Source organism: Natronoglycomyces albus (assembly GCF_016925535.1).
Classification (GTDB): Bacteria; Actinomycetota; Actinomycetes; order Mycobacteriales; family Micromonosporaceae; genus Natronoglycomyces; species Natronoglycomyces albus.
On record NZ_CP070496.1, the window covers coordinates 806,255 to 863,925 of the forward strand.

General features: G+C 62.8%; 44 protein-coding genes and 2 pseudogenes (1 of these 46 cut by a window edge). 25 read left to right on the forward strand and 21 right to left on the reverse strand.

Translation table 11 applies throughout. The features are described from left to right. Positions 1–199: the end of an alpha/beta hydrolase gene (locus tag JQS30_RS03390; RefSeq protein ID WP_343076169.1), read on the forward strand. The gene continues 578 nt to the left of window position 1, outside the view; only the last 199 of its 777 coding nucleotides appear in the window; its start codon lies off the left edge, out of view; it ends in the stop codon at positions 197–199. A 43-nt stretch (positions 200–242) separates the two neighbouring features. Here the strand turns inward: JQS30_RS03390 and JQS30_RS03395 are convergent, their stop codons facing one another. The 4 genes from JQS30_RS03395 to mce form a co-directional block, all read right to left on the reverse strand. Next, a complete protein-coding gene (locus JQS30_RS03395; protein WP_213171992.1) occupies positions 243–1,592 on the reverse strand; it encodes a protein kinase domain-containing protein in 1,350 nt (449 codons plus the stop codon). Between the two features lie 407 nt (positions 1,593–1,999). After that, on the reverse strand, positions 2,000–3,478 hold the full coding sequence (locus JQS30_RS03400; protein ID WP_213171993.1) for a coiled-coil domain-containing protein: 1,479 nt from the start codon (positions 3,476–3,478) through the stop codon (positions 2,000–2,002). A gap of 498 nt (positions 3,479–3,976) precedes the next feature. Continuing rightward, entirely contained in the window at positions 3,977–5,197 is a 1,221-nt protein-coding gene (locus JQS30_RS03405; RefSeq protein ID WP_213171994.1) for a cell division protein DivIVA, read from the reverse strand. Positions 5,198–5,469: 272 nt separating this feature from the next. After that, entirely contained in the window at positions 5,470–5,916 is a 447-nt protein-coding gene (mce, locus tag JQS30_RS03410; protein ID WP_213171995.1) for a methylmalonyl-CoA epimerase, read from the reverse strand. Positions 5,917–6,046: 130 nt separating this feature from the next. Between mce and JQS30_RS03415 the strand changes: the two genes are divergently transcribed. The 5 genes from JQS30_RS03415 to JQS30_RS03435 all read left to right on the forward strand — a co-directional run bounded on the left by JQS30_RS03415 (position 6,047) and on the right by JQS30_RS03435 (position 12,919). Continuing rightward, positions 6,047–7,240: an acetyl-CoA C-acetyltransferase gene (locus JQS30_RS03415; RefSeq protein WP_213171996.1), complete on the forward strand. Its 1,194-nt coding sequence runs from the start codon at positions 6,047–6,049 to the stop codon at positions 7,238–7,240. Beyond that, positions 7,237–8,190, forward strand: coding sequence for a methylmalonyl Co-A mutase-associated GTPase MeaB (gene meaB, locus JQS30_RS03420; RefSeq protein WP_213171997.1), 954 nt, complete (start codon positions 7,237–7,239; stop codon positions 8,188–8,190). The genes JQS30_RS03415 and meaB overlap by 4 nt, the downstream gene beginning before the upstream one ends. A 64-nt stretch (positions 8,191–8,254) precedes the next feature. Then, complete coding sequence (locus tag JQS30_RS03425; RefSeq protein ID WP_213171998.1) at positions 8,255–10,876, forward strand: valine--tRNA ligase; 2,622 nt, start codon at positions 8,255–8,257, stop codon at positions 10,874–10,876. A gap of 242 nt (positions 10,877–11,118) precedes the next feature. Then, complete coding sequence (locus tag JQS30_RS03430) at positions 11,119–12,393, forward strand: bifunctional folylpolyglutamate synthase/dihydrofolate synthase (RefSeq protein WP_213172944.1); 1,275 nt, start codon at positions 11,119–11,121, stop codon at positions 12,391–12,393. After that, positions 12,386–12,919, forward strand: coding sequence for a DUF4233 domain-containing protein (locus JQS30_RS03435; protein WP_213171999.1), 534 nt, complete (start codon positions 12,386–12,388; stop codon positions 12,917–12,919). The genes JQS30_RS03430 and JQS30_RS03435 overlap by 8 nt, the downstream gene beginning before the upstream one ends. A gap of 161 nt (positions 12,920–13,080) precedes the next feature. Here the strand turns inward: JQS30_RS03435 and JQS30_RS03440 are convergent, their stop codons facing one another. From JQS30_RS03440 to JQS30_RS03450, 3 genes are all read right to left on the reverse strand, one after another. Then, the gene (locus tag JQS30_RS03440) at positions 13,081–13,251 is read right to left on the reverse strand and encodes a hypothetical protein (RefSeq protein WP_213172000.1); all 171 of its coding nucleotides are present in this window, start codon (positions 13,249–13,251) and stop codon (positions 13,081–13,083) included. 123 nt (positions 13,252–13,374) lie between these two features. Further along, positions 13,375–13,551: a DUF397 domain-containing protein gene (locus JQS30_RS03445; protein ID WP_213172001.1), complete on the reverse strand. Its 177-nt coding sequence runs from the start codon at positions 13,549–13,551 to the stop codon at positions 13,375–13,377. Then, the gene (locus tag JQS30_RS03450) at positions 13,548–14,381 is read right to left on the reverse strand and encodes a helix-turn-helix domain-containing protein (RefSeq protein ID WP_213172002.1); all 834 of its coding nucleotides are present in this window, start codon (positions 14,379–14,381) and stop codon (positions 13,548–13,550) included. Before JQS30_RS03450 ends, JQS30_RS03445 begins: the two co-directional genes overlap by 4 nt. Before the next feature lie 284 nt (positions 14,382–14,665). Here JQS30_RS03450 and JQS30_RS03455 point away from each other — a divergent pair, with 284 nt between their 5' ends. The 8 genes from JQS30_RS03455 to JQS30_RS03490 all read left to right on the forward strand — a co-directional run bounded on the left by JQS30_RS03455 (position 14,666) and on the right by JQS30_RS03490 (position 18,907). Continuing rightward, the gene (locus JQS30_RS03455) at positions 14,666–14,890 is read left to right on the forward strand and encodes a hypothetical protein (protein WP_213172003.1); all 225 of its coding nucleotides are present in this window, start codon (positions 14,666–14,668) and stop codon (positions 14,888–14,890) included. Then, complete coding sequence (locus JQS30_RS03460; RefSeq protein ID WP_213172004.1) at positions 14,890–15,189, forward strand: hypothetical protein; 300 nt, start codon at positions 14,890–14,892, stop codon at positions 15,187–15,189. The genes JQS30_RS03455 and JQS30_RS03460 overlap by 1 nt, the downstream gene beginning before the upstream one ends. Further along, entirely contained in the window at positions 15,186–15,458 is a 273-nt protein-coding gene (locus JQS30_RS03465; RefSeq protein ID WP_213172005.1) for a hypothetical protein, read from the forward strand. The genes JQS30_RS03460 and JQS30_RS03465 overlap by 4 nt, the downstream gene beginning before the upstream one ends. Then, a complete protein-coding gene (locus JQS30_RS03470; protein ID WP_213172006.1) occupies positions 15,455–15,781 on the forward strand; it encodes a hypothetical protein in 327 nt (108 codons plus the stop codon). Before JQS30_RS03465 ends, JQS30_RS03470 begins: the two co-directional genes overlap by 4 nt. Next, positions 15,781–15,936 (forward strand): hypothetical protein, encoded by a 156-nt coding sequence (locus tag JQS30_RS03475; RefSeq protein WP_213172007.1) that lies wholly within the window; start codon positions 15,781–15,783, stop codon positions 15,934–15,936. Before JQS30_RS03470 ends, JQS30_RS03475 begins: the two co-directional genes overlap by 1 nt. Before the next feature lie 281 nt (positions 15,937–16,217). Next, entirely contained in the window at positions 16,218–17,780 is a 1,563-nt protein-coding gene (locus tag JQS30_RS03480; RefSeq protein WP_213172008.1) for an alpha/beta hydrolase, read from the forward strand. Positions 17,781–17,800: 20 nt separating this feature from the next. Then, a complete protein-coding gene (locus JQS30_RS03485; RefSeq protein WP_213172009.1) occupies positions 17,801–18,274 on the forward strand; it encodes an RsfS/YbeB/iojap family protein in 474 nt (157 codons plus the stop codon). A gap of 30 nt (positions 18,275–18,304) precedes the next feature. Continuing rightward, positions 18,305–18,907: a GNAT family N-acetyltransferase gene (locus JQS30_RS03490; protein WP_213172010.1), complete on the forward strand. Its 603-nt coding sequence runs from the start codon at positions 18,305–18,307 to the stop codon at positions 18,905–18,907. 617 nt (positions 18,908–19,524) lie between these two features. On the opposite strand, the gene JQS30_RS03495 is transcribed toward JQS30_RS03490, so the two are convergent. Beyond that, positions 19,525–19,893 (reverse strand): hypothetical protein, encoded by a 369-nt coding sequence (locus JQS30_RS03495; protein ID WP_213172011.1) that lies wholly within the window; start codon positions 19,891–19,893, stop codon positions 19,525–19,527. Between the two features lie 514 nt (positions 19,894–20,407). On the opposite strand from JQS30_RS03495, the pseudogene JQS30_RS17240 reads away from it, so the two are divergent. The 3 genes and pseudogenes from JQS30_RS17240 to JQS30_RS03505 form a co-directional block, all read left to right on the forward strand. After that, positions 20,408–22,213, forward strand: a pseudogene (locus JQS30_RS17240) (SCO2524 family protein); the annotation flags it as partial. Between the two features lie 32 nt (positions 22,214–22,245). Continuing rightward, a complete protein-coding gene (locus JQS30_RS03500) occupies positions 22,246–23,166 on the forward strand; it encodes an SCO2523 family variant P-loop protein (RefSeq protein WP_213172012.1) in 921 nt (306 codons plus the stop codon). 18 nt (positions 23,167–23,184) lie between these two features. Then, positions 23,185–24,279 carry an SCO2522 family protein gene (locus JQS30_RS03505; protein ID WP_213172013.1) on the forward strand — a complete coding sequence of 365 codons (1,095 nt, stop codon included), beginning with the start codon at positions 23,185–23,187 and terminating at the stop codon, positions 24,277–24,279. Between the two features lie 26 nt (positions 24,280–24,305). On the opposite strand, the gene JQS30_RS03510 is transcribed toward JQS30_RS03505, so the two are convergent. Together JQS30_RS03510 and JQS30_RS03515 are read right to left on the reverse strand one after the other, a co-directional pair. Further along, the gene (locus JQS30_RS03510; RefSeq protein WP_213172014.1) at positions 24,306–25,328 is read right to left on the reverse strand and encodes an SCO2521 family protein; all 1,023 of its coding nucleotides are present in this window, start codon (positions 25,326–25,328) and stop codon (positions 24,306–24,308) included. After that, the gene (locus JQS30_RS03515) at positions 25,325–26,893 is read right to left on the reverse strand and encodes a VOC family protein (protein WP_213172015.1); all 1,569 of its coding nucleotides are present in this window, start codon (positions 26,891–26,893) and stop codon (positions 25,325–25,327) included. The genes JQS30_RS03510 and JQS30_RS03515 overlap by 4 nt, the downstream gene beginning before the upstream one ends. A gap of 539 nt (positions 26,894–27,432) precedes the next feature. Between JQS30_RS03515 and ndk the strand changes: the two genes are divergently transcribed. Beyond that, positions 27,433–27,840: a nucleoside-diphosphate kinase gene (gene ndk / locus JQS30_RS03520; RefSeq protein ID WP_213172016.1), complete on the forward strand. Its 408-nt coding sequence runs from the start codon at positions 27,433–27,435 to the stop codon at positions 27,838–27,840. Positions 27,841–28,038: 198 nt separating this feature from the next. Here the strand turns inward: ndk and JQS30_RS03525 are convergent, their stop codons facing one another. The 4 genes from JQS30_RS03525 to JQS30_RS03540 all read right to left on the reverse strand — a co-directional run bounded on the left by JQS30_RS03525 (position 28,039) and on the right by JQS30_RS03540 (position 32,718). Further along, on the reverse strand, positions 28,039–28,278 hold the full coding sequence (locus JQS30_RS03525) for a hypothetical protein (protein WP_213172017.1): 240 nt from the start codon (positions 28,276–28,278) through the stop codon (positions 28,039–28,041). A gap of 394 nt (positions 28,279–28,672) precedes the next feature. Further along, positions 28,673–30,829, reverse strand: a complete 2,157-nt coding sequence (locus JQS30_RS03530) for an anthranilate synthase component I (RefSeq protein WP_246498033.1) — start codon at positions 30,827–30,829, stop codon at positions 28,673–28,675. 249 nt (positions 30,830–31,078) lie between these two features. Next, a complete protein-coding gene (locus JQS30_RS03535; RefSeq protein WP_213172018.1) occupies positions 31,079–32,098 on the reverse strand; it encodes a hypothetical protein in 1,020 nt (339 codons plus the stop codon). Next, positions 32,098–32,718 carry a hypothetical protein gene (locus JQS30_RS03540; protein ID WP_213172019.1) on the reverse strand — a complete coding sequence of 207 codons (621 nt, stop codon included), beginning with the start codon at positions 32,716–32,718 and terminating at the stop codon, positions 32,098–32,100. Before JQS30_RS03540 ends, JQS30_RS03535 begins: the two co-directional genes overlap by 1 nt. A 424-nt stretch (positions 32,719–33,142) precedes the next feature. Between JQS30_RS03540 and ileS the strand changes: the two genes are divergently transcribed. Next, positions 33,143–36,292, forward strand: a complete 3,150-nt coding sequence (gene ileS / locus JQS30_RS03545) for an isoleucine--tRNA ligase (RefSeq protein ID WP_213172020.1) — start codon at positions 33,143–33,145, stop codon at positions 36,290–36,292. Positions 36,293–36,401: 109 nt separating this feature from the next. Here ileS and JQS30_RS03550 read toward each other — a convergent pair whose 3' ends face one another. The 3 genes from JQS30_RS03550 to eccD form a co-directional block, all read right to left on the reverse strand. Continuing rightward, positions 36,402–37,220: a hypothetical protein gene (locus JQS30_RS03550; protein ID WP_213172021.1), complete on the reverse strand. Its 819-nt coding sequence runs from the start codon at positions 37,218–37,220 to the stop codon at positions 36,402–36,404. Positions 37,221–37,560: 340 nt separating this feature from the next. Further along, positions 37,561–39,108: a type VII secretion protein EccB gene (gene eccB, locus JQS30_RS03555; RefSeq protein ID WP_213172022.1), complete on the reverse strand. Its 1,548-nt coding sequence runs from the start codon at positions 39,106–39,108 to the stop codon at positions 37,561–37,563. Positions 39,109–39,206: 98 nt separating this feature from the next. Beyond that, positions 39,207–40,610 carry a type VII secretion integral membrane protein EccD gene (gene eccD / locus JQS30_RS03560; protein ID WP_213172023.1) on the reverse strand — a complete coding sequence of 468 codons (1,404 nt, stop codon included), beginning with the start codon at positions 40,608–40,610 and terminating at the stop codon, positions 39,207–39,209. A 696-nt stretch (positions 40,611–41,306) separates the two neighbouring features. Here eccD and eccCa point away from each other — a divergent pair. The 3 genes from eccCa (at position 41,307) to JQS30_RS03575 (ending at position 46,558) form a co-directional block, all read left to right on the forward strand. Further along, on the forward strand, positions 41,307–45,368 hold the full coding sequence (gene eccCa / locus JQS30_RS03565; protein WP_213172024.1) for a type VII secretion protein EccCa: 4,062 nt from the start codon (positions 41,307–41,309) through the stop codon (positions 45,366–45,368). Positions 45,369–45,931: 563 nt separating this feature from the next. Then, on the forward strand, positions 45,932–46,234 hold the full coding sequence (locus tag JQS30_RS03570; RefSeq protein WP_213172025.1) for a WXG100 family type VII secretion target: 303 nt from the start codon (positions 45,932–45,934) through the stop codon (positions 46,232–46,234). A 39-nt stretch (positions 46,235–46,273) separates the two neighbouring features. Continuing rightward, positions 46,274–46,558 carry a WXG100 family type VII secretion target gene (locus JQS30_RS03575; protein ID WP_213172026.1) on the forward strand — a complete coding sequence of 95 codons (285 nt, stop codon included), beginning with the start codon at positions 46,274–46,276 and terminating at the stop codon, positions 46,556–46,558. A 766-nt stretch (positions 46,559–47,324) separates the two neighbouring features. Here the strand turns inward: JQS30_RS03575 and JQS30_RS03580 are convergent. Beyond that, the gene (locus JQS30_RS03580) at positions 47,325–48,605 is read right to left on the reverse strand and encodes a S8 family peptidase (RefSeq protein ID WP_213172027.1); all 1,281 of its coding nucleotides are present in this window, start codon (positions 48,603–48,605) and stop codon (positions 47,325–47,327) included. A gap of 434 nt (positions 48,606–49,039) precedes the next feature. Here JQS30_RS03580 and eccE point away from each other — a divergent pair, with 434 nt between their 5' ends. Together eccE and JQS30_RS03590 are read left to right on the forward strand one after the other, a co-directional pair. After that, entirely contained in the window at positions 49,040–50,290 is a 1,251-nt protein-coding gene (gene eccE / locus JQS30_RS03585) for a type VII secretion protein EccE (RefSeq protein ID WP_213172028.1), read from the forward strand. Further along, positions 50,287–51,933, forward strand: coding sequence for a hypothetical protein (locus JQS30_RS03590; protein WP_213173120.1), 1,647 nt, complete (start codon positions 50,287–50,289; stop codon positions 51,931–51,933). Before eccE ends, JQS30_RS03590 begins: the two co-directional genes overlap by 4 nt. A 172-nt stretch (positions 51,934–52,105) precedes the next feature. Here the strand turns inward: JQS30_RS03590 and JQS30_RS03595 are convergent, their stop codons facing one another. The 3 genes from JQS30_RS03595 to JQS30_RS03605 form a co-directional block, all read right to left on the reverse strand. Then, positions 52,106–53,119, reverse strand: a complete 1,014-nt coding sequence (locus tag JQS30_RS03595; protein ID WP_213172029.1) for a hypothetical protein — start codon at positions 53,117–53,119, stop codon at positions 52,106–52,108. Between the two features lie 23 nt (positions 53,120–53,142). After that, positions 53,143–53,424: a hypothetical protein gene (locus tag JQS30_RS03600; RefSeq protein WP_213172030.1), complete on the reverse strand. Its 282-nt coding sequence runs from the start codon at positions 53,422–53,424 to the stop codon at positions 53,143–53,145. Between the two features lie 221 nt (positions 53,425–53,645). Beyond that, positions 53,646–54,554, reverse strand: coding sequence for a hypothetical protein (locus JQS30_RS03605; protein WP_213172031.1), 909 nt, complete (start codon positions 54,552–54,554; stop codon positions 53,646–53,648). Between the two features lie 731 nt (positions 54,555–55,285). On the opposite strand from JQS30_RS03605, the pseudogene JQS30_RS03610 reads away from it, so the two are divergent. Then, positions 55,286–57,451, forward strand: a pseudogene (locus JQS30_RS03610) (Rne/Rng family ribonuclease); the annotation flags it as partial. Positions 57,452–57,671 lie beyond the last annotated feature (220 nt).

The following is a 57,671-nucleotide window of genomic DNA, read 5'->3' on the forward strand; positions in this document are numbered from 1 at the left end:
GGGCGGCAAACACTTGTGGGTGGGCCAAGCCGAGACAGTTCTCGACGCGATCGTCGAACGTGTTTTGCCCCAGCACGCCCCGCTAAAGCGCGAGTGGGACGGGCCAATGGAACGCGGCGACACATCCGCCTACGCCAACAAGACGGTAGCCGCCTTCGGTGGATTCCTGCCCAAACCCGATCGAGACGACGATAAGTAGACCCCACTGGCGCCGCCATGAATGCGGGGCTAGTGGAGACCATTTAGCAGTTCAGGTGCTTCTTGATGGTGTCGGGAAGGTCAAGGTCGGCGCAGTCGAGGACCGGGACCAACTCGTCATCCTCGATCACCCACGCCAAGGCGACCTGGCCGGTCTCGTCGATCTCCGTCTTGACGTCATAGGATTCCGGTTCCCGCGCCACCGGTTCATCGGTCTCGGGCGAATCAACCGTGGCCGCCACATAGCCGTCGGCCGTACACCAGGACTCGACCAAATCCCCGTCAGGGATGTCCTGCACCACGAGCCGAGCCACTTGTTCGGTCTCGGGACACGTCGGCGCGGCCGACGGGTTCGTCGCCGCGTACGTGGCCAAGGCCGCGCCACTGACAATCGCTCCCGTCAATGCCACCCCAGCCAGCGCCGTAGCCGCCTTGCGAAGTCGCGGCCGCAACTGGCTGTCCTCGGCGCGTTCATACAGCGCCACATCAGTGTTCTGGGCGACCGTCACCGGCCGCAGGCCCGTCCGGGGTATCAACGTGCCGGCCACTGACGTGGGGCGTCGCCCAGCGGTAAACGTGTCTAGGGCCGCGCCTCGAAAGTCCAAGCGGGTCAGTTCCTGCCGCAGCTGCTGCGCCGTGGGGCGAGCGCTCGGATTCGCGTGCAGACCCCACCCGATCAGGTTGGTCAACGCCTGCGACGTGCCGGAAATGTGGGGGACAGGAGCGGCCCTGAGCAGGGGATTGGTCAGCCCGTCTCGGCTAGACCCCGCCGTCCACGGCAAATGCCCGCCCAAAGCGGCGTAGAGAAGGGTCGACAGCGCGTAGATGTCGGCGGCGGGGCTGGCGGCGACTTCCGCCGCCTGCGCCGCGTCCAAATGCTCAGGGGCGGTGTAGGCACTGGCGGGTAGGGCTCGCGCCAACACCGGCGCACAGTTGTCGAAGGCACTGAGCTGCAAAAGCTGCCCAGGTCCGATCAGAACGTTGGCAGGTTGGACCGAGCCGTGCACCAGGCCGCGCTCGTGCAGGGTCGCCAGGGCATCGGCCAACGCCACGCCGAGAGCCCGCACTTGCCCGTCGGGCAAGGGGCCTTCCTCGTTGAGCTTGTCGACGAGGGTGCGACGGGTGGCGTGGACAGCCAAGTACGGCTGGGCACCCTCGGTGAGGCCGATGGATGCGAAGGAGGCGATGTGCTGATGCGTCGAGACGCCTGTCAGCTTTGCCGCCCATTCGAGGAAAACTTCTCGACGGGAGCCGTCGACTCGCTCGTGTGCGACGGTCACGCACACCGATGTGGTGGGGTCGGAGTCGACAGTGCCGGAGAAGACGCTGCTAACCGGGTCGCGATGCAGTAAACGGTCGATCTGCACTGCGCCAATGGAGCGGGGGGATGCCATGGTCACCTCCATCCTCTACGTCGATAGTCGAATGCGCGGCCACCGTATGTAAATTGTGGTGCGCGTGGTGCCGCCAGTGCGCGGGCGAATCGGATGATCCGCGACCGGGCTTATATCACGTGACAAGGTGATAACGCTACGTCAATACGGCGCGAATTTTGCCACTAAATGTGAGGGTAGCCCATTCATTCGGGCGTTCGCCACTCGACCGTTAGGGGGAGGTGGAAATGAGGGCAAACTATCACTAAGCGTATTGGCTGCCTCGCAATCCGATGCCATTCGGGCTTTGTTTCGCGAGGTGGGGTCCAGCGTTCTCACCGATCAAGACACGATTGTGGCCAGCGTGCGGTTGCGCGCGCTGGCCACTTCATTACGGTCGTCTATTCAGCGAATTATTGGGCCCGGTCTCACGTTGAGGAGGACGACGCCTTTTCCTTGCTGTCGGCGTCGCTGTCCTCTCCACCGGCGGCTTTCTTTTCCGCCTTGGCGTCTCCGACGATCTTCTTGGCCTGGGCGCGGGCGGTCGAAAGGATTGCCTCGGCGTCGCGCTTGGCCACGCTCTTGGCGTTCTTCGACAGTTCGTCGGCCCGTTTACGAGCCGCCTCCGCCTTGGCTTCGGCCTTGGTGACCATCTGCTCGGCACGCTCCTCGGCGCTGGAGACGATCTCTCCGGCTTCGGCTTTGGCGGCGCTGATGAGCTGGTCGCGTTCGTTTTGAATCGCTTCGCGTTCGGATGTGGCCTTGTCTCGCTCAGAGCGGGCCTCGGCGCGCAGCTTCTCGGCTTCCGTCACCGCGTCTTCCTTGACGTTGCGGCTGTAGTCGTCGGCGTCGAGACGGATTTTCTCGGCGGCCTTGTTGGCCTCGTCGCGAGCGGCCTCGCCCTCTTCGCGGAGGCGTTTCGCCTCGTCGGCGGCCTCGGATCGCAGGAGCGCGGCTTCGTCGGCGGCTTCGGCCTTGATGGATGTCGCGTGCTCTTCTGCCTCGGAACGGACGGTCTCGGCAAAGGTCTCGGTATCTTGCTTGAACTTGTCGAGCTTGGCGATGGTGTCGGTGCGGATCGTGTCGAGTTCCTCGGACAGCGCCGTGCGTTGGCGGTCGGCCTCGGCCTCAGCCTCGGCAATGAGCATCGTGGCCTTGTTGCGGGCCTCTTCGCCGACTAGTTCGGCGTCGGCTTCGGCCTTTTCCTTGGTTTCGAGTGCCTCGGCCCGCAGCCGCTCCATGTGCTCGGCCAATTGGCGGGCCTGCTCGTCTGCCGCGGCACGCTTGGCGTCAGCGTCGGCCTGGGCCTCTTCGAGAATGGCGGCGGCCCTGGTCTCGGCGGCCTCGAGCGTCTCTTGCGCCTGTCGGGCGCGCTTGTTCATTTCCGCGTCGAGGATGGCTCGGCGATCGGCTTCGGCCTTTTCGGCGGCGTCGCGGCGATTTTTCAGCGTGGTCTCGAAGTCGCGGCGTGCGGTTTCGATGTGCTGGTCGGCCTCGTGCAACTTCTTGGCGGCCTCGGCTCGCAGCTCGTTGGCCTCGCCCTTGGCACGGTCGCGGATGGCATCGGCTTCCTCTTCGACTAGGGCGAAGATGTGTTCGATGCGCACGCCAAAGTCGGCGTACTTGACTTTCTCCCCAACGGCGTTGCGGCGGCGCAGGTCGTGGATTTGGGCCTGCAACTGCTGGATTTGCACCATGAGGCGGTCGATTTGCGCCATCGCCTCGGCGCGTTCCCCGGCCAGGGTGTCGCGCTGTAGCTCGATCGATTGCAGATACCTGTCCACCTGCCGCCGATCGTATCCGCGCACGGCCGAATCAAAACCCCGGTCAACGGCCTCGACTTCATTGAAGTCAGCGAAGAGTTCAGTGTCATCGCTGTACGATGCGTCCTTTTTCTCGCGCGCCATACCTTTATCCTCACATGAACCGCGTCGGGCTGTGTCTGTTATGGCCGGACGCGGTCGATAGCTGTGGTGCTTGCATTATCGTCGACCGCTGGGTGAGACCACGTGTGGAGGAGCCTCAGAGACTTCGCCGCGTTGTCGTTCGTGGCGGCTCGCGCGGTGCGGTGGAGGTGGGGACGAGCCCGCTTCCATTATGCCTGCCATATGCGCGTTGAGGTCTCTTCGTCGACCTATTGACCTTAGTCAATAGTGTCCTGCCCCGTCGACGGGCCCACGTTTTACTCACACTTTTTGTCCATCAGGGACACACTGGCGGGTCACAGTGCTGATTCCGTCACGGGCCCACATGGGACCTTTGGACGGTCACTGCGGACCGGGCTGGCCCAAGCGAAGCTTGCGCGTACCCGGCCTGGAAACGGCGTGGGGCCCCCGAAAGGGCCCCAGCGCCAGTTCAGTCACCAGAGTATGTCTGCATACGACGGTAACGCGAAATCTAGTTTTTTACTTGTCCGAAGACTCTTTTTCTTCGCCACCTGCGGCGTCGGCGGCGCCGCCGCCCATGAGTCCGCCCAGCATTTGCTGCATATTACGCAGCGTGGCTTGGACTTCGTCACGCTTCTTGGTGAGGTCGGCGACCTTGTTCTCCGCCTCTTTGGTGATGCGATCGGCATCGGCCTTGGAGTCGTTGAGGCAACGCTCGGCTTCGGCCTTGGCGTCCTTGAGAGTCTTTTCGGCTTCGGCCTTGGCCTTGGTCGTGGTCTCGTGGCAGTACTTGTCCGCCTCGGCCCGCCGCGTCTCGGCCTTGGTCTCGGTGTCCTTGGCGCGGGATTCGGCGTCGCGGGCGCGCTCTTCGGCTTCGCTGACGAGCTTCTGCGTTTCGGCGACGGCCTTGGCGTGACGCTCGGACTCTTCGCGCTCGGCCTTTTCCTTGCGCTCGGCAAGTTCGAGGTCGAGGGCCTGCAAGTCTTTGTCGCGCTTTTCCTTGGCCTCGGCGAAGAGCTTCGCGGCTTCGGCGCGACGCTCTTCGGCTTCCCGGGCGGCTTTGGCGCGCAGCTGCGTGATCTCGCGGTCGGCGGTGGCGCGCATGGTGGCCACTTCGCGTTCCACGGAGGCCTTCAGCTCGGCGACTTCGTGGCCGGTCGAGGTACGCAGTTGCTTGGTCTCGCGCTCGGCGTCGTTTCGCAGTGTCTCGCACTCGCGACGGGCCTGGGTGCGCAGCTCGGCCACTTCGCGCTCGCAGGTGGTGCGCAGCTCGGTGGCTTCTTGCTCGGCGGACTTCTTCAACGCGCCAGCTTCGTTGCGGGCGTTGTCGGTGATCTCGCGCGCTTCGAGGCGGGAGGCCGAAAGGATGCCTTCGGTCTCTCGTTTCGCCTCGGCTCGGTGCTCGTTGGCCTGTTCTTCGGCCAGCCGGAGAATCTGCTCAACTCGGGTGCCCAGCCCCGACAGAGTCGGTCGGCTGTTTTCCTCAAGCTGTTCGGCTTGCTCATTCAGGCGCTGGTCAAGCCCCTGAATACGTTGCTCTGCTTGGCGGAGGCGGCGTTGCGCCTCGGTCATGCGTTGCTCGGCCTCAGTTCGAGCCTGCTCAACTTGCTGGAGTCGAGCCAGGTTCTTCTGGATGAATTCATCCACCTGGTGCCGGTCGTATCCCCGCAGCTGGACGGGGAACTCCGGCACCTGTTGGTCGCTATCGAAGAATGAATTATTGGAGGGCTGCTGGGACATTGCTAGATAATGGCAGATGCCCCGGGTTGGGGCCACACCCAGGTAGGGGGTTTTGGCGCTCGCAATCCGTAGCCGGGCAACTACTTCGAGCGATATGCAGGCTAACAAACCAGCATCAGGGGGGCAATCTGGACAAAAGTCCGGCCACGAGGCAGAATGTGATCTGGCTCAACGAATCCTTGTCCAAAAAGTTATGCTGAAAAATTGTCGAAAATTTGACATATATTTTTCTGGAGTTGCTTCATGTGATGCCTGGGGCAACCTGTGTGTCCTCAGTGGGGCGTGGTGGACGCGACCGGTTCCACCAATTCCACCAGGACGCCACCGACGTCCTTGGGATGAGCGAAGTTGATGCGAGAGCCACCGGTGCCGGTTTTCGGCTCGTCGAACAGCAGCCGCACGCCCTTGTCGCGCAAAACCGCGCAAGCGTGGTCGATGTCCTCAACCTCGAAGGCGAGCTGCTGAAGGCCAGGTCCCTGTCGGTCGAGGAACTTCTGGATCGTGGAGTTCTCATCCAGCGGGGCCAGCAGCTGCACCTGTGACGAACCGTCCGGCCATGCCACCATCGCCTCCGATACGCCCTGCTCAGAGTTAGTCTCGGTGTGTGTGCACTCTCCACCGAGGGTGCCCACGTACAATTCCAGCGCCTGATCGAGGTCAGGCACCGCTATGCCCACGTGATCGATGCGCCGCAGACCAATACCGGATGTAATCGACATAGAGTGAATGTAGCTGGCTGGGCAAAAGACCGCGTCGAGTGTGCTCCATCAACGTGCCTCAGGCGACGTAAGAACCCGGCGAGCACGCACCCGACGCAGTCTCGCAAACTTGAACTGGAGGTTCCCACACATGGTCACCGGAGACCCCGACACCACGGTCATCCTCTCTTCCGCCCGCACCCCCATAGGGCGGTTCAACGGCTCGCTGGCCTCGAAGGCAGCCCCCGAACTGGCCGGACACGCCATTAAAGCCGCGCTGGAGCGCGCTGGAGTGTCCGCCGACTCGGTGAGCCAGGTCATTCTCGGGCAGGTCCTGCCAGCGGGCGTGGGGCAAAACCCCGCCCGGCAGGCAGCCGTGTCCGCAGGCATTCCCATGACGATTCCCGCCCTGTCGGTGAACAAGGTGTGCCTGTCGGGCCTCACCGCCATCGGCTTGGCCGATTCGCTGCTGCGCGGCGGAGCCGCCGAGGTCATAGTCGCCGGAGGCATGGAGTCCATGTCGCGGGCTCCGCACTTGCTACCGGGCTCGCGCACCGGTCACAAGTACGGCGACGCGGCTTTGATCGACCACCTTGCCTACGACGGCCTCACCGACGCCTATGACGAGATTTCGATGGGCGAGAGCACCGAGCGCCACCTGGCCGGAACCGGTATCAGCCGCGCCGATCAAGACGCCTTCGCCGCCGAGAGCCACCAGCGGGCCGCCAAGGCCGCCGATAAACTTGCCAGCGAAATCGCTCCGATCGAAGTGCCAGCCGGGCGCAAGGAAACCAAGATCCTCGACGCCGACGAGGGTATTCGTGCCGACACCACCGCCGAGGGCCTGGGCAAGCTACGCCCGGCCTTTGCCAAGGACGGCACCATTACCGCCGCCTCGGCCTCGCAGATCTCCGACGGCGCCGCCGCGCTGGTGCTCACCACCAAGCGTTACGCGGAGGCTAACGGCCTGTCCTACGTGGGCGAGATTCTCTCGTACGCGACCGTGGCCGGGCCCGACAACGGCTTGCTGCACCAGCCGTCGAATGCCATCAACGCCGCGCTAGAGCTGTCGGGCCACACCGTGGCCGACCTCGACGTGGTCGAGATCAACGAGGCCTTCGCCGCAGTGGCCTTGGCCTCGGCCAAAGACCTCGGGATTGACCTGGACAAGGTCAACCCCAACGGTGGGGCCATCGCCCTGGGGCACCCCATCGGTGCCTCCGGTGCCCGCTTGCCGATCGCGTTGCTGACCGAACTGGTCTCTCGCGGTGGCGGACTGGGCGCAGTGGCTCTCTGTGGTGGCGGAGGTCAAGGTGACGCCTTGATCGTGCGAGCAGGCGCATGAGTCGCAAAGTCGACGTAGAGTCCACGGTCCGTGCCGCCCGCGAGGGTTCGGTACGGGCCGTGGCCCGACTTCTGACCTCGGTCGAAAACCACTCCGAGCAACTGCCCGACATCATGGCCGCTGTTGCCGCGGCCCATCAGGCCGCCGGTGGCCGCGCCGCCGAGGTCGTCGGCATCACCGGTTCGCCGGGTGTCGGCAAGTCCACGACCACCAACGCGCTGGTCCAGGCGTGGCGCAAGGAGGGCAAACGGGTGGCGGTGTTGGCCGTTGACCCCTCTAGCCCGTTTTCCGGAGGCGCGATTCTGGGCGACCGGGTGCGGATGCAAGACCATGCCTTGGACGAGGGCGTGTACATCCGCTCCATGTCCTCACGGGGGCATCTGGGCGGCTTGACGGCGACGACCCCGCAGGCGGTGCGCCTGCTTGAGGGTATGGACTTTGACGTCATCGTCGTGGAGACGGTCGGCGTCGGCCAGGCTGAGGTGGAGATCGCCGACCTCGCCGACACCACGTTGGTGTTGCTGGCCCCAGGCATGGGCGACGGGATTCAGGCGGTCAAGGCCGGAATCTTGGAGATCGCCGACCTCTTCGTGGTCAATAAGTCCGACCGTGACGGCGCCGCGGCCACTGTGCGTGACCTGCGCGCCATGATGGCGTTGGTGCGCCGAGAGCCCGGCCAGTGGCGACAGCCGATTGTGCAGACCGTCGCGCACGAGGGCACAGGCATTGACGAGGTCATCGCCGAGGCCGCCAAGCACCACCAGTGGCTGGCCCAAGAGGACAAGCTGCGGGTACGCCGCCGCGAGCGGGCCCGCTCGGAGATCACCGCGCTGGTCGGGGCGCAACTGCGCCGCCGCTATACCGTCGACGACGCCACCGCCGAGGCCGTGGCCCAAGGCGAGCTGGACCCGTATGCGGCAGCCGAGGCGATCTTGGGCCGCCAGTACTGAGCTGGCAGGTCACGAGCCGCATTGGCCAAAAAAATTCGCTGTCCACCCTCGTTACACTGGTGGGGTGAACGAGAATGCGAAGAACCCAGCGTCAGATACCCAGTTGCCTAAGCAATACGCGCCCGCCGATGTAGAGGCGCGTCTGTATGCCAAGTGGGTAGCTGATGGGCGCTTCGTAGCCGATGAGAACTCCGAAAAGGAGCCCTACGCGGTCGTCATCCCGCCGCCCAACGTCACCGGCAAACTGCACTTGGGCCACGCCATGGATCACACCGCCATCGACTCCACCGTGCGCCGGAAACGAATGCAGGGTTTCGAGGCGTTGTTCCTGCCCGGCACCGACCACGCCGGAATCTCGACTCAAAACGTGGTGGAAAAGGAACTGGCCGCTGAAGGCCTCACCCGCCACGACCTGGGCCGTGAGGCCTTTGTGGAGCGTGTCTGGGAATGGAAGCACCAGTACGGCGGGGCGATCTCCGACCAGATGCGGCGCATCGGCGACGGGGTGGACTGGAGCCGCGAACGCTTCACACTCGATGAGGGCCTGTCATCGGCCGTGCAGACGATGTTCAAGCGCCTGTACGAGGATGACCTGATCTACCGGGCCCGACGCATCATCAACTGGTGCCCGCGCTGCCACACCGCCCTATCCGATATCGAGGTCGAACACTCCGATGACCAGGGTGAACTGGTCTCCATGCGTTACGGCGACGGAGAGGACTCGCTGGTGGTGGCCACTACCCGAGTCGAGACGATGCTGGGCGACACCGGTGTGGCGGTCCACCCCTCCGATGAGCGCTACCGCCACCTAGTGGGCCGCACCATCGAACTACCACTGGTGGGCCGTCAGATCCCGGTCGTGGCCGACGAACACGTTGACCCCGAATTCGGCACCGGGGCCGTCAAGGTCACCCCGGCACACGACCCGAACGACTTCGAGATTGGCCAGCGCCACCAGCTGGACGCCCCGCTGATCATGGACGAGGACGCCGCGATCACCGCCGAGGGCCCCTTTGCGGGAATGGACCGCTATGAGGCCCGCGCCGCGATCACCGAGGCACTGCGTGCACAGGGGCGCATCGTGGCCGAGAAGCGGCCCTATGAGCACGCCGTGGGGCACTGTGAGCGCTGCAAGACCGTCGTCGAGCCGCGATTGAGCCTGCAGTGGTTTGTGAAGGTCGAGTCCCTGGCCAAGCGGGCCGGGGACGCGGTGCGCAACGGCGAGACCAAGATTTACCCGCCCGAGCAGGAGAAACGCTATTTCGCCTGGGTGGACAACCTGCTGGACTGGTGTATTTCACGCCAGCTGTGGTGGGGGCACCGGATTCCGATTTGGTATGGACCAAATGGCGAAGAGGTGTGCGTGGGCCCGGGCGAGGAGGCCCCAGAGGGCTATGTGCAAGACGAGGACGTGCTCGACACGTGGTTCTCCTCTGGCCTGTGGCCGTTCTCGACCCTGGGCTGGCCCGACCAGACTGCGGCACTGAAGAAGTTCTATCCGACCGCCTCGCTCATGACCGGGCAGGACATCCTGTTCTTCTGGGTGGTGCGGATGATGATGTTCGGTACCTACGCGATGGACGAGGTGCCGTTCAAGGAAGTGTTCCTGCACGGCCTCATCCGCGACGATGAGGGCAAGAAGATGTCGAAGTCGCGTGGCAACGGCATCGACCCACTGGACATCGTGGACAACTACGGCACCGACGCGCTGCGGTTCCTGATGGCCCGTGGCCTGCAACCGGGCTCGGACCTGAACGTGTCCAACGAGCTGGCCGAGATCGCCCGTAACTTCTGCAACAAGCTGTGGAACGCCACCCGCTTCGCCCTCATGAGCGGCGCGACCGTGGAGGCGGACTTCGACCCGACCAGTGAGGACCTGTCGCTGATCGACCGGTGGATTCTCAGCCGCCTGTCGCACACTGTGCAGACGGTCGACACCTACTGGGAGGCCTACGAATTCGCCAAGGCCACCGACGCGCTCTACCACTTCGCGTGGGACGACGTGTGTGACTGGTACCTGGAATTGACCAAGCCAGTCATCAACTCCGGTGACGCCGCGGCCGCCGACCGTACTCGCCGGGTGCTCGGGCACGTGCTCGACCAGCTGCTGCGGCTGCTGCATCCGATCATCCCGTTCGTCACCGAGGAACTGTGGCAAAACCTCATCGGAAGTCAAGAAGAATCGCTCACCGTCGCGGCGTGGCCCACTCCGGGCCTGATCGACGATGTGGCACAGGCCCAGGTGGAACAGTTGAAGGAACTGGTCACCGAAATCCGCCGCTTCCGCTCCGACCAAGGTGTCAAGCCCAGCCAGACCGTGGCCGCGCGCCTGAGTGGCCTGGCCGAGGTGGGCTTGGCCCAGCAAGAGCCGCTGATTCGCACGCTGGCGAAGCTGGAGGATGCCGAGGACTTCAACTCCACGGCCGAACTGGCCGTCACCGACCAGCTGAGCGTGCAACTGGACACGCGCGGCACCATCGACGTCGCCGCCGAGCGCGCTCGCTTGGACAAGGCGCTGGCCGCCGCGCAGAAGGAGCTCACCCAGTGTTCCAAGAAGCTGGGCAACGAGGGTTTCCTAGCGAAGGCTCCGGCCGAGGTGGTGGAGAAGATCCGAGGTCGGGCGACCTCGGCTGAGTCCGATATCGCGCGCATTGAGAGTCAATTGGAACGTCTCGCCGCCAGTTAGGACCGCTTCGTTGGTGCCCGCCGTCTCAGCGGCGGGCACCGCCGTGTTGTGTGGCCGAGGCCTGCCGTCTATGCCACAGGTTCGCCTCACCTGATGCGCACACGCCAGGTGGGCTGGTTGACTGGAGACGACCCTCGGCGGGTCGAACGAGTTCGGTGATCGAATGGGGACGTCACGTGGTAAAACGCAGTGTTGAGCTGGCGCAGGTCGAAGCGGCGTTGGAAGCGCGCGGGTTTACGCGCATGGACTTCACTTTGGACCGGATCAAGGCGCTGCTGGACTTGTTGGGCGAACCGCAAAAGTCGTTTCGCGCCATCCACATCACCGGCACCAACGGTAAGACCTCCACGGCGCGCATGATCGACAACCTGTTGCGCGCCCACGGCTTGCGCACGGGTCGGTTCACCAGTCCGCACCTGGAGACGGTCGCCGAACGCATCTCCATTGACGGCGAACCGATCGACACCGACAGCCTCGTCCACGTCTATAACGAGGTCGCGCCGCTAGCGGACATGATCGACGCCCAGTTCGAGGAGTCCCTGACCTACTTTGACATGACGGTGGCGCTGGCAATGGCGGCGTTCGCTGACGCGCCGGTGGATGTGGGCGTCATCGAGGTCGGGCTGGGCGGGGAGACCGATTCGACCAATGTCTTGGGGGCTGAGGTCGCCGTTATCACCCCAATCGGCTTGGACCACACCAAGTTCCTCGGCGACACCATAGGCCAGATCGCCACTATGAAGGCCGGAATCGTGCACGAGGGCGCCACCCTTGTCACCGCCCACCAAGACGTTGAGGCCATGGAACCGCTGCTGCGCCGCGCCGCGGCTATGAAGGCGGAACTAGTGGCGCAGGGCCGGGCGTTCGATGTGGTGGAACGCTTCCCGGCGGTGGGCGGGCAGCAGCTGACGATCCGCACCAAGGCCGCCACGTACGAGAACATCTTTTTGCCTTTGCACGGCGAGCACCAGGCGCAAAACGCGGCCGTGGCGCTGGCGGCGGTGGAAACACTATTGGGCGCGGGGACACCTAAGGCCCTCGATGGCGAGGTCATCGCCGAGGCGTTCGCGCAGGCTTCCAGCCCGGGACGGTTGGAAGTTGTGCGCACCGCGCCGACGATCGTACTGGACGCGGCGCATAACCCGGCGGGAATGACCGCCACCGTGGCTGGGTTGCAGGAGTCGTTCTCGTTTCGCAAGTTGGTGGCCGTCGTGGGCATCCTGGGGGATAAGGACGCCGAGGAGATGCTCGACAAACTGGAGCCGATTGTGGACGAGGTCGTCATTACTCGGCCTGAGTCCGAGCGTGCGCAGCCTCCGGCGCGCTTGGCGGTGGCCGCGCGCGAAGTCTTCGGTGATGAGCGGGTCTTTGTCGTGCCCTACCTGCCCGATGCGCTCGAACGTGCCGTGGAACTGGTCGAGGCGGAGGAAGCCGCCTATGGAGGCGGGGGAGTGCTGGTGACCGGTTCGGTCTTTACCGTCTCCGACGCCCGACGTTTGCTGGTGAAAGATGACTAAGAAACCACAGTCTGGAAGCAACGAAAGCGACCCGGTTGAGGTGGAGCACACCGAGGCTATCGAGGATGGATCTACGGCCCGGGATTCCCCACCGAGTGAGTCTGACGGTCAGGCACCGGACCCGGCGTTGACCTCGGGTTTGCGCAACCCACAGAAGGCCGCCCGTGGCCTCGCGGCCGCCACCTTGAGCCTGGAGGCTCTGGCTGTCCTCATGGCGATCGCGCCGATGCGGATGCTGCTGGAGGACTCTGGTCCGGCGATCGTCGCGTTGCTGGTCCTCTTTGTCGGCTGTGTGGTCTTGGCCGGAATGGTGCGCAAGAGCTGGATCTGGCAGGCGGGTATGGCCTTGCAGGTGGCATTCATTGCCTGCTTCGTCTTCCATCCGTCGCTAGGCGTCGGAGGAGTGATCTTCGCCGCGACCTGGGCTTACTGCTGGAACATTGCCCGCGACTTGTCCCGCCCGCCCCGGCGCGACAAGTCCAACCCGAACTACGCGGGAGACGACCCGCCGCGCGCCACCGGCTGAGCCCAACGCCGGGTTGCACAAACAGTCCGGGTATGGGATTCACTCCTAAGGTCGCAGGGCGCCGATGCGCTGGCATCACATTGGCGAAGGTGTTCCCCGCCGGTGATGAGGGTGCGCATGCGAATCAGATCAGTCCTCAGGATGGGACGGCCTCGACCACACTAGGCCGAGCTCTTCACCTTCGGGGCCCTAGGCGTAGTGGAGCGGCCGGATTCAATCGCGGCCGACAGTTCGTCGGCGGTCGAGGCGGCTGCGCTAATGGCGGCGGAGAGTTCGTCGATCTGGGAGGCAACATGATCCTGACGGCCGTGACCGTGCGGCGCTAGACGCACGTCGGATAGTTGACTCGTTATGAGGCGGGATTCCGCTGAGACACAACGAAGCGACCCCCACGAGCAAGTGAAGGTCGCTATACTGCGATCTGAGCGATAGATCGCCGTCCGGTCGGTGTTAGGTCACCGCCGGGCGGCGCGCAACAGGCATCCGAAGTCCTCAACAGTCATAGAGAAGACAGGAGATGCGTTTCCGAGTTTCGAGTCCCTGATTTGCTGGTTCACGTCAGACCGTCGCGCTTCCACACACGCGCCACCGTTTCCTTGGCTACGGCTGGATTTGCGCCACTGCGTTTTCATAGATATTCCTCCAATGGGACTGTTGACCTGCGCACAGCGTTGAATACTTCCTCGTACCGCGATACTATGTCAACTTGCTCGATGTAGCGGCAACCGTCTAGTGCGTCGACGAAGACGAATGATGGCAGGTCATCGTTCAGTTTCATCAGCCAGAACGATCCGGCTAGGGTGGCCGCGTGAATCCTGTCAATGACACGGATGTCGAAGTTTTCCAGCGCATTGACCTTCCGCAACATGGCCAGCTGTCCTTGCCGCACATCGTCGCCTGTGTCAGCTAGGAACTCAATCGCGTTCCTTCCAATGAAGTGCTCCACTTTGGGTGGGTCAGGCCGGTTATAGAACAATTCTTGGCGGCGTTCGCGCAGGTTCTTGACGGACTCGGCTACCTCGTTAGGGACTGGGAGCTGTACTTCCTGTAGAGCCTGGAGATATTCCCTCGTCTGCACGAGACCAGGTATCAGCTCGATTTCGATTGCCCGGATGTGAATGGCGTCCTGTTCGGCTTCTAGGAAGAGCGGGAAGTCAGGACTTGTGGCCTCTTTGGTTCCAGGGTCGTAGTAGTCCTCCCACCACCCGCGTTCAGCACCCCTGACACGGAGTGTGTGCATATGGCTGCGGGCAGAGCTGCTGACTCCGTAGTAGTCGCAGAGCCCTTCGAGCTGCAAAAACTTGGTTCCTTGGAGCCCTTTTTCAATGCGATCTACGGCCTTGTATTTGTAGCCGATGGCACTTGCGACTTGGGTGCAAGTATCTCCGCGCTCCATTCGCAGCTTGCGCAGTTTCGCGCCGAGGGTTCGTCTCGCAAGAGTTGGTTGAGCTTGCTTCGTCATGGCGAGAGTATAGCCAAAAAGGTCACCACCAGAATGGCTATAGCCAAAAGAGCTATCGCGTTTCCTGTTCCATATGAGCAACTTTTGGGCCTATCGTCGTGGCATGCCCGATATGGGCACCCTGTCTGCACGCTGGCGAGGCAGGGACGGGGCTGCCGACCTAAGAGACCCCCGAGGGTTGCGACCCGTAGCAGCCAGCACACAAATGCCCGCCGCCGAGGAAGACAGATTTCGCGGTCTCGCATCCCCGGCGGCGGGCCCTCGACAAAGGAGAGTGTGCTCCCATGCCTCAAGAAACGATACTCCCCGATGCCCGCCTTAGCGAGATCCAGACGCACTTGCATTTGCACAAAGCTCGTCCCTCGTGGCGCGGGCTGCGGTGTGGCTATTGCCGTGAACCGTGGGTGGACGGCGCGTGCCCCACCAAGCGCGATGCGACCGTGTCGCTGATGGCCCATCATCACCGCGCGGTATCGACGGTGGCTCTTCCGGTCGGTGAGTGCCTGTGATGTCCTCACCTGAGACCTCGCCCAAGACCACGCCGAAGGCAGTCATCGAGTTCCCCTACGGGACGGCGGTATTCATGGTGTCCGCGGCCGCCGATCGAGGTTCGGCCGCCTCGCTGATGATGCAAGGACAATGCGAACCCATCGCCGTGGCCACCCTGCTGGTCAAGGACGGCCGGGTCACCGATGCGCTATGGCAGACCCCCTTCAGCGGCGACACCTGGCAGTTGCGCCGCCCGGTATTGATCAACCTGGCCGAGTCCGCCGCAGGGGCTTTGCTGCGCGAGGTGAGTAAACGATGAAGACGCCCCCGCGCAGCCCGGACGATTACTTGGGCGCAGCGAAAACACAGCTGAGCTATCCGTTCTATCGGGGCAAGAAACCGGGCACGGTCGATATATTTCGCGGCCCTGACACCACGGCGACACCCATCGGCCGCGCCAGCTGGAACGCGAAGGCCAACCGGTGGGAAATCCGGTGGTATATCGCCGGAGACGGTTCCGGTCGCTGGTCAGGGTCAATCCTGCGTCAACTGCGCGACATCGTTCCCACCCCGGAGCCGACCTCATGACCGAACAGCAGCACGCAAGCAAGTCGCCCCCTGCGGGGAATGGCGAGCCCATCGGCACCTACCTGGGCACGATCACTATCAAGGGAAGCCAGATTGCCGCCTATGAACGGGAACGGCCCGAGGTGGTGTGGCTGTACGAGAACGGCACGGCCGTCGCCCGAGCCTTCCGCACACCCGCCGGTGGGGTGTGGCTCCAGTGGTGGAATCGGGCCACAATCAGTTCCGGTGCGGCCGCCGCGCACCTGCGGGACCGGCTGGCCGACCTGATGGCCGGAAACGAAGCCGATCCCGTGTCGGCCACCGACCCCATGGCACCGTGCTGATGGGCCCGCTGCTTCTCCTCACTGGCACGATCCTGGCAGTGGGCGTCATCTACGGGTGGGCGCAGCTGCGCAAACAGCAGGCACTCCCGCACGCGATCACCCTCACCGTCGGGTCGATCGCCCTAGCGCTATACCTCATGGCCAACGACGCCTAGCTCAACCGGTCGGGACCCGGCGCTACCCCGACCAGCGCGCCTCGACCCGGGCGCGCTCGCCGCCCCAGGCCACTCTCCGGGCCTGGGGCGGCCCCAATGCCGTGAAACCAACAATTATGAAAGAAGGCGAGTGTCGTTCGGGGCGTGGCGATTTCAGCTCGCAATCCACAGTTGCACTCCTGGTTTATCCTGATGGCGGCCCCAAGAAAGGCCCCTCTCTTCCTGTCCCCTAGGAGAAGAGCCCCCTAAGGTTCCTTTGCCACTACCCTCCGGGAGCCCCGATGGCTAACCGCGTTGACGCCGACTTGGCGCAGATCAATCAAGCCTCTTTTAAGACTAAACAGGTCTACCAGAAACTCAAAGAAAACTCTGACTCCGTTGTCACGACCCTCAACGGGATCGACGGTCTCTTCGAAGGCAGCGCTGGCGACCAAGTGCGCCACTACCGCAAGGTGCTGCATGCCGAAGTCTCATCGGTGTCCAAGCACCTCGATCGGATCTCGCAAAGCCTGGCGCAAACAGCCGAGAACTACGGCGATTCCGACCGTGCCTCGGCAGAGAACATCTCGGCTCAAGGCAATCTGGCCGACCTTCTGCGCGGCGCCACCGGCGCCATCTCCGGAATAGGCGAGGGTATTGGTGGTTCCTCAGGCGGCAACGCCACTAGCACCGGGGCGATCCCGCCCTTCCCCTCCGGCGGCTCCGAACAGGAAATGTATGACTGGTGGGATTCTCTTAGCCCCCAACAGCAAGAGCAGTACCTGGCCAGCCTTGCGGACGACCCGGCCGCGCTAGCTGAGTTCGCCTGGGCCGACGGCCTTCCCGCTGACGCGCGGCACGAAGCCAACATGATGATTCTCGAAAGCTACGTGCTGGCGACCAACGACCCCAGTGCCGCCTCCCTGCTTGAGCGCATCAATACCTCGGGGGAGTCCCACCCGGACGACCAGCTCATGTTGCTGGGATTCCAACCGCCTGGACCAGACTCCGAAGCCCTCGTGGTGGTCTCCTCCGGTAACCCCGATGAAGCCGTCAACACCGGTGTCTATGTGCCTGGCACGACCGCCAGCCTCGACTCTATTTCTGGCGACATCGACCGCGCTGAGCTGCTGCGCGCCACCACCGAAGGAGTGTCGGGCGAAGACACGGCGATGGTCATGTGGCTGGGCTACGAGGCCCCACCAGAGGTGTTCAACACCTCCTCGCTCAACCCCTTTGACTTCCGTGGCGGCGACGACGCGACCAACCCGCGCTACGCCGAGGCCGGAGCCGAAAACCTCTACAACTTCATGACCGGCCTGGATGTCGCCGACCAGCACAACGGCAACGGCACCACCACCGTCTTGGGACACAGCTATGGCTCCACCATGGTCGGACACGGCGCTTCCTACGGCGATGACTTCCGCGCTGACAACATCATCGCCGTGGGCAGCCCCGGCATGGGCGTCAGTAGCGCCGATGAACTAGGAGTGGACAATGTCTACGCCATGACCACCCGAAACGACGTCATCATGGGAACCCCACCGGGAGTACATGGCCCACAACCGGGCTCCAATGGCTTCGGAGCCGAGAGCCTGGCCAGCAGCGGAGCCGACGGACACTCCGGCTACTGGGAAGAGAACAGCCAGAGCCTTCTCAACCAGGCCTATGTCATGGGCGGGATGGAAGACCAGGTCACGAACGGTTCCGCCTCCCTGCGCGGGCACACCGGTGACGTGATTTCCGAAACCGCCACTGGTGCCCGCGACTGGGCCTACGACCGGGCCTCGGACGCCGGAGGCTGGATGTCTGACCGCGCCTCAGACGTCGGCGATTGGTTCTCTAATCGAAACCCGTTCGGTTAACTTAGCGGTAGGAGGAAACAATGACCACCTTTGAGAGTCTTCGCAAGCCCGACGCCGCCGCCCGGACGATGAGCGCCGGGGACGAGCTGGCCCAACAACTGCGCGAACACGGCATCGGAGAACTGAACTTCCGTCGTGCCGTAGCCTCCCCGTGGGGGCAGGATGCGAACACCACCAACTTCCATGTGGTGTCGTTCTACGAGATCCCCTTCTCCCAGCCCAGCGAACAGCAGGCCCGCCAGATTCTGCAACAGGTGCGAGACTATTTGGTCGCACAGGGCATGATCGAGGGCTCACGAGACGGAGTGCGCTGGCTGGGCGATTCCTATGGAGACGCCGTCGTGCACAACCCAAAGACCGAATACACCTACACTGCGGCGATCAAGAAGGGACACACTGGCCTGAGCATCTTTATTGCCAGTCCGCCCTATTCAAATCCCCATCCCGATGAGATATTCCACCCGGTACGTCCCGATGCCACCGAGGAAGAATGACCGGCCTCGACTAGCAGAAAGCCACACTTCATGCCTGAAAGCGACCGTTCGGCAATGGCCAGTGCCCCTGAGCTCAACCCAGTTGAAGACCCCTGGCCACGGCTGGAAACCGAGCGGCTGATCCTGCGGCGCTGGCGTGCCAGCGACTACGCGGCCTGCGTCGAGATGAACGCCGACCCGGAGGTCATGCGTCATATCGGTGCCACTGGCGCAACTCAGAGTGCCGAACAGGCCACCCAGTGGTTGGAGAAGGTCGAACAACGCTGGAGTGAAAGAGGCTTCGGCCTGTTTGCGATCCAAGTGCGCGATGATGCGACCGTGGCCGGGTTTTGCGGTCTATCGGTGCCATTGTTCCTGCCTGAGATTTTGCCGGCGGTGGAGATCGGGTGGCGTTTGCGCCGTTCGATGTGGGGACGCGGGTACGCCACGGAAGCGGCGGTCGCGGCCCTGAAGTGGGGTCTGTACAGCTCCGGACATGATGGGCAGGGGTGTAAACAGATCGTTTCCATTGCCGATCGGGCCAATACCGCCTCTGTCCGGGTCATGGAGAAAATTGGGCTGCGCTTCGAGCGCGATGTTGTGGTTCCGGAGGGGCAAATCCAGGCGGCGCTGTACGTCATTGACCGGCCCTAAGAGCTCTAAGAGCTCCTATCAGGTTTCTCTTCCTGCTGCGGTGGAGTGATGTCGCGCCTGGCCGCGTTGTCGGCCCTTGCCCATACCCGCTGGGTATGAACAAGGGCCTCCGCCTCCCCACGCACTGACAGCACACCATCCTCGCCACGGAAACAAACCTGATAGGAGCTCTAAAGCCTATGCGATTGGCACCGCCGCAGTTCTCGATGGCTTAATTGCCTGTCTGAACGTTGCCTTATGCGGCGGCGCGGGCACCTTAACTCCATTAGCGTGCGGGTCGGCCCGAAGACGTCATTGTCCTCGGGCCGACCCGCACTATTTCTGCGGAGGTCGTCGGTAGCGCCAGCGATCGCGGCCGCCGCAGAATAGGCAAGCCCAGCAGAGGAAGCCTCACCGCGCCTATGAATGGAGGTGGCGCGGTTATGCAATTGGACAAGCGAAGTGGTCTTCCACTTTAGAATTCAGTTGTTCACTTGTGGAGATCGCTGTGCGGTTATGGGTTGAGATGTGGCTGTTTCAGGGCGAGAACCACGGCCAGGTCGGCTCTCGCGCACACGTGGCCGGTCTCCGGGCCGCACGATCGCGTCGCCGGTTCTACCTAAAAACCACCGCCGGGCCTAGACCATGCACGGATCACCGGTGTAGTGCAGGTAGGACGCACCCGCCCAATTGCCGTTGGACAGCTGCCGCCACGAAATACCGCCAGCTCGCTGCACTCGGTTCTGGTAGGCCAACACGACTGATCCGTTGGCCAACGAGCCCACAATGTTGCCGTTGGGGGCGTCGCGTTGGAAGAGTCCGCCATTGGCCCTGACTTGATATCGGCAGATGACGTTTCGCTCTGGGGCCACGTCAGTCTGGGTGGAAATATTTTGCGAGGTGGTGGTTCCGCTAGCGCTGGCGGCTCCTGCGGTCGTAGCCAGGAGTCCGAAGCTCAGTGCTCCAGCGGCGGCCATGGCGATCAACTTGGAGGTTGTCTTTCGCATGTGGGTCCTTCTTTCTCACTCCCAATAAGGGGATGGGAGCTGTCAGTAATCTTTGCGGTATGAGTCGGGGACGTCAAGTAAGGGGTGCGAGGTGAGGGCGGCGGGCATTTTTCGGTGCTCGACTTACGAGGCGTCACGCATCCAAGGGGGCGCCCGGGTCTGGTGTTGCGTACAAGTGTCGGCAGACAATAGCGGGCAAACTCGGTAACACCACATAAATCGAGAAGTGTCGGATCATTGATAGTTGGGGTGGCGCCGTGGGTGGGGCGTGACATAGTGAGACCTTGCCTTCTGTGCGCCTGCGATTTAGTTGGGGCTCATGGGAATCGCGCCAAGTATCGTCGGTGGCGGGCGCGATGTAGGAATGGAATTTAAGAGCGCGAAACCGTCGCATGTGCCGTGGGGCCGTCTGTGTTTGGCGCCTCCGAATTCATAACAGCCACTACCATTGTGGACAAACATATGCGGGAGGTAACTCTCCCCAGCAGATAGCCGGTGGTGATTCGCGGTGCGCATGGAACCTAGACAGCAGATCCTGATCCTGTGGAAAGCCCTGCTGAATTACTCCAATGACGGAGAAAACTGGACCTGGGAGGGCCGCGTACCCTCCGACTCCATCTCCGATGCCCAACAGCTCTTTTGCCTGCTCTACCCGGCCCAGGTCATTAAGGACCTGCGCTTTACCGACCCCAATAGCACCTCAGAGGACGTACTCGAAGCCCTCAGTCCCCTCGGTGACGCCGTCACGATCCCGCTCAAAGTCCTCGACATCATCCGCGAATACCTACGCCGCAACGCCGACGCGGACGGGCGACCTCTCTACCATGGCGCGGGCAATATGCGCCCCACTGACCGCAGTGCAACCGCCAGTGAAGCCCAACTGCGCGTGGACTGCGTGGAGAGCTATTCGCTGTCCATCTCCATTTGCCTGGCGGCCCTGTCGTTCATTGTCCGCTTCCGTAACGAGACGCACCGCCGTGACCTCGCCGATGATCTCGACCAAGCCGAACTGGCAGCCCGCCGCCGCCTGACTGGGGCGCTCACCGGCCTTCTGCGCAGCTTCTCGGTCTACACCTTTGACGCCACCTCGCCTGAGGGACGAACTCTCTCCGAATTCATTCACACCGAGGATGTGCCCGTCTCGCGACTGCCCGAGATCTTTCGCGAACGGATGCGCGACGTCGAAGCCAACCTCTATGGTGTCCAAACCGGATCTGGCCGTCCCCGCGACCTGGAGTACTCCAATAAGCTCTTCGAGGTCGGCTGGTCCTGGGGCGTGATCGAAAATGCCCCCGTCATCGAACTCACCGCCGGTGTCTCCCATCAAGAGGAAGGCGTCGCCCAAGACGCGCCCTACCTGTACTTCACCGTGATGGCGCTCGAAAGCATCATGGATCTCTTCTCCTCCTCCGTCATGCGAGAAGGACTCGTGCGTGACGAGGAACTGTGGCTCGTCCAAGCTCTGCAATACCGCTGGGACATCACGCAACGCTACTGGGCCACCATCGCCTCCTTCGGAGATGGCCGACGCTGGCCACTGGAGGACCTTCCCTGGCGTACCTCCGACGGTGAGGAATACGACTACTACAACCTCCTCGTCTGCGCCATCGTCACCCGCGAGTTCGCCCGCTTGCCCGGCGATGAGAATCTACAACGCGTGGGGGCTGTGCTCTCCGAGCTGGCCAATCGCGGCCGCATTACCCGCCGCGCCATGAAAGGCGAACAGAACACCCGCTGGCATTTCCCCGGCATTCCCACCTCACTAGACGGCATCGAAAAACTCGACGGACCCAGTATGACCTGGTACTCCGTCGACTTCCCGGCCCTGTTGCTCAAACGATGCATTCACACCGCCTCTTTTATGAATGACATTCCGCAGCGGGCCCGCATGCTGCAACTGGTCGATGAAATATGGGCCCACCTAGAGACGCGCCGTATACGCTCCGGACCCGGAGCGCAACTGTGGGACCAACCCGCCCAAGCCTTCGACGCCATCTCCCGCACATTCGATCGGCCCTCCTGGCACGTCAACATGCGGGTCATGGAGGCCCTTGTCCAAGCAACCCTACAAACGGCGGAGCCGCCGGCCCGTAGTTCGCAGCTCGAACAACTTGCCCGCGAGATGCTGGCCGAAGCCGAACACCTCTACGATCAGGAGCTACTCACCGGCTCGGCTCGCTCTGGGCCCACCCTGAGCGAGCAGGTCCGCGTGTGGGGCCACAGCATCAACCGCGCCAAGTCGATTCTGGAATCCCGACCGGCCACCGCCTACGCCATCGTGTCCAATGTGCTGGTGGAACTGGATCAGCACATTGACGCTCGTGAAGCGGCAATGAGGGGAGAGTTAACGACATGCTGGTCTTTTCCACCTCGGACAAAGGCGGAACCGGAAGGTCGGTCACCAGCGCGAACGTGGCCTACCGGGCGGCCCTGCAAGGAAACAACGTCTGCTATGTCGATTTCGACTTCGGATCCCCCACCGCCGGGGCGGTTTTCTCGATCGACCACCTGTTGCACGGCACCGAAAGCAACGGCGTCCACTCCTATTTGCAAGGGCGCGCCGCCGAACCGGTTCGCCAAGCCGTATGGGGAGCCTCCGGCCGGGACGTGTTGCGTACGAGGCCCGATCGGGCCGGAGAACTGGTCCTTATGCCCGGTGACCACTCTGGCGGTGAATTTCCCGGAAATCAAGGCGTGGTCGATGCCTGTATGAAGCTGTTCTTGGCTCTAGAGCAGGAATTCGACGTTTCCTTTATCGACCTGAGCGCCGGGCGTTCCCACGCCACCGAGGTAGCGATGGCCGCCACAGCGTCGGACACGATTCGCCGCCGTGTCAAGACCCGCTGGCTGGTGTTTCACCGCTGGACCCGGCAGCATGTCATCGCCGCCGACAGCCTAGTGCGCGGCGAGCGCGGCCTACTACAGACCGGAGTCGCGCACGGTCACGACGAACGCGCGCTGGAACAGTGCATCAAGTTCGTCCGAACCGCCGTGGCCGACCCGAACTCCAAGGAGATGGCCGGACTCGCCCCAACTCAGGTCTCATGGCTGCGCCAGTGCGATTCCGACCTACACCGCCTGGCCAAGGAATACCGGGTCGGACGCATCAATCTGCTCGACACCGTCCCGCTGGACCCGGTCTTGCAATGGCGCGAACAGCTGCTCACCGACGTCGATGTCCACAATCGCAAGATCGCCAACCACAAGACCGTGGACGCTTTCGACCGGCTGGCCAAGAGCATCACCGACGACGAGGCCTGGCCGCGCATGTAAAGCCACTGGAGCGTGAGTATGGAAACCGATGTTGAATACACCGAACACGACGGGGACCTCGAAGTCGAGCGCCTGGGCATGTCCCACCTGTCGGTCGAACTGGGACATCTGTACGCCGACGACTTCACCGGCTCGGCCGACCGCCTCTTCGAACAAATGTGCGCTGCGGCGGGCTGGTATGAGGCGGCCAAGGCTGAACTATCCCGCAAACTCGGCAGCCGCCGCATGCGCGTGAGCACCTGCTATCTGATCGACGACTATCAGGCCCGCCAGATCCCCAGGCCCGTCGAAGCTATCGCCCTGCTACTCAAAGCCGCCCATGAGGCCGGGGTAACGATCGACTACATCGGCCGCGAGTCCGCGTGCGCTCTCATCGAGACCAGGAACGAATTTGCCGCCGACTCCACCCATGAAATCGAAATCGCCCGCCTCGTAGCCGGGCAGATCGTCCAGGAACCCCCTCAAGGCGCCACTGGTTTCCGCCCCCGAGTTGAAGAATCGGGCTGGCTGTGCAACGGCCGCCGCTCACCCGGGCAGAACCTAGAAGCGATGGGCGAACCCTCCCGCTGGGAAGCCCCGGAACAGTACGCCCGGTCGCGCCTGGGGCACACCATTTTCCTTGACACCCAATTGTGGGAAGACAAACCAGACGACCGCATCTGGACCTGCCCCATGCTCGCCGCCGTGTGGCAGCTGCTGCGGCTGGGGCTCTTGCGCAACCACGGCCGCAGTGTCGCCCAACCGGAGTTCATTGACTTCCCCGCTGCGATCTCGGGTCCCGACAAGAACCTGCCATTGCATGTCAAAGCCGAGCGCGCCGCGAAGCTGACCAGCGATGACGAGGACATGTGGTTGCCAGATGAATGGCACAAAATGCCCGCGGTATTGCAGGTGAACCCGGAAGCGCGTCCGTTTACCGCCTATCGGACGATGAGCATCATGTCCGGAGCCTTCCTCGAAACCGAACACGCCGTCCGGACGATCTGCTCCATGGTCCAAGTCTCGGAGGAGGTCCGCCAGGTGGTGCAAGAATCAGCCGACCGCGAAGGTGTCTTCTGCCTGCCGCCAGAAGTCCCCGACCGCATCAGCTACGTCTTTCAAGGGCATTGGTAAGCCGCCGAGGGCTCACCTAGGCGACCTCAGTAACGGAGCCGCCCCACATCTGCCGAGGTTGAATAACCGCGGCTTTGCATGCTGAGCAATTCCCGTGTCAGGGCAGTGGCCGAGCTGTTGACACGGCCTTCGATCTGTCGGGTCAGCGTCTCCCACTGCCGGGTGAAGCCGGGCACCTTGTCCAAGGCCTCCCACACAAACCACAGCGACTCGTTCACTCGGGCCTTGGGCATCCACAGGTGCATGAGGTGATCGACCACTGGTTGCAGCATCCGCAGCGTTTCTTCGGGATTCCGGTTCGTGAACGGAGCCCGCTCCAACTCGGCCAGCAAAGTGGTCAAGAGCCAATCGTGGACAGCGACGTCTTCGGCCGCATGTGCCAACGCCAAGGAGTCGGGCTCATCAGTCACGAAGTACAGCAACCGGTCGGTGGGGCTGTCGAGCGTCAGCGACACCGGTGCGGCCTCGGGCGCGTAGCGTTTCGGGATCGCGATCCAGCGCAGCTTCGTGCGCGCCGTACGCAGAGGGGACTCCCGATCCAGCAACGAATGCGCCTGCACCTCGTGAAAGATGTGGGTGGCCAACGCCGTGGTGTCCAGATGCTTCGGTCCCTGCTGCGCGCGCAGCAAACCGCCAATGAGGCGCTGCGGGTCGCTTTGGGAAATACTTTCGACCTTTCCAGGCTGGGAGAGATAGTACGACCACGGCATACGGCGGGCCTTGGTGCCGATTTTGATGGATCCGTACGTGCTTCCCTGCAACAGGTGTCCGCCGGTGATGGTGGCCCGCGAATTCATGGTGCCGATGACCCGCACCGAACCGTTGTGACCATTGGCCCGGCGTGCGTGCAAGTCCTCATTCTTAGGCGCGAGCGGAACCAAACAGTCAACCCCGGTCAACAACGTAGGCGAACAGGCGTGTTGGATCGGTCGCTTCCACTGCCGGGCGCGCTCTCCGGCTACCAGTGTCAACAGTTGTGAAGCTTGGTCGGTGGTGACTCCGTGCGAGTGATGTAGCAGTCCGCTGTGGATTTCACCGATGGTGATCATGGAGAGTCCTGTCGTTCGGTGATGGCGAGTCCATGTCCGTCAGGGTCAGTAAAGGCGGCGGCCCGTAGCTGGAAGTTCTGTCCCTCCAACGCATCGGCGGGTTCGCCCGCGAAGTCGACCCCATTGGTGCGCATGGTGCGGTAGGTAGATTCCAAGTCGCCGACCTCGAAGGTCAAGTGCATGATTCCCTGCGCTTCATCGGGAGCATCGTCGCGCTGCCACAGCAGGATGCGACCGAATCCGGCTTCCAACAGGGCAGCCTCGTCAGTGCGGTCGACGACGATGAGACGCAGGTTCTGGGTATAGAACTCCACGGAGCGGTCAAGGTTGGCCACCACGAGAGTGGCGGCGACGTCGCGCACGTCAGTCAACGACAGGCCCGAGGCCACCGGGCCGTTGACAGAATCGGCGCTGGCGCTGGTGACCTCGGCAGTGGCGTTGTCTGCCGGTGGATTGGCCGACGGGCTGTCGCTGGGCGCGGCCGCGTCGTGGCGTGGGCCCGAACCAGCAGCCGGCCCGAGCTCGATGGGTTCTGAGGCCGCCGGGGAACCTGATTCGGAGTGCTGGCTTGCCACGAGGTGCGAAGCCGCGGTCTTCTGCTCCTCGGAGGCCGGTTCGGGAGCGTTTTCCGGTCCGACCGGCTCGTTCGGATCCGGCTTCGGTAGATTCTCGGCCGTGGAATCGGCCAGGTCATCGGCCGCGTCAGCCTTGGCGAGAGTGTCCTTGGCGTCGGCCTTGGTAGCCTCGGACGCCGCCGGAGGCGCGTTTTCCGGCCCCACTTCGGCGGCCGGGTCGGGTTTGGGCAGGGGAGCGTCCGCGACCGTAGCCTCCGAATCGTCGGTGACGGCGGGAAGGACCGCGGTGTCGGCGGTGACTTTGGATTGCACTGCCGTAGTCGTCTCAGATTCGCTGGCGGCGCTGTTGAAAGCCTGGTCGAGGTCGTCCATCGAGTTCACTTCGGTCTTATCGACCGGTGGGGCCTGTCGAGGCGTTGGGTCGTCTTCGAAGATGAGGTCCTCGAGCCGATGTTGCGCGATTGGCGGGTGCCGGAGGGGCTCGGGAAAGTGCCGCTGGGAGAACTCGGCGGTCACAAAACCCACTGAGATGGCCAGGAATGTGAAGGAGATTAGCGCGATGTTAAGGCTTCCGGCTCCGAACGCCATGGCGCCGGTGTACCCGGCGAGGATGAGAAACGCGATCGCCCCGATGGCGTAGGAGGTCTTCCAACGCGCGCGCCGGTCGGCGTTGAGGACGGTGCCGATGGCCTCCCCACCAGCGGCATGCTGGCGATCATAGAGGACTTCCTTCTCTTCACCGTGCATCGCCCAATAGGTGAGGTTGCGCTGATACTGCAGCGACTTTTGTTGCGCGTCGGTCAGCGGGGGCAGTTTGCCGCCCTTGGTAGCGGTCGCACCCTTGGGCGCCGGACCCTTTTGTTGCGGCACCTTGCGTGCCGGAGCCTTGCGAGCCGGGGCCTTGGCCCGCTGGGCCGGTGGCTTCCGTGCACCGCCACCCCGCGCGGGCTTTGGTGCCTGTCGCGGCGGTTGCCGTGGGGGCTGGCGCATAGTATTTAGCCACCTACTTCATGCGTGCTGGAGTCGGTTGTACGGGCGGGTTTTCGGTGTGCCTGGTCCCGACGCGAAGCCTGGGCGCTTTAGCGGTCGACATCGGCGACCGTCTTGGCCCGTGCCACGGGTTAGATGCCCAGGATTCAACGCCCGCACCATTGTTCTTCCGGCAGTTTCGGAGCAGAGGTCAATTCACGGCTGCTATCGCGCTGGCTTGCGCGTTGCCCCCGTTCGCCTCATACCACTGGTTCACGGGTGCCTGGCGAGAGCCCACCTGAATAATTCTCCCCCGAAATGGCGGGATGTCTGAAATGCTACGTGGACCTTGCCACAGACACAAGGTCGCAATCTGCACGTGCAGTAATCCGACACATTCCGCGTGCAGTAATCTGGTGTGTGTCCAGTTGCGGTCGTGGCCCTCAGTGCCCTCGCAGCCGGACTGTCTTTTCTCAATTCGAATCGCACGCGCGTCGGTGCTGACATCCGCAATTTTCTCCCTGAGTGTCCCATCGTCGTCGCGGTTAGGGGTGCAGCACATGTCCGAGAATCAGCGGACACTGGTCCTCATCAAGCCGGACGCTGTTGAGCGTGGCCTGGTGGGAGACATTATCGCTCGTCTGGAGCGCAAGGGCCTGAAGATCACCGCCCTGCAAATGCGCACTATGGACAGTGAATTGGCGGAGGCTCACTACGAGGAACACCTCAACAAGCCATTCTTCCCGGGGCTGAAGGAATTCATGACCTCTAAGCCACTGGTGAGCCTGATAGTCGAAGGCGATCAAGCGATTTCGGTAGTGCGACTTCTCGCCGGAGCCACCGATGCTCGCAAGGCGGAGCCAGGCACCATTCGTGGAGACTTCGGGCTGTCCAACCAGCTCAACCTTATCCACGCTTCGGACTCCGAAGAGTCGGCAAAGCGCGAAATTGACCTGTGGTTCTCCTAAACCAAACCCGGATAACTCAGGTCGGGCAGCCCGGCGGTGACCTCATAGCGATCCGGTCTTGGGACATTGCCGCTTAAGACGACCAAATGCGAAGAGGTGGGGCGAGAAGCACAATGCTTCTCGCCCCACCTCTTGAGCTACCTAGGCGAACCACCACAGATCAGTCGCCCTAGCGCTATGTGTGCGCAGACGGCTAGATCAGTCGCGGCGGTTGCGGCCAGACGGCGGCGGCGTAATCCCGTGTCCGGGATTGGCTCCCGGCCCAAAGGTGACGCCGGTGCCCGGGTCAATTTCAGATCCGGGATAGGTAGGTGGGACTGGTGGAGATTCGTGCGCCGGACGCTGTGAATGATGGCGGCTACGGGTCACAAGGAGCGTGATCATTCCCGCGATAGCCGCAGCGATCACGATTCCGACGATCAGGACTGCTGAGATCATGTCGTTTTGTCCCTTCCCGAGAGGATCAGCCAGGAGCTGACTTCAGCTGCCCTCCCATGGCGTCCTCATAGCCTGTCGGCGCGGTCGCCAACGTGGCTACCCGCCTGCCGGGCAGGGCAACACCGGGAAAGCCTCCACAAGGCGTTGCCGTGGTGGCAAGGTCCTAGTGCTTCCTGACATATATCAAGAGTATCGAATGAGCTACTGATAGTCACGCCCTGCGGGTCGATAAATCTTGATTTGTCAGGTTTGGGAAGAGTGTGGTCACCCCTAAAAGAATCAAGCGCACGTTGCGACCACGTGGCTGGGGCCCATTGACTACCACTTAAGAGTGGTATCAAGACCCCGATGAGAACCGATGCGACCCAAGGGCATCCTTGGGCCGCATCCACAGTTAGTCGCGACGAGTCAGCCTGAGGACGTTTCCGACCAGCCGTAGTCCCTGGGCCTGCTGGGCGGTGAGGATGGACTCGGGATGGAACTGCACGGCGAACCACCGCAGATCCGGGTTCTCCATCGCCATGACCACGTCGTCGGTCACCGCGCTTACTTCGAACCCCTTCACAGCCTCGGGCTTGGCGTACAAGGAGTGATAGCGGGCCGCGGTCAACTGGGAGGGCAAGCCAGCAAAGATGCCGGAGGGTTCACCAGAGTCATCGAGGACGGTCACGACCCCCGGCTTTCCGTGCATCGGCTCCTCCAGCAGCGTCAACTCGCCCCCGGCGTGCTCGACCATAGCTTGCAGTCCCATGCACACCCCGAAGGCGGGAAGTCCGCGCCGGGCGATCGCGTCCAACAGCGAGGCGGTGTCGAAGTCCGTGGGGCGGCCCGGGCCCGGTGAGAGCACCACCAAGTCAGGGCGCATCGTGTCCAGGGCACTGTGGTCGAAGCCGAATCGGAGAGTCGTCACCTCGCAGCCATGTTGCCTGAAGTAGTCGCCCAAGGTGTTGACGAACGAGTCCTCATGGTCAACCAGCAGCACTCGCCGTCCCTCGCCTTGCGGCCCACCGGCCACGTCAAGGGGGGAGTCGACCTCAGCCGCAGCTCCCCGGCCCCCGGCGGCCGTCTCCAGCAGAGCCCGAGCCTTCAAGTAGGTCTCTTGCTCTTCGGCATCGGGGTCGGAGTCATACAACAGCGTCGCCCCCGCCCGCACCGCCACGAGGCCATCGCGAATCTGCGCGGTACGCAAGGTCAAACCAGTATTCATCGAGCCATCCACGCCCACGAAACCGACCGCGCCGCCATACCAACGTCGAGGAGTGGTCTCATGCCGCTCAATGAACCGCATCGCCCAGGTCTTGGGAGCCCCGGTGACCGTGACAGCCCACATGTGGGTCAAAAACGCGTCAATGGCGTCCATGCCATCACGCAACTGCCCCTCAATGTGATCGACAGTGTGGATCAGGCGCGAATACATCTCGATCTGGCGGCGTCCCAACACCTTCACCGAGCCCGGTACGCACACGCGCGCCTTGTCGTTGCGGTCCACGTCCGTGCACATGGTCAACTCGGACTCTTCCTTCGCGGAGCCGATCAACTCGGCGATGCGGGTGGCGTCCTGCAACGAATCGGCTCCGCGAGCGATCGTGCCCGCGATCGGGCACGTCTCCACCCGGCGACCCTGTACCCGCACAAACATCTCCGGGCTGGCCCCGACCAAATACTCGTCGTGCCCGAGGTTGAGAAAGAACTCATATGGGGCCGGATTGGCTTCCCGAAGGCGCTCATAGAAAGCCGCCGGAGAGTCGCATGTGGCGTACATTTCGTGGCCAGGCACGACCTCGAACAAGTTGCCCTGCTTAAACTCTTCCTTCGCGCGGCGAACCGTGTCCGCGTACTCGCCCAGCCGGGGACCCTCCGGCACCGATTCCACCGGAGTGAAAACCACCGGCTCGGTCTCGCGGTCGATCCCCGCCGTGCTCTGGCCGGCTATCTCGAACTCGTAGCGGTATACCACCGCAGTTTCGCGCTTCCGGTCCACCACATAGACCTCATCGGCCAAATGCAGCACCAGATCGCGGTCCTTCGCCGCACGCGGCTTGGAATACTCGATGGGCTCAAACTGAAACGCCAGGTCATACCCGAAAGCGCCATAGAAACCCAGGTACGGATCGTCGCAGGCCAGAGCGTCGCGCAGCGCCCGCACGGCCGAGAAGACCGTGGGTTGACGGGAGCGATCCTCCTCGCTGATGGGGCCTTCGCCGGGGGCGATGTGAATACCGACCTCGTCGGCGTCACGACTCACCGTGCCCAGTGGATCCAAAGCAGTAGCCAATGGTTCCAGCAAGAGACGGCCGCGTTGGTTGAGCGCTCGAACGGTCACATCCCGGCCCGAAGCGCTCACCTCCAACGCCGGGTTGACGTATGCCAAGTGGAAACGCGAATAGCGGCCCGGGTACTCCATGCCGGAGGACAACACGCCTCCCCGGCGCGTCTCCACCTGCTCAATGACCGCCGACAGGTCGTCGTCGCAACCTTGCGCGGTACGGCGCACGGTCACGCCCGAAGGAGTAGACAAAACGGTAGCTTCAGATGCTTTGTGAGAATTCACGACAATGAGGCCTTTACTGTTCGATGTGGCTAGAGTGCCCTGACCAGCCGCCTCACATACACGAAACGACCGCACCAGGGCGGTCGTTGCTGTAGAGATTACACACGCGTCAGCAGCGCCGCCGTTAGCGACGCCACCACCAAGAGTGTGTAAGAGAAGTCATGGCTCGATAGTACCCCTAGCCCGGCGGCGAGGCTCGCAGCGAGCCACCCGTGTCGCACATACCGGGACGGGCAGGCCCGAACCACATCATGTGAAGTCGTAGCTTTCCAGCAATGTTTGCGCCTTCACCAGGTACGCCTCGGCCTGTTCGCGGAACTGAAAGAAGTCGACTTCCAACGCCTCACTCGACAACATGATTCCTTGCGCCCACGCCCGCAGACGTAGAGGGTTGAGATCGGTCTCTTCGACACACGCCAGATCGGTTGTGGCTAGTTCAACCTCAGCTCGCATAGTGGCATCCACGTCCGCAGGACTCGGGTTGGAGCCAAGATGATCGGAATCCAGATCGAGCCACAGGTCAATAGCGATATCGCGGGTGTGGCTGGGTTCAGTGACTCCGGTGAAGCCCGCGCTTTCCATACAGGTCACCCATGCAAAGTTCGCCTCTTTGACCTCGTCGTATTCGTCGACGAAGAACCCACCAGATGCCGAAGCTGCCGACTTTAGCGAGAGGAAGGATCTCAGGTCTTCCTCATAGAGCGCCTCATAGACCGCGCCCTCACAGCCGGTGAGGCGATACCTAATCTCGCTTGAGCCTTGGTCACCGCCGACGGTAAGCGTGTCATCGTGATCGTCGTCAAACGCGGACTCCCCCCAGAGCTGACGGTAATAGGCTTGAGATTCATCCACACTCAAGCGGTCAAAGTCGCTCATATTCGGGATGCCAGTCGCCGCAAAGGGACGTTGAATCATATCGCCGTATCCAAGTTCACCTGCGTTAATCGGGTTGGGGCCCGCGAGAACGCCAAATTGCTTCCCGAGGATCTCGTCACGGTCGGTCGGCCAGGTTTGCTGGTCGGGGTGGACAGTGAACCCGTGCTGGTTCATGCACTCGACTTCTAGTCGCTGGCGGACGGTGGTGAGTTCGAATCTCAGGCGGATGTTTTCCACCCAGTTTGCGATGAAGTGCTCGGCTTCTTCATCAGTGACTGATATCTCGGTTGGACGTTCGGCCCATCGTTCGGGCTCGTCGCTCTCGCTTTGGCACCCAGTGGCCGCCAGCAGAGCGACGGTTGATATCGCGATAACTCGTGTGCGGGTCCTCATCAGGACTGCTCCTCCAAGTAGGCCTCAAGAAGCTCCTGATCACGTACCTCATCCACTGCCGATATCGCCTTGGAACGACAGTCATCAAATATCCGAATATGTTCGTCGTCAATATCGGCTCTCAGCTGCTCGATATCGTCGGTTTCACGCACGTCCACCGTGCCGGAAAGATCAGAGTTGGCCAAACACGCATCGAGTTCTTCTCGATAGTCCTCGGCCATCTCACGCGGAGTATTCTCGATATAGGAATCTGCAATCTTGTCCATGTACGCCGCTGAACATTCGCTAAAGGCATTGTCTCGCTCTTCGGTCTCGTGAGTCGATGTGCCAGGCTCCCGAAGCAGCACCACTGTCATCTCGCGGCTGGTTTCGGCGTCCATGCCCTTGAACAGCACGCCGTGTCCCTTAGAGTCCATACAGGATTCGACGTGGGCGAATGCTTCTTCGTAATCCGCAAGAGTAGCCGGACCTTCGGAGAGAATCTCCTCTTGCCAGGAGAGCCCGTCGTCAATGGCTATATCGAGATCGGGCGATTCACTCTCACCGCTGTCACTATTACAGGACGCAGTTGTCAGAAGGGCCGCAGCGGCGAGAAGCCAGGCGATCTTTGTACGGGGCATATCGTCCTTAGGGGGTTAGTCGTAAGAGATAGAGCAGTTCGGGGCGAAAGTAATGCCCCGGAGGCTCGGCACAGTCTCCGGCGCGCACTAGCCGCTACGAAAACCACCTCCACGCTACTGCCTAGGTCACCACGACCAAAGCAGTGACGAACTCGAAACTCGGTGGCTGGTGCGAGGGCGCACCCGCTATGCTGGAGTGCACGGCGTTGACCCGGCCATCACCGGCGAGCCCTTCGGAAGAACGGACCATCGTGTTTCACAACCGATGCGTCTCATTAGACCCGGACGGGAGCGGCCCGACACAGCCGCCGAACGAAGCGGAAACACCAGCACAGCTGGTGTTTCAAGCGAGGTGGTACCGCGGGCACCGCCCGTCCTCGCACCCGAGACTGACCACAGCCGGTGTGTGAGGAGCAACACTCTCATGGCCTATCCAATGGATGACCCGTCGCGGGGCGTCCCCGCCAGCCCGAACCTCCCCGAGGTTGAACAACGAGTTCTCGAATTCTGGGAAAAAGACGACACCTTCCGCGCGTCCATCGAGAACCGTCCCGCCGGCGAAAACGGGTCCAACGAGTTCGTCTTCTACGACGGCCCGCCCTTCGCCAACGGCCTGCCGCACTACGGCCATCTCCTCACCGGCTACGTCAAAGACATCGTTCCGCGCTACCAGACCATGCGTGGACGCCGGGTAGAGCGCCGCTTCGGGTGGGACTGCCACGGCCTCCCCGCCGAGGTCGAGGCTGAGAAACAACTGGGGCTGAAATCGAAGGCCGACGTCGAGGCCCTAGGCATCGACAAGTTCAACGCCGCCACCAAAGCCTCGGTGCTCAAGTACACCGGCGAATGGGAAGACTACGTCACCCGCCAGGCCCGCTGGGTCGACTTCGACAATGACTACAAGACCCTCGATCTGCCCTACATGGAAAGCGTCATGTGGGCGTTCAAGACCCTCTACGACAAGGGTTTGGTCTACGAGGGCTACCGGGTTTTGTGGTACTGCTGGCGCTGCGAAACGCCATTGGCGGCCACCGAAACCAAGATGGACGACACCTACCGCGACCGACAGGACCCGGCCGTGACCGTCGGCCTGGAACTGCGCGACGGTGACCTGGCCGGGGTGCAGATGCTGGTGTGGACGACCACGCCCTGGACCCTGCCGTCCAACCTCGCCGCCGCCGTTCACCCGGACGTCGAATACGTCGTGGTCTCCGCAGGCGACCAAAAGTACCTGTTGGCCAAGGAACGGGTAGCCGCGTATGCGAAGGAACTGGGGGAGCAGCCGCCGGTAGTAGCGACCTACCTGGGCCGCGACCTTGTGGGCCAGCGTTACCACCCGGTGTTCGACTTCTTCGCCGACCAGGAGAACGCCTTCCAGGTCCTGCAAGCCGACTACGTCACCACCGACGACGGCACCGGCGTTGTGCACATAGCACCCGCCTTTGGTGAAGAGGACAAACTTGTCACCGACGCGGCCGACATCGACCCGGTCGTGCCGGTCAACGCGCGCGGCCAGTTCAGCGACGAAGTGCCGCCCTATGAGGGGCAGCTGGTCTTCGACGCCAACAGGGCCATCATCGCCGACCTCAAAGCGGCCGGAAAGATGTTGCGTCACGACACGTACAACCACAATTACCCGCACTGCTGGCGCTGTGATTCACCGCTGATCCAGCGGGCCGTCTCGTCGTGGTTCGTCGCCGTGACGAAGTTCCGCGACCGGATGCTGGAGCTGAACCAGGACATCAACTGGACCCCCAGCCACGTGCGCGACGGTCAGTTCGGGCGGTGGCTGGAGGGCGCGCGCGACTGGAACATCTCCCGCAACCGTTTCTGGGGCTCGCCGATCCCCGTATGGATCTCCGATGACCCGGAGTATCCGCGCATCGACGTCTACGGGTCGCTTGACCAAATGGAGGCCGACTTTGGAGTGCGGCCCACCGACCTGCATCGGCCGTACGTGGACGAACTGACTCGCCCCAACCCCGACGACCCGACCGGCAAGTCGACCATGCGGCGAGTTCCGGAGGTGCTCGACTGTTGGTTCGAGTCCGGTTCGATGTCGTTCGCGCAGGTGCACTACCCGTTTGAGAACGCCGACTGGTTCGAGCACCACTACCCGGGTGACTTCATCGTGGAGTACACCGCGCAAACGCGCGGCTGGTTCTACACGATGCACGTCCTGGCCACGGCGCTGTTCGACCGCCCGGCTTTCAAGAACTGCCTCGTTCACGGCACGTTGCTGGGCGAAGATGGCCTGAAGATGTCGAAGTCGCTGCGCAACTACCCGGACGTGTACGAGACGTTTGACTCCTACGGCGCTGACGCGATGCGGTGGTTCCTGGTGGCCTCGCCGGTGCTTCGTGGTGGCGATATGCCCGTCACCGAGGCGGGTGTGCGCGACTCGGTCCGACAGGTCATGTTGCCGCTGTGGAACGTGTGGTACTTCTACACGCTTTACACCGGCGCGGCCGGGTACTCCACGACGCCCGAAGCGGCGCGTGCAGCAGCTTTGGCCAGCGATAACGAATTGGACCGGTACTTGCTGGCCAAGACCAGGCAGCTGGTCGAGGACGTCACCGCTGGAATGGACGAGTTCGATTTGGCCGCGGGGACCACGGCTTTCCGCTCCTACCTCGACAGCCTCACCAACTGGTACGTGCGTCGTTCCCGCGACCGATTCTGGGCGGGCGACGAGGCGGCCTTCGCCACGCTGGCTACGGCCCTAAAGACCGTGTGCGAGGTGGCGGCGCCGCTGTTGCCGCTGGTCACCGAAGACATCTGGCGCGGCCTCACGGGTGGGCGCTCGGTGCATTTGGCCGACTGGCCTGACTCAGAGGACCTACCATCGGACCCGCAGCTTGTGGCGGCGATGGACGAGGTGCGCGAGGTGTGCTCGGCGGGCTTGAGCCTGCGTAAGGCCACCAAGCTACGGGTGCGCCTGCCGTTGGCCTCACTGACGGTCGCCACCGAGAGCGCGTCTCGGCTGCGACAGTTTAGCCACTTGATCGCTGATGAGGTCAACGTCAAACAGGTTGAGTTCGACGCCGACTTGAGCGCGTACTCGAAGAACGACCTGAAGCTGATCCCGCGTGTGCTGGGCCCTCGTTTGGGCAAAGACGTGCAGCGGGTCATCAAAGCGGTCAAGAGTGGAGACTGGCAGGTTGAGGGAGACACAGTCACCGCCGGTGGCGTCCAGCTCCAAGCCGGCGAGTACGAACTCACCATGACTCCCCTCGCGGCTGACCGTACGCAGTCGCTGCCCGGCCAGTCCGCAGTGGTGTTGCTCGACACTGAGGTCACTCCGGAACTGGCCGCCGAGGGCGCTGCCAGAGACGTGGTCCGGGTTGTGCAGCAGGCACGAAAGGACGCCGACCTCAATGTCGCCGACCGGGTGCGTGTCACCATCGACGTCAGTGACGAGGTACGTCAGGCCGTGGAAGCACATCGCGAGTTCGTGCAGGCCGAGACGTTGGCGGTGGACCTTGACTTCGCGTCCCTGAGCCCTGAGGCGACCACTGGTGAGACCGGTGAGGGCGGCCTCGTCCGCGCGGCGGTCAAGAAGCACTCCAACTAGTAGTGAACATGGGTGGGGCCCAACGCCAATGGCGTTGGGCCCCACCCATGTTCCGAGGACGTCTTATGACGTCACAGGGTCGTTCGCTGGTGTGAATGTCCCGCAGGTGCTAGCCGCTGAACGGCTCGCACACCAGCCACGTTCCGTCTTCTTGCTTCAGCTCGATGGTGCCCGAATCGGTCTCGGTGACTTCGGTCCAGCTGCCGTCCATGCTTGGCTCCAACGAGTTCCACGAGGCCTCGTATTCGACAGTGGCCGTGTCGCCGTCAACGGTGGAGTTGGTGGCGGTGAAGTTCAAGTTCGGGTTGGGGTAGTTGGGCATCTCGAAATCGAAGTCCTCCCCAAACTCGGAACCCAACTCCTCCAACTGGTCGAGTTCTTCCTGCGCCTGCTTGGCCTCGGCGACCATATCGTCGATTTCGGAACGCATATCGGAGCACACGTACGGACGAATGGCGTTGGCGGCGGTCTCGATGTCGTCAGGGTTGCTGGCGCGCATCTCCAAGAACGCTTCCATGGCCTGCTCGGCGACCGACTCAGGCGAGTCCCCGCTACGGGGGCCGTCGGAGGCCCACGGTTGAGCGATCACCAGAACGATGGCGATGACCAGGACCAATGCGCCCGCACCAATACCGATGATGAGGCCGGTGCTGCTCTTCTTGGGCGGCGGACCGCCCGGGTAGCCGCCTTGCGGAGCCCCATAGGGCGGGTATCCGCCGCCGCCTCCCCCTGCGGGAGGCTGATGTCCGGGAGGCATGGATGAGGGAGGCATTCCACCGGGCGGCACGCCGCCTCCGGGAGGGGGACCCATGGGCGGGTGTTGCGGGTATCCGGGCTGCTGCTGCGGTGGGTACCCCGGTTGCTGCGGAGGCTGCTGGTTCGGGTCCCAGCCCGGCTGCTGCCCGCCTGCGGGCGGTGGGTATGACATGTGCGTTGTCCTTCGGCGATGGAAGTTTTACAGGAGATGGTGCGGTCGCAAACTCGATGAAATCTGCGCCCAAGTGGTTCGCCTCCAGCCGCCGCAAAGAACGTTCACCTCGGCGGTGACCCCGGCGAACGCCGACGTAGCGGCCAGCTAGACATCGCCGGGACGGTTGTCGAAGCCGGCGGTTCCCGCGTGAACGCGTGAGGGGCGTGCTCAATGGTTGAGCCCCCTCAGGCTAACACGCAGGTGGCCAAGTTTCAGTCGTTGTCCCGCCGGGGAGAAAAGCCCGCAACGGAGTCGAATTCCGTTACGGGCTCATCGAAATCAAGCGGACACGATGCGGCTATTCGTCGCTCTCGCCGTCGCCGTCATCGTCGTCTTCGTCGTCCTCACCGGGATCATAGGGGTCGAATTCCTCGGTCGGGTTGAGCTGACCGCGCGCCTCGAACGGGTCGAGGTTTGGCCCCGGGGGCATGAGGTGAATAAACGAGCTGGGTATGCCGACGGGTTCGACATCGTTGTAGCCCAGCTTGTTCTTCGTCTCGCCCGGTGCCTTGTAGTCGACCAGCTCGTACTTGATGCCCAGGTCATCGACGAGGAACTGGGCGGGGGCGAGGTTCTGGCCCGGTCGCGGCTGAGCCTGCACCAGCGCGCCGGTTCCGCCCTTCATGACGATTTGCGCGGGGTTACCGGTGATCAGGTCGCCCTCGTCGGTGAACTCCTGGTTATCGGCCGCGTCAGTGAGGAAGGAGGGAGCAACCGCGAACGTGGTGACCTTCACCTGTGAGTCTGACTGGGACAAGTGTGGTTCGAAGACGCCGCAGACAGTCGGACGCGGCCCGTCCAGGGTGCGCAACTGGTCGATGTCTTGCGGGAAGTTCGCGTTCTCCAAGTGGACGGTCGCTTCGGTGCCAATGCGACTGAGCTCAGCGAGCGTAGCTTGCGTGAGGTCGCCCACGGAGTCAACCTCCAAAAGCTGCGCGATCATGGGAGAGATGCGCGCGAACTCAGGGTTGTCGTCGCTGTTACGGATCAACACATAGTGGTTTTCGCCATCGGTGACCGGAGTGCCATACGCGATGGGTTCGCTGTTGAGCGACTCACCGGAATCCTCCCCGAACTCGGGTAGGTCGGGGTGCCAAAAGTCGGGCCCGGCCACCAGCGTGTTCAGGAACTCTTTGGTGACCTCGGTGGAGTCCGATGAGGAATGCCATCCGAATGGCGTGAGCGCACTGGAGTCGGGAATCGCCATACGTTGGTTGTTCCACAACAGATACTGGTCCCCTTGCTCGGTGTGGACCAGCATCGCCTCGTTTTCCGCCAGTGACTCTCCGCCGGAGAGATTGGCGTGCGCCACCTGCGTGAAGAGGAAGTCGTGGTCGTCTTGAGCCTGAATGGAACAGACGTTCCATTTGCTGTCCTGGTCGAGGTTGCGGGTGGGGGCTGAGGGAGCGCCGACGATGCCGATGGGGTGAGCCTTCGGAATCGGGTCGATCGAGTCCTGCTTGAGCCGCTGCACCGGCGGCTCACCGGTGGGGTCAAAGTCCAACGCCAGCAAAGCCGACGTGTAGTTCAACACCGGAAAGAGCACCAGCGGCGAATTGGGGTCACCGGGCGTTTGGTGCTCGTAGATGTATACCTCTCCGGTATCGCGGTCCATGACGATATTCCCATGTTCGGGCTCACTGGAGCCAAAGCCCAGCAAACCGACCAACAGAAAAATACCCATGATGATGACCATGATCATCGTCGAGGCAAAAATGGACATGCCGACACGACGCAGGGGGCGCTCAGTGGATTCGGGGTTCGCCATAAGCAGCGCGAGGTTCATCCGCTGCGTCGTATAGCGGTGTGCGTCCACCTGTTCACGGCGGGAGCGCATCTGCACCATAGTGGCTCGAACCTTTCTGGGTTAGCGGCTGAAGAGTCGCGGGGGTGTGCCGGGGCCCTATGTCTTTGTGTCGGCGAGGACGGAGTTGGCCGAGAGAATCAGCCTCGCAAGGTCAGACCCCAGGCGAACAGTCCGGTGGCCCAGCCGACCAGCGGCAGGATCGACACGATCAGAAGAGCCTCGGCGATGTCGAGCAGGCGACCCCAGGTGGGGGCGAGTTTCTTACCGGCCACGGCCAGGCCATAGACCATCGCGATCAAGGTGACCAGCACCAGTGCGCCCAGGATGGCGACGAGGCGGACCAGGAGGCCACCGTCGATAAAGATCGCGGTGATAACCGTTCCCAGCGCGAGCATTCCCGCCGTCATGACCACGATGCGAGCGGCCCGATCGTCGATGGTGCGAGAGCGGCTCATGAGAACCAAACCGATGACAGCTCCGAGGATCGGCCCGGTCAAGTGCCCCGAAAAGGCCAAGACTCCGGCGGCGATACCAGCGACGATGGCAACGAACGAATAGATGGCCGCCAGATAGTCGGCGGCGCGTTCACTCAGCGACAGGACCCGCTTGCCGTCGACCGGTTCGTCGTCGCCAGCCTTTAGTTCCTCAGTTGTGTTCGGAAGTTGTGGAGTCGGCACCGAAGCGATCGCCAGCGAAACCTTCGGCGCCGCCGGAATGAGAGCCAACGCCAACGGAGCGGCGATGGCCGCGCCGGTGGAGGCCGTCGCGCCGGGAATCAACATCATCGCGCCCACGGAAATCGTTAGGACTATGGATGACAACAACGTGGTCATAAAGACCGGGATCGCAGAGGAGTCCCCGACTGACAGCATTGCCAAGACAGAGAACAACAGGACCGTGGCGGCGGCCATCAGGACGTGCGGAGCGGACAACTCGGTGAGTTTTAGGTCACCGGCGGCGACCAAGAGGCCGCCGACTCCGGCGTAGGCCACAGCGGTCAGGCCGAAGTAAGTGGCGGCCCGGGAGTCGCCCACCGCGCGCGACAACAGCAGACACGCACCGATAAGCACGGCCGCCCCGCTCAATGCCACAAGAGCGCCCGGCAGATGCGGCGGCCCGGTGAGAGCGATGGCGGTGGCCCCGGCCATCATCGCCAACGTGCCGATCATGACCGAGAAACGCTTCGTGGCGCGGTGGTCCCACCGATTGCCACGGTTTTCGGTGGCGGTCGCGATCGCGTCAATGACGTCGTCAAAGACGATCTCGGGCTTCGCGTCGTTGGCGGGAGTCAAATAGAGAAGCTCACCGTCGTGCAAAGACAATTGACTACAAGTGTGACCCGTGTCCAACGGCTGGTCGCCCAACTTCGACAGAATCCAGCCGCCGTTCTCAGCGGCTTCGTCCAAGTAGTACTCACCAGCCTGGTGCAAAATTGTGGGCAGCAGGTCAGCCAATGGGACATCGGAGGGCAATGCCAAGTCGATACGCGTCTTCGGGCTAACAATGGTTACCCGACTTAGCGTGGCCGCCTTGCTACTCACCGCAAGTACCTCCAGGAGTGGGGTGTGGGAACGATCCGCGGGCTGAGGAATACGGCCCCCAGACCACTTTTATACACGAGGTGTCGAACACTTTGAGTTTTTCGAGTTGGCCACCGCTCATCGACCCCTTCTCAGGTAGGTGCCGGGCGCGATGATCACGCAACGAAATGTGACTGTCGCACAAGGTGACAGTCCATGATGATGGTTCTCCAGCCAGCATAAGGGGGGCTTGCACATCGACGCGCACCAACCCGACAGGCGCACGGCCACAGATCACGCCACCGTGACCAGAAGGGATGGCGATGCTGACTTATCCTCGGTTTGAGATACTGGATCAGTCGAACCGGCTGTGGTGAGCACGGCGCTCGTACACTGTCTCGCGTTGGAATCACCGGCAGCGGACTGGTCCCCTGATGTTGAAGTAGCGTTAGGCGGGTCGCGTCCGTAAACTGGAATAAAACTGGCGTAATGCCGTTTCGTTAACCCAAGAAGCGGTGCCCCGGACACTGTGAGCAAACATATTCGGTGTGCCGACGCTAGAAATGTGAGCTTGAGACTCCTCGGCTTGCCCAGCGCGTGAAACTTGATAAAGCTCGTCGTCTTAAACACCCCGAAACGCGAAGCGTTCGACGTGGTAGGCGCCTTAAAATCGAAAGACTCGGCGTGTCAACGCCGAGCCCCGGGAGTTGGCAAACTGTGACCACCAAGCTGTTCCGGCGACAGCCACGCAAGCGTGGACCGCAATCCCCACGCGGCGACATTCTGCTGGAATCACCTCCGGACATGCCGGACCCGCAGCCCAAATCAATCGCGCAGGTCCTCATGATCCTGCCCATGATGGCCGGTGCGGTGGCCATGATGCTCATGTACGCCGGACGAGGCGTCGGCGGTGGCGGCAGCGTCAACCCGCTGATGTACGTCATCGGCGGCATGATGGGCATCTCCATGATGAGCATGATGATCATGAACATCTCCGGGGCCCGCGGCAATAAGAAAGCCGAGCTCAACATCGAGCGACGCAACTACATGCGATACCTGGCCCAGGTGCGACGCAAAGTCCGTCGTGGTGCTGAGAAACAGTGGCGCGCCCAGCGCTGGCGCCACCCCGACGCCCACGCCCTGTGGTCGCTCGTCGGCTCTCGCCGCATGTGGGAACGTCGCCCCTCCGACGACGACTACCTTGACCTTCGCATAGGCATAGGTCAGCAACGTCTGGTCATGCGCATCAACCCGCCGGACACCAAACCGGTCGAAGACCTCGAACCCATGAGCGCCATGGCCTTGCGTCGGTTCGTGAAAGCCCACTCCAACGTGCCCGACATCCCCCGACCTCTGAACCTCATGTCGGCCAGCCGCATCACCCTGCGCGGTGACCGCCCGGACGTCCTAGGCACCATGCGGGCCATGCTCGGCCAGCTGCTCGTCCTGCACTCGCCCGACGATGTGCTGGTGGCCGTAGTGGCCAGCCCCGAGCGACAAGAGGAATGGCACTGGCTCAAATGGGCTCCCCACGTCCAGCACCCCAGTGAGAACGACGGCGCCGGACCGCTGCGTATGTTCTACGACACGGTGCCAAAGCTGGAACGCAGCCTCCGGGAAGAACTCAACGGACGCGGCAACTTCCAACAGGGCAAAGCCGACGAAGACCAAAAACACATCGTGGTCTTGATCGACGACGGCAACGAAGAAGGCGCGGCCGTGCTCGCCGGAGACGGAGCCGCCGGAGTCACCGTCATCGACTTCTCCGGATACATGCCCCGCAAACCCAGCCCGTTGCACAAACTGCTGGACCTCTCCGAAGACACCATTCGGGAAGAACAACGCGGCCGCGTTCGTAACCTGGGCACCCCTGACAGAATTTCCCTGGGCCAAGCCGAAGGCATCGCCCGCCAGCTCGCCCCATGGCGACTCACGCTCGGAAAGCAATCGGGCGATGAAGCCGGCACCGAAGAGGGCCCCGGTGGCGTCTCCGCCTCACTCAACCAGACCATCGACATCACCGAGTTGCTGGGCATCCCCGACATGGCCCAGTTTGACCCCACGGTCCACTGGAAAGAAAAGTCGATGAAGGAGTTCCTGAAGGTCCCCATCGGCCCCGGCGCCGACGGCGGCGTTGTCGACGTCGACTTCAAGGAAGCCGCCCAGGGCGGTATGGGCCCACACGGCCTGCTCGTTGGCGCGACCGGATCGGGTAAATCCGAGGTGCTGCGGACGTTCGTGGCCGCGCTGGCGGCGACACACTCCTCAGAGGAACTGAACTTCATCCTCGTCGACTTCAAGGGTGGTGCGACGTTCGCCGCCCTAGACGACATGCCGCACGTGTCCGCCATCATCACCAACCTGGCCGACGAGATCGCGCTGGTTGACCGTATGCAGGACGCCCTCGTGGGTGAACTCGTGCGCCGCCAGGAACTGTTGCGCTCGGCCGGTAACTTCACCAACCGCACCGAGTACGAGAAGGCCCGCCTGGGTGGAGCCGCGCTCGACCCGATGCCCGCGTTGATGATCATTTGCGACGAGTTCTCCGAGATGCTGGTCGCCAAGCCCGAGTTCATCGACCTGTTCTTGCAGGTGGGGCGTATCGGCCGTTCGATCGGTGTGTACCAGTTGCTGGCCAGCCAGCGACTAGAGGAAGGCAAGTTGCGCGGCTTGGACACCTACCTGTCCTACCGGGTGGGTTTGCGGACGTTCTCCGCGCAGGAATCGCGCACCGTGCTGGGTGTTCCCGACGCCTACGAGCTGCCGCAGGCACCCGGCCACGGTTATCTCCAAGTTGGTACCGAGGGCTTGGTGCGCTTTCGTGCCGCCTACGCCGGTGGCGAATACGAGCCGCGCAAAGACGTGGCCGTGTCCCGAGCCCAGCGCGTCGCGGCGGTGCAAAACAAGGTGCAGCGGTTCATCTCTGGCTACGTGGAGCCCCCGAGGGAACCAGAACCCGAAGAGGAACCGCAGCCGGACCCGGCCGAGTCAGCCGCCGATCTGCCGCCGGTGATCGAGGGAATCGAAGAGGGCCAAGAGATCACGCAAATGGACGTGCTGGTCGACCGCATGAAAGGCCATGGCCGTCCCGCGCACAAGGTCTGGTTGCCGCCGTTGGAGGACCCGCCAACGCTCGACCAGCTGGTCCCACGCATGGAGGTCACGGCAGACCGTGGTCTGTGTGCCCCGGGATGGCACCTCAACGGCAAGCTCACCGCGATCCTGGGCGAGGAAGACCGTCCGTTCGAGCAAAAGCGCGTACCGATGTCGATCGATCTGGCTGGCGCGGGTGGAAACATGGCCATCGCCGGTGGAACGCAGTCGGGTAAATCCACTGTGCTGCGTACCCTGATCGGCTCGTTGGCCTTGACCCACACGCCCCGGGAAGCGCAGTTCTTCTGCTTGGACTTCGGTGGCGGTACCTTGCGCGGAATCAATGACCTACCGCATGTGGCGGGCGTGTACGGCCGCCGTGACGTTGAGGGAGTGCGGCGCACGATCCAAGAGGTCATGACCATCTTGGACGAGCGCGAGGCTTTCTTCACCGCTCAGGGTCTGGACAGCATGGGCACTTACCGGAAAATGAAGGCCGAGGGCAAGTTTGCCGAGGACCCGTGGGGCGACGTCTTCCTAGTTATCGACAACTGGTTGACACTGCGCGACGATTTCGAGAAGTTTGTCGATGACATCATGGCCATCGGTAACCGAGGCCTGTCCTTTGGTGTGCACGTCATCGTGACTTGTAGCCGTTGGGGCGACATTCGTCTGAACATGCGTGACATGTTCGGCACCAAGCTGGAACTCAAGCTGTCCGATCACCAAGAGTCCGAGATCGACCGCAAGCACGCCCAGAACGTCCCCAAGGGACGCCCAGGCCGTGGTCTGTCACTCCAGAAGCTGCACTTTATGTCTGGTGTGCCTCGGGTGGACGGTATCCGCGACGGCGACGACCTACAGCCGGGAGTGGCGGACTTCGTCAAGCGAGTCCAAGAAGCCTGGCAGGGTCAACCATGCCCGAAGGTTCGACTGCTGCCTCGCGAGCTGCATTTGCGCGACTACTGGGAAATTGTCGATCGCAATATGCCCGGCATCCCGATCGGCATCAACGAGGCTGGCCTCAAACAGGTCAATCTGGACTTCAACGAGACGCCGCACCTGATGGTGTTTGGCGACTCGGAGTGCGGCAAGACCAACTTGTTGCGCCTCATTTGCAAGTCGATCACCGAGAAGTACAAGGTGGGCGAGGCCAAGATTGTTATGGCCGACTATCGGCGCGGCATGTTGGGGGAGTTCAGCGAAGACTTCTTGCTGGACTATTCGATGGCCGCGCGCCAGTTCGACAACGCCTGCAAACAGATGCGTGGTCCCTTGGAGAAACGCCTGCCCGGTGACGATGTCACCCCTGAGCAGCTGCGCGCTCGCAGCTGGTGGACGGGCCCCGAGTTGTTCATTGTGGTCGACGACTACGAGCTGGTCGCGACGCCCCGAGGTAACCCAATGCAGGGCCTGGCGGAGTTCATCCCGCAGGCGCGGGACATCGGTCTGCACATTATTGTGGCGCGCCGTTGCTCGGGCGTCTCGCGCGCGAGCATGGATCCGATCATCGGGGCGATGAAGCAGATCGAGTCCCCTGGTTTGCTCATGAGTGGCCGCAAAGAAGAGGGACCGGTCTTCGGTCAGCTGCGGCCGAGCCCGCAGCCGCCAGGACGGGGAACCCTGGTGCGCCGTCAAGACGGAGAGAATTTGATGCAGACCGCACTGATGCCGCCACATCAATAATGCGGTCCAAATAATCGAACAAAATTCGATAGAGGGCTGTGTGGGTCTTTTAAAGCCCGCACAGCCCTCATTTGTGTGGTCGGAATCAAGGTTGGTTCCGGCCACACTTCATAGCGTTGTGTGAGAACGCTTGCACACATGTCGTGCTGATGATTCCGATTGGGTCGCCGTTGTTTCGCTGTGGCGGCAACTGAAGCGGTCCGTATGTCCCCTGGGGCCACAATTCGGGTATGGGGCGCTATTGTTGACGTAGGTCAGTATGCTGGCTTCTAGGTCAGCTTCATTGGCCTTCATGGCTTCATCCCTGGGCCCGGCGCACAACTTGTGTTCACGCCACGACGAACAGTTACTTGAGGTTTTGAGCGAGTGCTGGCACGAAGTGAGGAGACACAAACTTGTGTGAGTCCAGTAAGCTATGAAATGCAAGCCAACCCGGTGGGTTTGCCTAATCGGGTTATGGTGGAACTGAACCACTTCGATAAAGTTCAAACACACTGGGAAACCCCTGAGGCGGATGGATACCCGTCGACCTCAGCCCCCGGTCTAACTCACAGGAGGTGTACATGGGCGGCATAGCAATGGACGCCGCGACAGTTCGCAAAGCGGCAAGCGACGTCCGGACCACCCGGTCCGACGTTGATGGCGAACTGAACGGCATTCGTGGCATTTGCGACAACCTGGCTGCTGGCTGGACCGGTCAAGCTGGTGCTTCGTTCCAAAACGCGATGAACCACTGGGACCAAAACGCCAACAGGTTGCTCACCGCTCTGGACGACATCGCTGACATGCTCGACGGCGGCGCCAACCAGCAAGAGGCGCAAGACCAAGAGCAAGCAGCCGAGTTCAACAAGTTCGACGCTCTCTAAACTTAGACCTAATTAACGAAGGCGAGGTGTAAAACACCAATGGGTGACCGTATTCAACTAAATTACGCACAGCTGGAAGAGTCCTCTCAGGAGCTCCACCGTCGCGAGCAGCAGATTGAATCGATGCTGGCCGACCTGGAAAAAATGCTCGACGCGATGGACTGGGAAGGTGAAGACCGCGGCGCTTACCAGGCCCACAAGGCCGAGTGGAACACCGCCATGGACAACCTGAACGAGATTCTGGTTATGATTTCCAAGGCTGTTGACAACGCCAAAGAGCGTTACCGCGAGACTGAAATGCGGAACGCTTCCAGCTGGGGCTAGACCCCTGGATGACTTCACGTCACCTCGAAGTTATCTCACCGGTAGGTGGAGCTCGACGTTGTGCCAGAGCTCGCTGGAATACCTTCGAGTAACGGAGAGTTCGCTCCACCTCATCTCAGCTACGAACTTGGGTGAACCCACACGCGGGGTTCACCCAAGTTTTTTTGTGTATGGATTGCCGGGTGGGCCGCGGGTGGCGCACAGAATTCCATCCTTAATAACCTCAAGCGAGTCTTACTCTTCGGTGAATGTGAGTTAAGCGATACTGCTCATATAGGGATTGGGTTGGGAGGAATGGGAGCGGTCAATCATATTGATGCTTCTGTATTGAAATAGATCTTCCCGCCGCGCGATTCGCCAGATTCGTATTCGCGAAGTTGGATAGAAGTGGCGTAAAACAAGCAACGCTACGTCCTTGTTCAACACAATGCGTGGACTGCCGGGGAAACCTACTTGCCCACCTAGTTGGGCCATTGTAGAGGCACGATGGCCCACGATGATGAAACGCGCAGCGCTTACGAAAGGCAGCTACCACGTACTCCTCAGCCTGCGGACTAGCCCTCGCATTGCCACCTGTGACCTAGAATCCGCTCGAACGCATAAACCTCGGTAGCGATGCCTCAACCCGCGCTGGTGGCGAAGAGGATACTCCGGACGCGCTGAGGGGCCGCAAAGTTGGGCATCTCGCGTTCCAAGTACTACCGGGATACTCGGACGCGCTGAGGGGCCCCTAGAAACACCTAGAGGCCCCTCAGCGCGTCCGTCTCTATTCGTCGAGGTTCTTGCGCGTGCCGGGAGCCCATCCACGGGAGCGTCCCACCGGAACGAGCTTCCGCAGGACCACCACCACGATGATGAGCGCCACCGAGCCGATCAAGGTGAACGCGGCGGCCATCTTCGTCTCCCGCAACGGGTCAACCACCCGTGGCCACTGCTCGACTGTCTGCTCCTGCGGCTGGACCGCGTTACCTTCCTCATCGCCGGTGAGCGGCGTTGGGTCCATATCAGTCAACGCGCGATAGGTGTTGACGATGCCCCAGCCGTAAAAGTTGTTGTCCGGCCCACCTGGGGGGTCGGCGGTGGCAAAGAGGCGCTCCCGGATCTCATCGACGGTCATTTCGGGGAACTTTGCCCGCATAAGCGCGACCGTGCCCGACACCTGGGGGGTGGCAAAACTGGTTCCGTTGACGCCGTGAATGTAGCCTGCGCCTCCGGGAGCCGGGCCGCTGATGTCGATACCGGGTGCGACGATCTCCACCGCCGAGCCGTAGTTGGACATCGCGTTCCAGGCTCCCGAACCGTCGATCGCTCCCACCGCGATCACACCGTCGTACATGGCCGGGTAAGCGGGCACATCCGAAGGTGCCTGATCGAGAAACTCGCTTTCGTTGCCCACCGCCGCCACGATCACCACATCCGAGGCCAAGGCTCGTTCAACGGCGGCCTCGAGGCCAGGGGTGTGCATGGAGCCGGCCGAAATGTTGATGACATCGGCACCGGCGGCAACCGCAAGGTCGATCGATTCCTCAATGGCCAACGAGACCAGAGGCCGATCAGACTCTGAGATCACCAGTTCCGCCGCCGGCAGGGTCCGGTAGGCGATGATCTCCGCCTCGGGGGCGATACCCGTATAGCGGACGCCCTCCTCGGAACCACCAGCGATGATTCCGGCCACTACCGTGCCATGACCGTCGCTGTCGCATCCGCCATGATGAGCATCGCTGGAGTGCCCGTCCGCGCCCTCGATCACCCTGCCGCCAAACGCGGGGTGATCCATGGCCACCCCTGAATCCAGGACCGCCACCTTGACCGGAGTTCCGTCGGGAAAGGTGCCGCGCGAGTGCGGGTGAGCCAGGTCCAAGTTCATTCGTTGCACGTGCCAGGGAGTCTGGTTCAACGCCGTTCCCTCGGAGCCGGGGCTGCACTCGTCGGGCCATTCGTCGGCAAACGCGGGCGAGGCCAAACCGGGCAGAACAACGAGGGTCATCGCCATCAAAATGACGGCTAGGTAGCGGGGAATCTGCTTGAGGGTGCGCACGGAACTCATTCTAACCGTCCTATGCCTTTGTCTCTTGTCCACTGGGTTGGCTCGACCGGATGAGCCCCCTTCCAACTGCCACTATGCAAATCGGGTCATCGACAGAACACATAGGGTGTTCTCGGTGGTGGTCGAGTCGAGGAGATCGAAGTGACATCTGACCACCGGCGGGGTTGGCGAATCGCGTTTGCACGGGGAAGATATAAGGGTATGGCGTAGCGGGTCCACCGTGGAGACTAACGTCGGCGTATTCGTCGGGTCGTTTACTCCGGTGAATGTTCACACCCGCACGCATAAGTCTGGTGGATGTATCTCGGTGCAATTCGAGGAAGTCCCTGGGAAGAGGCGGCCGCGTCGCGGTGGCCTCATGCAAAGGATTTGCGCTGAAAGCCTACGATGGTAGACGACATATCGCCTTCTCCCCCGATGGGACGTGTCCGTAAATGACGATGATGCAACAGTCGCCCCAACAAGCCCGCGGCACCGCATCTGTGCAGGTAACCGATCAGAGAGTGGGTGAACCCGTAGCGTTCACCGTTCGGTCTTCGGGCCGGGTCGGTCCTTTGACGCTGTTCCAGCTCATCGCGGTCGAAATCGCCCTAGCGGTGGCCTTGATCGGGTTCATGTTGGACCTGCCTTTCCAGATCGCCGGTGGCGTGATCGCCCTGACGATCATCGTGCTGGTCTTCATCCGATCCGGGGACCGCTGGTGGTACCAGACGTTGCCTTTGAAATATCGCCTCAGCGCTCGGGTGAAGGCACTGGACCCCGACCAAACCAACGATGTCTTGCACCGCATCGCTCCCGACTTGGGGATCAACGGTGTCGAAGACCGTGACAACAGCATCGGCATCGGGCACGATAACGGGGGATGGTTCACCGTGCTCGCCCTCGGAAGCGCCGACGGCGTGACACAGGCGATCCCGCTGGAACGGCTGGAACGTCTCTTCGACGAGACATCGGTCCCTGTCACGGCAGTGCAGATCGTCGGTCACACCACGCCTGTGGGCCTTGCCGCCTACGACAAGTCGCCCGCCGCCCGTTCCTATCAGGAACTGCTCGGGGGAGTCCCCGCCGTAGTCCACCACAAATCGTGGCTGTCGGTGCGCCTGGGCGCGCAAGATGCCCGCGCCGCGTCCTCTGAGCGCGGCGGAGAGGTCGAAGGTGTCTACAAGGCCCTCGCGTCCACCTCCAGCCGTGTCAGCAAACTCCTGACCAACGTGGGAGTCCCCAACCGCATCCTCGACGCCGATGGCCTCCGCGACGCCGTGCAACAGTCGCTGGGCGTGGCGTTCGCGCCGGTTCCCGGAGAACGCACCAGCGAGGACTGGGACCACTGGTATGCCGACGGTCTGCGCCACGTCTCCTATCGCATCGTCAAGTGGCCCACTGACGAAGCCACCTTGAAACGCTCGGTGGACGCACTGGCCGGTGTTCCCGCCGCCTTCACCACCGTGTCCACAGTCGTCACCCCGGGAGCGGTCGGCACGGTGAGTGCCGATGGCCGAGTGACCGGGCGCCAGCTGGCCGTCGAGACCATCGTGCGCATGGCCCTCGACCAGCAAACGTGGGACGCGGGCCAAACCCAGTTGCTGAACGTCGCCGATGAACTCGGCGTCAAGCTGGAGAGGCTGGACGGCGAGCATGGCCCCGCCGCGTACGCGACCGCCCCCACCGGAGGAGGACCCCGATGAGTAACCAGAACTCCGACAACGTCTATCGCGGCGGAACCTATCAAGGCGGCGTTTACCGGGGCGGTTCCTACAGCGAACAAAAAGACTCCGAGGAAACGCCGAAGCAGCCTGCCGCGCAGCCGGAGGGCGAAGCGCCACAAACAGGTCGGCACAGCTCGCCGGAGGCCTCCCGTCGCCCGGTTGATGGCGAAGATTCCGGCACGATGAAGTTGCAAAGGCCACGACTGGGAGCCGGGGGACCCGTTGCTGGGTCAGTGCCGCCCTCAGCGCCACAGTCCTCCCCACCACAGTCAGCGCCGCAGTCCTCCCCGCCACAGCCTCCTTACCAGGGCGCCGTGCCCGCCGCAGGCCCGCGTCCTCCGCAGCCGTCCCACCCCCAGCCGCCGCATGCCGGCCCGCGCCCGCCGCAGGCGCAGCCGCCACAGGCGGGCCCGCAGCGGGGACAGCCGCAGGTCCAGCCCCCTCGACCTCCTGCGGGAGGTGCGACGTACGGCGGAGCCTCCCAGGCCCCCCGGCCCACTGGTGGGTTTGTCGCTGGCCCCGGCGGGGCAGCGCCACAAACCGGTGCGTCCACCCAGGGCAGCGCCCCTGACATGTCGGCCACTCAGATGGCCCCGGGTGCCGCCGCCCAGGCCCCACCCCAGAACCCGCAACAGCGACCCATGTCCGCCCCACCCTCCGCGGTGGCTCCGGTATCGGCACAACCGATCTCGGGCAGTCCCCACTCGGTCGCTCCCGTTTCCAGCCACCCGTATTCGGCCCAGCCTTACTCTGGCCAGCCTTACTCCGGAGCCTTCGCCCCCAACGCCGCCCCGGTCTCTGGCCAGCCCAACTCCGGGCTGCCAACGTCGGGGCTGTTTGGTTCCGGGCAGGCCTCCAGCACGCCTAGTTCCGGCACTGTCTATGGGCTTCCCGTCACCGAACAGGCCGTCTCCACGGCCATCGAGGCCGGTAAACCTGTCGACAAGATGCGTCCGCAGCCGCAGTTGCCCACCGCGCGGGCACTTGAACTGATGACGAGCACCTCGCCCCCGGCTGGCTTGGTGATGGGACGCGACGCCGAACAACTTCCTGTTGTGGCCCCGTTCTTCCGTCCCGAACCCACCAAGGTCGCCATGATCGGTGGCGTCTATCTCGCACGGCTGCTGGTGTTCCGAGCACTAGCGCTGGGAGCGCGGGTCGCGGTGTGTACCGTGCGCCCGCAGGAGTGGAATGGGCTCGGGGAGGCGGCCACCGGGCGCAGCGACCGCCTCGCGGTGCTTCAGGGCGACCGCCCGGTGACCGTCGAGGCCAGCCAGCACTCCCCAGCGCTGTACGTCTATGACGTCGGCGAACGTGGCACGACGACGTCTCCGGTGCTGGGGCCGTGGCGTACTCAGTTGACGGTGTTGCCGCGGCTGACCACCTATGGCGACAGTTCAACCTCGGGCGCGTATATGACCGTGATTCAGCGGCTGACGCAGGAGGAGGCTGGGGCAGCCAGGCAGCTGCTGCGGGTGAACTCCGAGGTCTTGCAGTGGCTCCAGATGCTGCATGACGACATGATCGCCCTGCTGCGTACCGGGGCCAGCGAGCGCTACATCTGGGCTTCTCCGACCTCGACTGAGTCGCAGATGTTCGGACAGGCGATGCGCACCTACTAGCTTTGGGCGGTGGCTGGTGCCATTGGCGTTCTCGTCGACTTGTTCACCGGCGTAAGCCTTGCCTCTTGGCTTTGAATCCGCGTATTTGCAGCAGACATATTGTGGGGTGGGAGCCGAAGACTCCCACCCCACAAACATCATGGTGGCACCGATCGCGGTGCTCCGGAGGTGCTTAGTCGCGCCAGTTGAGCAAGTACGATTCCACGATCGCGTTGGCCGATTCGGATAGCTCCTCGTCGCTGACTTCGCTGTAGACCGACAGGCGTAGGACCAGATACATGTTGGCGTCTTGCACGTGTACCTGGTAGTTCGACGACCCGGTCTCGGCCGACCAGCTACGAACCGCGGCTACGGTGTTGTTTCCCAGGTCGGGGGAGTCGTATAGGTCCCAGCCGGTTTCCTCAGCGAGGTTGCGGGTGCTCATGTCGTGGTTGGTGCGGGCGCGTGCGTCCGCACCGAAGACCGTTGACTCCAGGTCCACGGTCATCCCCGTCCCGCTGTCGAGGTTCCATCCGTAGCTGCACTTTTGTTCGGTGCCGTAGTTGCGCTCATTGGGTTCGGGCTCGTCGATTCGGTCCGGCGAGTCGACATCTGCCCAGGTCGATAGGGGACCCAAGTCGAGCATGTCGCAGGGGGTCTCGAGCGCGCTGTAGGTGAGGCCATCATCGGCTTCGGTCTCGTCGTCGCCCAGTTGCCATACCCACCAGCCGACGCCGCCCAGGAGGGCCAGCGCGGCCGCCCCGATCGCCGCTTTGGCCCAGGGGCTGGATCGTTTCTTGCGCCCAAAGGAGCGGTACTTTTTCTTGGCGCCGCGTTCGCCGCGCATTTCCTTGGGAACGTAGCCGAGTTTTCCGATCAGTTCGGTGCCTTCGTCTTGGCCGTTCCATGACTGGCTTGATCCGAACCCGCCGTCGGGGTCGGCCCCGAACGAGGCCGTCTCTGGTGGTTCGGCTGGGTCGACGAGGTCAAAGGCTCCGGTCTGGTGTCGCACTTCGTGCACTGGGCTTTGCGGGGGAGAGTTGGTTTCCCCTGGCCCTGGGCGGGGAGGGGCGCCAAAGCCCGGTGGAGTGCTGGCTGGAGGTGGAGAGCCTGCCCGGGGGCTCCACTGTCCGCGCTCGCCGCCGGTCGGTCCAGCCCCGGCCTGCGGGCGACCGGCGGCGGCCCCAGGCGTGGCGGGGCGACCCACGTGTGGGTGCTGGCCGGAATTGCCTACCTGCGGATGTTGGCCCGTGCGGCCGACTTGTGGATGCTGTCCGGAGTTACCTGCTTGTGGGCGCCCTCGTTGGGGACGACCTGCTTGCGGACCACCCGGTGGGTAGTTGCCTGGCTGGGGACGTCCGGCGGCCGGGCGTCCCTCTTCAGGGTGACGACCGCGCCCAGCCTGCGGGGGCTGTGCCCCTGGGTGGCCTCCTGGCTGCCCTTGCGGATACGGGCGGCGACCGGGGCCGGGTCGGCCTTGGGCACCGTGTCCCCGGTGGTTGTCGTCCTCACGAGGATCGTGTTCGTAAGGAGTTCCGAATTGAGTGCCGCTCACATCGCCTCCGGTGTGGTTCTGAGCCGACGTCGCTCAGAAGGGTGGTACTCCTGCAGCTTAATAAGTGCATGGCTATGGATGATGAGTGCCCCATGAGACTGGCTCGGAAACGCCACCCTCTCCGGGTGGGCGCTGGTGTGCCGCCGTGCCGGGCCAGTTCGGCGGATATGGAGCGGGCCTACCCTTCGCGAGGGAGAGAATCGACCAGGTCGATGGCCAGTTGGCGAACGAGTGCGGTCAGGTCACCGTCTTCCGGTGGTACGCCGGAGACAAAAATACTCAGTGATGCCGTGGCGTTGGCCGTTTGCAGGTATAGCCGGATCTCCTGCCGGTCGGGTTCGCCCACGATGGGGATGATGGCGGCTCGTTCTCCGATGCCCCCAGCGGTCTGGACGCGGCGGTTCTCGCCGGTTTCGAATTGCAAGGCTCCGGTGTGGGCCTCGCGTGCGGCGGGAACGGTCTCGTGTACTTCAAGCGTCGAGTAGAGCGTCAGGAGCCGGTACTCCCGCTCGGCCGAGGAATTCTCGGCGGAGTAGATGCAGGAGAAGTACTGGATGGACTCTTCGGTGCGCCGGTCTATTTCGCGGCTGACTTCCTGGGAGACCCAGCCGGCCAAGAGTGGTTCGTCTGCGGCCTCGTCCTCGTCGCTCTCGTCGCTGTCTTCCTCGATGTCCTCTTCGTCGTCGGAGGCCACTGGCCCGGCGACGAATTCGCACGGTTCGGGCATCGAGTCGGTGGCGATCGCGCCGTCGGTCTCGGTGGAATCCGAGTACATGTATAGGGCAAAGCCGCCGCTGACGACCAGTGCGGTCACGGCGGTCAGGACGATGCCAGCGCGGGTGAACTGTTTGAATCGGTCCGAGCCCTCGTGCCGTCCGGAGTATTTTTCCGGTCGATCGTGCGGGGCGTCGTCGTCGGAGTCCGCCTCAGGCACGGTTGAGTCGGCGGCTTCGGCATCGTCAAAGCGCACGCTGCCGTCAGGAGAGCTATCGCCTCGCGGGTCCACGTCGTGTGGGCCGCGCGTGGGCGGGCCGAAATCGCGCGGGTCGGGCTCGTAACGTGGCGAAGATATGGGCGTGACCTCCATGTGTCCGCGTCTGGGGTGAGGTGCTTCCCAGAATATCGGCTGGGTGTCACGGGGTGCTAGGTGAGTCCCATGCCCGGGGTCATGTGCCTGATTGGTCCATTCTCAACTCTTGGCTGTGGCCCCAGTGGGTGAAATCACCGCGCTGAATATATGAGATGTTTGCGCACTTTGGGGCCGTGTGTGGCTACTTGTGGCCGCGACCGGCAGCGTCGAGGACGGAGAGTGTGCAATACTCGATGTGGTCACACTGCAAGTAACACCGACGGTGTGACTCGACGATGTTGTGCCCGCTCCCCAAAGTCGGTGGGCAGTGCTGCACCGTCGTACCACCCCGAGTCACCAGTTTGACTCATGGGCCGGTCGATGCGTTACGTGCGACCACGACCCACTCACCGCCGACGGCGGTGGGACAGCGCTACTGGGGTGTCAACCGCGCACAGCGGGCCTGGCCAGGGCAGAGGTGTTACCTGCGGCCAGGTAGCAGGCTTAGTCGAGATCGCGTACGGTCTCACCTTGACAACCGCACCCGTGCGGCTGCGAATCACACGAAAAGTGTGTCGCGCCCGGGAGCGGTGTGGAACGGAGTGTTTATTCGCATGCTCGATAACGAGCCGCGGGAGGAGACGAAAACAGCGGCGCTGACCTTTATGGCGCCGCAAACGTCTCGGCGGACTGATACCGAATCAGATAAATCCGACTCAACCGCTCAAACCAATGAGAAACTGCCACCGGTCTCAGCGGCCCCTATCTTTGCGCCGCCGCCCAAAGTAGACCCCAAACCCGCCAAGTCCACTCGCAAGAGCGAAAAGGACGACGGCAACCCCCCGAAAGGCAAAGATTCGGGCAATAGGAAAAAGGCCGACAAAAAGGCCGAAGAGCGCATCCCTGACGCGGAGTTCGACTCCGACGATGAGGACAGCGACGAGCGCAAGCGCCGACGTGGCCGACGAGGCCGTCGAGGCCGAGGCCGCGGCAAAGGTATCGGTGGCTCTGACCAGTCCGATTACGATGACAATGGCGACGACGACAACGAAGATGACTCCGGTTCCAAGACGGAGACCATCACAACCGATGGCGTGACCCGTCGCCGCCGTCGCCGTCGCAAGCGCCTCGACGCGGCCGAAGCGGCCGACTCTGACACCCGCGCCAAAGACGAAGGCGATGTCGTCGTCAAGGTCCGCAAGAGCCGCTCCAAGAGCTCCAGCGACGACGTGCGCGGCGTCTCGGGCTCGACTCGGCTCGAAGCCAAGCGTCAACGACGTCGCGAAGGTCGCGGAAATCGCCGCAACCGGGTGCAGGTCGTCAGCGAATCCGAATTTCTTGCCCGCCGCGAGTCGGTCGAACGGCAAATGGTCGTCCGCACCCGGGGCGAGCGTTCGCAAATCGCGGTGCTCGAAGACAACATCCTCGCCGAGCACTATGTCAGCCGCTCCGGTGGACAGGGCCTAGTCGGCAACGTCTACCTGGGCAAAGTCCAAAACGTGCTGCCGAGCATGGAAGCGGCCTTTGTCGACATCGGAAAGGGACGCAACGCCGTTCTCTACGCCGGTGAGGTCAATTGGGACTCGGCGGGCCTAGCTGGAAAAACCCGCACCATCGAAGGCGCGATGCAGCCGGGCGACCCGGTCCTCGTGCAGGTGACAAAAGACCCCGTCGGCCATAAAGGCGCTCGTTTGACCAACCACGTGGCACTGTCGGGGCGGCACCTGGTGTACGTTCCCGGCGGCAACGCCTCGGGTATCTCCCGCAAGCTGCCCGACCAGGAACGCACCCGCCTTCGCAGCGCGTTGAAGAAACTGGTTCCCGAGGGCGCCGGCGTCATCGTGCGGACCGCCGCCGAAGGCGCTGGTACCGACGACCTGGAACGCGACATTTCCCGCCTGCAAAAAGAGTGGGAAGGCATTCAGGCCAAGTCGAAGAAGAGCACTGCCCCCAGCCTGCTCTACGCCGAGCCTGACTTGCTGGTGCGCGTGGTGCGTGACGTGTTCAACGAGGACTTCAAGGAAGTGCTCATTGACGATGCCGACGCCCATGACGAGGTACGCAAGTATCTAGAGTCGGTGTCTCCGGAACTGACAACCCGCCTCAAGCGTTACACGGGTTCGAAGGACATCTTCACCGAGAAGCGCATCGACGAGCAGCTGATCAAGGCGTTGGATCGCAAGGTCTATCTGCCCTCGGGCGGTTCGCTGGTCATCGACCGTACCGAGGCGATGACGGTCATCGACGTCAACACCGGACGTTTCACCGGTGAAGGCGGCAACTTGGAAGAGACCGTCACCCGCAACAACCTGGAGGCGGCCGAAGAGATCGTGCGCCAGCTGCGGTTGCGCGACATCGGCGGCATTATCGTCATCGACTTCATCGACATGGTGTTGGAGAGCAACCGGGACCTAGTGCTGCGTCGCTTGACGGAGTGCCTGGGGCGCGACCGCACCAAACACCAGGTCACCGAAGTTACGTCGCTGGGCTTGGTGCAAATGACACGCAAGCGTGTCGGCCAGGGCCTCGTGGAGGCGTTCTCGGAAAACTGCGAGCACTGCCGGGGACGCGGTGTGGTCATCAACACCGACCAGATTCTCTGGGAAGGCAAGAAGACCCGTAAGAAGGGTGGTCGAGGGAACAAACAATCCCAGGAACCGGCCAGCAAGGACGACTCTTCCAAGCATTCCAAGAAGAAGAACGGCAAGTCCAAGCCTGACTCAACCGAGGACGAGCCGACCCTCGAAGCGTCGGAGGCCTCCACTGATGAGGCCAACGATGCGGCGGCCTCCCCAGCGGCCGCGACTGACGCCCCCGACGGACCTTCTGAGCCCACGCCCGAGGCGCGGGAGCCGAAACCGGAGGAAAGGGACGTCAACGGGGACGACCAAGCTAAAGCCGACAACGAGTCATAGTTGTAGGACCACCAACCTCGCGAAGGCTGTGATGTTGGTGGTCATCACACCTCCCGGTGAGGTGCGGGCCGTGTCAATGGCGTAAGCTAACGGACGGCCAAAAAGTACCGTGCGAGGCTGTGCTGAGCGCGAAGAGATGGCCTCGGTTCAACCGACATTGCCTTCCAAGGCACTGGCGGCCGGAACCGAAATGAAATGTCAAACACCGTTCCCCTGCGGG

Excerpts from the sequence above, each read along its gene's own strand:
- JQS30_RS03510 (WP_213172014.1), bottom strand. The coding sequence starts at position 25,328 with ATGATCACCATCGGTGAAATCCACAGCGGACTGCTACATCACTCGCAC.
- JQS30_RS03465 (WP_213172005.1), top strand. The coding sequence starts at position 15,186 with ATGAAGACGCCCCCGCGCAGCCCGGACGATTACTTGGGCGCAGCGAAA.
- JQS30_RS03455 (WP_213172003.1), top strand. The coding sequence starts at position 14,666 with ATGCCTCAAGAAACGATACTCCCCGATGCCCGCCTTAGCGAGATCCAG.
- JQS30_RS03480 (WP_213172008.1), top strand. The coding sequence starts at position 16,218 with ATGGCTAACCGCGTTGACGCCGACTTGGCGCAGATCAATCAAGCCTCT.
- JQS30_RS03525 (WP_213172017.1), bottom strand. The coding sequence starts at position 28,278 with ATGATCTCAGCAGTCCTGATCGTCGGAATCGTGATCGCTGCGGCTATC.
- JQS30_RS03515 (WP_213172015.1), bottom strand. The coding sequence starts at position 26,893 with ATGCGCCAGCCCCCACGGCAACCGCCGCGACAGGCACCAAAGCCCGCG.
- JQS30_RS03485 (WP_213172009.1), top strand. The coding sequence starts at position 17,801 with ATGACCACCTTTGAGAGTCTTCGCAAGCCCGACGCCGCCGCCCGGACG.
- JQS30_RS03575 (WP_213172026.1), top strand. The coding sequence starts at position 46,274 with ATGGGTGACCGTATTCAACTAAATTACGCACAGCTGGAAGAGTCCTCT.
- JQS30_RS03450 (WP_213172002.1), bottom strand. The coding sequence starts at position 14,381 with ATGACGAAGCAAGCTCAACCAACTCTTGCGAGACGAACCCTCGGCGCG.
- JQS30_RS03400 (WP_213171993.1), bottom strand. The coding sequence starts at position 3,478 with ATGGCGCGCGAGAAAAAGGACGCATCGTACAGCGATGACACTGAACTC.
- JQS30_RS03590 (WP_213173120.1), top strand. The coding sequence starts at position 50,287 with ATGAGTAACCAGAACTCCGACAACGTCTATCGCGGCGGAACCTATCAA.
- JQS30_RS03505 (WP_213172013.1), top strand. The coding sequence starts at position 23,185 with ATGGAAACCGATGTTGAATACACCGAACACGACGGGGACCTCGAAGTC.
- JQS30_RS03490 (WP_213172010.1), top strand. The coding sequence starts at position 18,305 with ATGCCTGAAAGCGACCGTTCGGCAATGGCCAGTGCCCCTGAGCTCAAC.
- JQS30_RS03495 (WP_213172011.1), bottom strand. The coding sequence starts at position 19,893 with ATGCGAAAGACAACCTCCAAGTTGATCGCCATGGCCGCCGCTGGAGCA.
- eccB (WP_213172022.1), bottom strand. The coding sequence starts at position 39,108 with ATGGTGCAGATGCGCTCCCGCCGTGAACAGGTGGACGCACACCGCTAT.
- JQS30_RS03580 (WP_213172027.1), bottom strand. The coding sequence starts at position 48,605 with ATGAGTTCCGTGCGCACCCTCAAGCAGATTCCCCGCTACCTAGCCGTC.
- meaB (WP_213171997.1), top strand. The coding sequence starts at position 7,237 with ATGAGTCGCAAAGTCGACGTAGAGTCCACGGTCCGTGCCGCCCGCGAG.
- JQS30_RS03460 (WP_213172004.1), top strand. The coding sequence starts at position 14,890 with ATGTCCTCACCTGAGACCTCGCCCAAGACCACGCCGAAGGCAGTCATC.
- eccE (WP_213172028.1), top strand. The coding sequence starts at position 49,040 with ATGACGATGATGCAACAGTCGCCCCAACAAGCCCGCGGCACCGCATCT.
- JQS30_RS03435 (WP_213171999.1), top strand. The coding sequence starts at position 12,386 with ATGACTAAGAAACCACAGTCTGGAAGCAACGAAAGCGACCCGGTTGAG.
- ndk (WP_213172016.1), top strand. The coding sequence starts at position 27,433 with ATGTCCGAGAATCAGCGGACACTGGTCCTCATCAAGCCGGACGCTGTT.
- mce (WP_213171995.1), bottom strand. The coding sequence starts at position 5,916 with ATGTCGATTACATCCGGTATTGGTCTGCGGCGCATCGATCACGTGGGC.
- JQS30_RS03535 (WP_213172018.1), bottom strand. The coding sequence starts at position 32,098 with ATGAGGACCCGCACACGAGTTATCGCGATATCAACCGTCGCTCTGCTG.
- JQS30_RS03540 (WP_213172019.1), bottom strand. The coding sequence starts at position 32,718 with ATGCCCCGTACAAAGATCGCCTGGCTTCTCGCCGCTGCGGCCCTTCTG.
- JQS30_RS03550 (WP_213172021.1), bottom strand. The coding sequence starts at position 37,220 with ATGTCATACCCACCGCCCGCAGGCGGGCAGCAGCCGGGCTGGGACCCG.
- JQS30_RS03405 (WP_213171994.1), bottom strand. The coding sequence starts at position 5,197 with ATGTCCCAGCAGCCCTCCAATAATTCATTCTTCGATAGCGACCAACAG.
- JQS30_RS03605 (WP_213172031.1), bottom strand. The coding sequence starts at position 54,554 with ATGGAGGTCACGCCCATATCTTCGCCACGTTACGAGCCCGACCCGCGC.
- JQS30_RS03415 (WP_213171996.1), top strand. The coding sequence starts at position 6,047 with ATGGTCACCGGAGACCCCGACACCACGGTCATCCTCTCTTCCGCCCGC.
- JQS30_RS03570 (WP_213172025.1), top strand. The coding sequence starts at position 45,932 with ATGGGCGGCATAGCAATGGACGCCGCGACAGTTCGCAAAGCGGCAAGC.
- JQS30_RS03470 (WP_213172006.1), top strand. The coding sequence starts at position 15,455 with ATGACCGAACAGCAGCACGCAAGCAAGTCGCCCCCTGCGGGGAATGGC.
- JQS30_RS03500 (WP_213172012.1), top strand. The coding sequence starts at position 22,246 with ATGCTGGTCTTTTCCACCTCGGACAAAGGCGGAACCGGAAGGTCGGTC.
- JQS30_RS03445 (WP_213172001.1), bottom strand. The coding sequence starts at position 13,551 with ATGAAAACGCAGTGGCGCAAATCCAGCCGTAGCCAAGGAAACGGTGGC.
- ileS (WP_213172020.1), top strand. The coding sequence starts at position 33,143 with ATGGCCTATCCAATGGATGACCCGTCGCGGGGCGTCCCCGCCAGCCCG.
- JQS30_RS03395 (WP_213171992.1), bottom strand. The coding sequence starts at position 1,592 with ATGGCATCCCCCCGCTCCATTGGCGCAGTGCAGATCGACCGTTTACTG.
- JQS30_RS03430 (WP_213172944.1), top strand. The coding sequence starts at position 11,119 with ATGGACTTCACTTTGGACCGGATCAAGGCGCTGCTGGACTTGTTGGGC.
- JQS30_RS03475 (WP_213172007.1), top strand. The coding sequence starts at position 15,781 with ATGGGCCCGCTGCTTCTCCTCACTGGCACGATCCTGGCAGTGGGCGTC.